Origin of the sequence: Streptomyces sp. NPDC056347 (assembly GCF_042262625.1) — a bacterium.
Lineage (GTDB): Bacteria > Actinomycetota > Actinomycetes > Streptomycetales > Streptomycetaceae > Streptomyces.
Window position 1 is genome coordinate 1 of the sequence record NZ_JBHJQP010000019.1, and the last position, 54,095, is coordinate 54,095.

The window sequence follows — 54,095 nt, forward strand, 5'->3', positions numbered from 1 at the left end:
GTGACCGGCCGTGGTCGTTCGTTCAGCGCCTACCAGCGGTGGGTGAGGTCCTTCTCTTGCCGTTCCAGGACCGCGATCGTGGTCTGGAGGTCGGCCCGCTCCCACGTGGTGAGCGGCCGGGCGCCGGGCTTGGTCGGGGCGTTGAGCATTTTGCGCAGCGCGGTCAGGACGTCGCGGACGCGCTGCTGGTCGGTCTTGTGGACCGGGCCGGCCACCTTCTCCCACTGCTGGTCGTGCAGGAGACGTAGTGCCCAGGAGCGCTTGTCGGCCTGCTCCTCCTGCTGCGTCTGCCTCTGGCGGCGCAGGGGTGCGGTCCGCTGGGTGTGGGCGGCGAGGTGCGCAAGACGGCGGCCGTCCGCGCACCGGGGGGTGGTGGCGGAGCAGGTCGTGCAGCTCTTGACGTGCACCTGGTGCAGCGTGCGGGCCGTCTTGTCGTCGACGAGGCCGCCGACGATCTGCACGACAGCTGGGGTAGGCATCGGCTGGGGCTTGCGGATGACGCGGTCGGCGCGGCGGCCGTTGGTCTCCGAGATGCCCTCCTCCAGGCGGCGGGACCACGTGGCGACGGTGACGTTGATCGTGACCAGGCGGTGGCTGCCGGGGCAGCGGACCGGGTCCTCGGTGCCGGCGGTCTCCGTGTGGTGCGGGACCAGCTTGGCCGTGGCCCGCTTCGTCGCGGCGACGCGGATCGGAACCCACGTGCGGCAGGACGGGCACACCAGAGAGATGCAGGCGGGATCGAGGTCGTACTCGTGCGCCGGGAGCTTGGAAACGACGATCGGGTCAAGGTGGCTGATCGTGCGGGACCGCGTCCGGCGCTTGCGCTCGCGGCTCACGGTCTCGACCTCGCGGAGGGCTGTGGACATGGGGAATCTCCTCAGGACAGGCGGAGGGGTGCTGCGTCGCGGGTGCTCTCTCGGCCCGTCAGGTCACACCGGTACGTTCCCGGGTGTCCTGACGGACTGACAGCGCATTCGCGCTGCGACGGTTCACGCAGAGGTCACGGACCCGAGAGGAGTTAGTTGCCTCAGACTCACGGGGCCACCGAAGTGGCGACTGCTGCGGTGGAGCGTGGAGGAGTGGTGACCCGTTGGATCACCACCTCGCTAACGAGGTAAAGAATCACATTGCTCGTTAGCTATGTCAAGAACCTCGCTAACGAGGTATGGTCAAGGCATGTTTCTTATCGCTACCGAGCACGACCCGCGCGCCCCAACCGGTGGGTCGCTAGCACGCAGCCCTAGGATCGCTAGCGAGGTAGGGAGGCACATGCCTAGCGAGAAGGGCCCTCAGCGGCCGAAGTACCGGGTGATCGCTGACGCTCTGAAGGCTGCGATCGAATCCGGTGAGTACGAGCCCGGCAACCGGCTCCCGGGCGAGTCCGCCCTGGCTGAGCAGTACGGAGTAGCTGCGCTCACGGCGCGACAAGCGCTCAAGGTTCTCCGGAATGAAGGACTTGTGGAGACGAAGAAGGGCGCCGGCGCTCGCGTTCTCTCGTTCCTGCCAATTCGACGCCACGGGATCGAGCGCCTTGCTCGCGCGCGTTGGGCGAGCGGCAACTCGATCTGGTCGACGGACGAGGCTGGCAATCGAGACGTGACCGTTGAGGCCCGCGTTGGCACAGTCACTGCTCCGGCGTACGTCAGTCAGGCCTTGGCCCTTGAGCCCGAGGCGCGTGTCTGTGCCCGGTCGCGCAGGTACATCGTCGACGGCCGTCCCGTGATGCTCGCTACGTCGTACCTCTCGCTGGACATGGTCGAGGGGTCTGCAATCACGCAAGTCGACACCGGCGAGGGAGGCATTTACGCCCGTCTCAAGGAGCTTGGGCACGAGCCAGCCCATTTCCGAGAGGAGATCCGCTGTCGGCTGCCCGTCACAGACGAGGCTGCGCGTCTGGGCATGCCGATCGAGCGACCTGTCATCAAGATCTGCAGGACGGCGTTCGACGCGAGCGAACGCGCAGTCGAGGTCAATGAGATGACACTCGACAGTGCGGCCTACGTTCTTGAGTACGCCTTCGACGCGTAGAACTCTCACGGCCCTTTCCCTTCCTCCGGTGTGCTCGCAATCACACCGGAGGAAGGCTTGGAAGAACATCACGGATAGCTCGTCAAGTTCGTGCAGAGATTCCTCAACGAGTAATCAACGAGTTCGTACACATGGGATTTCGGGCCCTGCACTTAGGGTCCGGAGCATGAGGCTGACGGAGGATCAAGGGGTGGGACGACGTCGCGCGGGATGGCGCCCGGACAAGCTGCGTGAGCATCGCGAGGCCCATGGTCTGACGCTTGAGGAAGCTGGCGAGCGACTGCGGCTCGTGGCAGAGCAGGCCGGGCTGGAGGTGCCTGCGGCAAATCCGCAGACGCTGAGCATGCACGAGACGGGGGAGAGCTACCCCGGGCCGCCGTACCGTCGGGTGTACTGCCTGCTGTATCGCGCGACGGAGCCGTCGCTGGGGTTCCGGCCGGCTCTGCCGGGGGAGGAAGTCGCCCAGTTCGAGGTGACTCCGCTGCCGGAGCAGCGCAACGGATCCCACGTGATCGCAGTGGAGCGAGCGTTGACCCGGATCGCGGATGGCGGCGGGTTCGACAGCTACGGTTGGCAGCAGCGTGTCATGGAGGCGTGGAAGCGGCGCCGCACGGGCGGTGACCCGCACAAGCCGTGCGTCGTCCTCGTCGGCGGTTTCGCGGGTAGCGGTAAAACCGAGTTTGCGCGGTTCCTGACACAGCTGACGGGCTGGCCGCTGGTCGATAAGGACCCGCTGACCAGGCCGCTCGTGGAGCCGCTGCTGATCTCGCTGGGGTCTGAGCCACACGATCGACACACGGATCTCTACCGTGAGCGGGTGCGTCCGGCCGAGTACGCAGCCCTGATGCAGGCCGTGTACTCAAACGTTCACTGTGGCATCTCCACCGTGGTCACCGCCCCGTTCATCGCGGAACTGGGCGATGAGCAGTGGATGCAGAGGCTGATCAACAAGTGCTCGGCCCGGGGTGTCGACGTCGCGCCCATCTGGGTGCGCTGCGATGTCGAGTCCATGTATGAGTACATCTCCCACCGGGGAGCCGCGCGCGATGCGTGGAAGCTGGAACGCTGGGATGAGTACCTGACGACGATCGACGTGGACCTACGCCCGGCCGTGCCGCACCTCGTGGTCGACAACCGCTTGGGTACGGCGATTTCGCTTGCGGACCAGGCCCGGCAGGCCATCGGGGCAATGCCGCTATGACGCAGCAGGGTGTGATCCTCTATGGCCCGCCGGCGTCGGGGAAAGATACGGTCACCGCAGCACTCACCGAACTCGCCAAGGAGTACCGCCAGTTCACCCGGCTCAAAGTGGGCTCGGGGAAGTCGGTCGGCTACCGGATGGGGACGGCGGAGCATCTGAGTGCGTTGGAGGCAGCGGGGAACGTCGTCTACGCGAACGTGCGGTACGGCAACACCTACGTCATCGACACTCCCGGCCTGAACACGGCCTTCGGCGCCGGGGTGCCTGTGGTGCACCTTGGGCAGGTCGACGGCATCCGAGCACTGGTCGACGGGTACCCGGCCGACTGGTCGGTGGTGCTGCTGTGGTGTTCGCGCGAGGTGACCGAAGAGCGGTCTGCGGGGCGCGGCGACAGCGACACCGCGGCGCGCCTAGCGGCGTGGGATGCGACCCGCGAGGACCTGGACAAGCACCCGGGTATGACCTGGGACCTGACCGTCGACACCTCGAAGGTGGCCCCGCGGGACACGGCGCGGCTCGTCGATCAGCTGCTGGCGCGGCGGGCGGGGGCGACGACGGCATGAGTGCGGGTTACGGCTGGGCGAGTCGGTCCAGGGCGTCGGTGAGCGTGAGCTTGCTGTCGTCCTTGACGTCGTTCCACCGTGCCAGCGTGGACGCGGCCGCGCGCAGCATCTCTGGCGGAAGGCCGGCGGCCTCGAGCGTGTCGGCGGCTTCTTCCAGCTCGGGGCCCCAGCGCCATGCCCGGGCCGCGGTCTTGGCGACGTACCGCGGCTCGGAGAGGTACGAGTCGGTGCGCCGGGAGGCGACCTCGATGAGCTCCTGGTCGACACCGTGCTCGCGTGCCATCCCAACCGCGAGCGCCACCAGGACCCGCGAGGTCTTCTGGAACGACGCGTACGCCAGCTTCAGCGCAGACGCCTTCCCGATCTCTGCGCCCAGCACCGCAGTCCGAACGGCCGTGTCCGCGAACAGCGCCTCGATGCGCTCGGTCGCGGCGGCCGGGCCGGACAGGTACAGGGTCGGCGTCTTGCCGCCGACCGGCGGGGAGCCGACGACGCCGCCGTCTACGACGGTCGCGCCGCGTTCGAGCAGCGTGGCGATCCGCTGCGTGCGCTCGGGGTTGATGGCATTCGCCTCTACGTACACCCCGGCGAAGCGGTGCCCGGCGACGGCGCGGGCCAGGTCCTCGGCTGCGGCCGGCGGGCAGAGGCTGATGACGATGTCGCTGCGGTCCAGCAGCTCAGCCAGCGTCGCCACGGATGTCAGCCCGAACCGGGCGGCACGCTCCACGGACGCGGTGCTGCGCCCGGTCTCGCACCACAGGACCGCGGTCGCGTTGGTCGCGGCGCAGGCGGCGACGGCGGCGCCCATGCTGCCGGGGTGGAGGATGCCGATGGTCAGCTGGTCCACGGTGCTACTCCGTCTCGTTGAGCAGGATGGTGATGGCGTCGGTGACGTCGTCGACGACGTGGCGCGCGAGGGGGAGCCCGTCTGGCCAGGGTCGGCCGCGCAGCCAGATGGTGCGCAGGCCGACCTGATGGCCGCCGCCGATGTCCCCGGTCGGGTTGTCGCCGACCATCCAGCCGCCGTCCGCGAGGCTGACACCGCACCGGGTGGCCGCGAGTTCAAAGAGGCGCCGGTCCGGCTTGCGGATCTCCACGTCGCCCGAGGCGGCGACGCCGTCGACCAGCTCGGCGAGACCGGTTCCGGCGAGTTTGGCGCGCTGGATATCGCTGGCCCCGTTGGTGATGATGCCGATCGTCCAGGCGGCTGCGCGCAGATGGGCCAGGCCCTCGAGGACCTCGGGACGGCAGGTGACGGCGGCCGACATGAGGTCGACGTACTCCCGCCACAGGTCCGCGGCCGCCACCTCCAGACCGAAGGCTTCCTGCAGCCGGGCGAAGTCGTTGACAGTCGCGCGATCGGCCAACTCGATGCGCAGCCACCGCTCGGCGTCAGGGGAGAGCGTGCGGGATCGGCACAGACGCGTCAACGCGTCGCTGAGCGCCGACTTTCGGTCGGCCAGCGTGCCGTCCAGATCGAAGAGCGCGAGTTGGTGCACGGTCCTGGACCCTACCGGGCGTCGGACTCAGCGCCGTTCACGGCAGCAGCACACCCCCACCGGAGATCAAATAGTGTATGTTTCAGAGATCCATCGATCATGGGAGCCTGTGCTATGTCCGACCCGGACCGCCTGAAGCGGGTTGATGCCCTGCTCGACGGCCTGGACGACGTCCTGCCTCCGCCGCGCGTACGCGCCCAGCTGCGCCTCGCGGCGAACCTCACGCAGCAGGACATCGCGGAAGCGGTCGGCGTGAAGCGCCTCGCCGTGGTGCGCTGGGAACTAGGCAAGAGCAACCCTCGGCGCCCTCAGCGCACTGCCTACATCCACCTACTCAAGCGGCTCGCCGAGCGATTCCCCAAGGCTGCTGGGCTGAATGAGGGCACGCCGACGCCAGCCTCGGATTCAAGGGGGTCGGGGTGACGTAACGCCACCGGCCGCGCGCCACCTTGCGGACTGACAATCCGCTTCGGCCACGCGGCCCTTCGCACCGACTGGGCGTGACACCTCAGTTCGGCTGCTCAGTCCCGGTTGACGCCGGTCCTGAGCTTCGGCTCATCGAGCCAGTTCACCTAGCAAAACCCCGCCTTCGACAAGCGGGTCGGCCCCTGACAAGGGCCACCAGCAACACCCCGACCGGCTGACAACGGTCGACGCACTGCCGAGCCGCGGAGCCCTGTGACAGGGGCCCTGCGGTCCACCGGATTCAAGAGGAAAGGAGAAATCCCCGCCTGATCGGTGTCCGCCCTCTTCTCACGAAGGGGGCGGCCCGCACATCCACACACCTGGGGTCGATCCAGCCCGGAGGGCTCGGTCGGTCCAGCCATATGGAAGGTAGGTACTCGCCATAGTGCCTGATGTTGCGTCCCCTGAAAAGCTGGAAGCGTCCGACTCATTCCGTTTCGCTCTGTTCGTACCGGAAGTGGGGCTTCCCGTAGGAAGCTACAAGCCGGGTGCTTTCAGGGCGGTCTCGCCGGGCACGGTCGACCGGCTTGTGCACCCGCTCTCGGAGGCCCTCAAGGACGTCGACAACTCCGTCGGCATCCTCGATGGGGCCGGCCCGTGTGGTGGGACGCGATCCGAAGTTCTTCACCGCCGTGCGGGAGGCAGCGGGGCTCTCACGGGTTCTGGGCCTCTGTCCACAGGTGGTCCGCGCGAGGCTGCCGGGATGATCTCTGTCTCGTACGTGCGGGTCGGCCGTTGAGCTCCGTGGCGGCGTCGGCCGCTGTGGTGATCCCGTCCCCACGTCCGTCCGGTTCGCCGGTCGGCGGGGCGGTCGACGTGCTGCCCGCCCTGTTCGTGCCGGAGGCGTCCCAGTGGCTGTCGACGACGCTGGGCCGGGTCGCGGGCGACGGTTACTCCTGGATGCAGGCGGTCCACTGGGTTGCCGGGTCCGGTCTCTACGAGCCGCGGCGGCACCGGTCGCACGGGCCGCGTAGCTTCGGGCCGACGACGGTGCGTGTCGCCCAGGAGCTGGCGGAGCTTTTCCCGTGCCGTCCGGGGATCGAGTACCTGGTGCGCCGCACCGGGCTGTCGGAGCGGTCGGTGGAGTATCACCTGGGGATGCTGCGGGAGACGGGGCTGCTTGCGTACGTCGTGCGGGGCACCCGGATCCGCGGTGAGAAGGCGCAGGCGTCGGAGTTCGCGCGGATGATCCCGGTCGAGTTCGATGCCGCGCTGGGGACCCGCACGGTCCTGCGGGACACCGCTGCGCCGGAGTACACGCGGGCGATGACCGGGATCGCGGAGGCCGGCCGGGAGCTGATGGCGAAACTGGCGAAGAAGGCGTCACGGAAGGTGCGCAAGCCCCGCTCGAAGATGTCGTCGAAGGCATCGGTGAAGGGTGCCCGGAAGGGTGCTGAGCAGGCCTCTGTGACGGCTGTTTCCGGTGAGGTCCGTTGCACCCCAATGCAGGTCGGTACCTCAGCGTGTCCTTCTGCGGGTGCTACTTCTTCCCCCCCTGAGGAAAAGCTCGCTAGCGGGGAAGCGAAGTTCCCCACCCCGAAGGAGCCCGCCAGCAGGCCCGGTGGTCGCCGGAAACTGAACGCGGTCGGCCGACGCTTCCAGTTGGCCCGTGAGCTCGTCCAGGAGGTGGACTGGCTCCGCGGCTGCTCGGTCGCCCGGATTGCCTGGGTCGCCCGGAACGTGGCCGATGCCGGATGGACCTCCACCGACGTACGGGCCTGGCTCCACCTGCGCGGCGAGGTAGCCCGGGTCCGCCGCGGCTCCGGCCTGCTCGCCGTACTGCTGGCCGGCGCCGAGACCACCCTCGACACCCCCGCCAAGCGGGCCGACGCCATCGAGCAGTGGCGCGGCGCCCAGGAAGCCGCCCGCCGTCACCGCATCCAGCAGGTCCGCGCCCGCACCGAGCGCTACGACGGCGACTGGACCGCACCCGCCAGCCATGCGGTCCGCCACGAAGTGGAAGAGGCATTCGCCCAGGTCAAGAACGCGGCAAACGGCGGCCACCGCCAGGACCATACCGACGTCGTCGACGACCAGGACGCCGGGCTGGCACCGAGCGAGCAGGAACTCGCCGAGCTCCGCGCCACCGCCAGGGACGAACTCATGCTCGGCGAGACCACGCTGATCACATCCATGGACCCGGCAACAGCTCTGCGCATCTTCGGCGAGCGCCTGGTGCGCCGTGCCAACCAGCTCAGAAGCGGCTCCCTCAGCTCGCTGATGACCTACGGACACCGGTAGGAGGCCGACATGACCGAGCAGACCACCGCCGACCGGACCGGCAACGACGCTTCCGCAGGGCCGTCCGGTGCCGATCTCGCCCGCCTTGCCCTGCAGCAGGCTCGGCTGGCCGCGAAGAACAACGGTGCCCGCACCCCGCACCGCCGCCGGACAACGACCACGCGGCGGGACGGGCGGGAGCCCTCCGGGTTCGCCGCCGTACTCCAGAACCTGATGGCCGACCGGGCCTGGGACGTCCCGGCCGCTGGCGGGAACGTCCTGGACCAGTGGCCGGACATCGCGGCCGCCCTCTCCCCGAAGCTCGCCGTGCACGTCCAGGCGGTCGCCTTCCACGCGGAAACGGGGCAACTGGACCTTCGCCCGGACTCGCCCGCGTACGCGACGCATCTGCGCCTGATCAGCTCCCGGATCGTCGCCGCGGCGAACGACGCGGTCGGCACTCAAGTGGTCCGCACCGTCCGCGTCCTGCGCGTGGGCACGACGGCCCCGGTGCTCCGGAGGCCAGGCGTCGTTTCGAAGTCCGCGGCCGCGCCCGAGGTGGCGGTGAAGACCAGGCAGGAGGCGTCACCGGGGTTCCACCGGGCGCTCGCCGCGCACCAGGCCGTCACACCCGCCCAGCGGCTGGACCCGGGGATCGCGGAAGCTGTCGAGCGGCAGACCAGGGCAATGCGCGAGCTCAGCCGCAGGGCGTTTCCCGAGATGGAGGCTGCTGTCGAGGATGCGCCGGCGCCAATCAACGCTGCCCATCTCCAGCGCCGCCGTGAAGCCGCCGCCATCGAGGCAGCCGCCCTCCGGCGGGCCCGCGCGGAACGTGCCGCCCGGCAGGCCGGGACCGCCGCCTTGGTCCCCGCCGCGCCCCTCCCGCTGCGCACCACCGCATGACGGGGCGCGCGGATCCAGGGCTACGGCACCGACAGTCGGCGGCCGGGCAAGAAGGCCGCGTGCTCAGCGATGCGGAGGCGGGAGGGCAGGCCGGAGATCACCGGCCCGTCGTAGCCGGGGACGGTCCGTAGGTGAACTCTCCCACGGCTTGAACGCGTGGATCACGCCGCACGCCGCACCGCATGAGGTGCAGGCGGTTGCGGAGGCCACACGTCGCGCACGGAGTGTAACTAGACGTGTGGGTACAGTACTTGACCTACCGAGAGGGGAATGACAGTGGCGAAGAGGAAAGCTCGACCCAAGACGGCAAAGCGCCTGGCAACAGGCGCCTTGCCGCCGCCTCGAGCGCAGGCTCCTGTGGTGACCGCCGGCTTCACCCCGCGGCGTTACCCGGCGTTGACGATGCGCTTCGGCGACCGCACCTTCGACACGGTGCACCTGTACTACCGGGACCACTTCCCTGAGAGCCGGCCGCGCGGGATCGCCGAAGGGTGGGGCTTCGCGATCGAGCTGCCTGCGGTACTGGACATGCTGGACGCCGTGGCGGCCGGTCAGGTGCAGGCCGCCGACGCGCGCGCGGCTCTGCTGGAGGGCGTAGCCCAGCTGTACGGACCGCTTCGCTGCTTCGAAGACGAGGATGAGGACGACCAGCTGGCGGTCTGCCGCGCGCAGGAAGGATGTCCGCTGTGCCAGGGTGAACGCAAAGGGTGGTTCGACGCCCTGCTCGACTCCGCCGACAGGGAGTGGGCCCGGTTCACCGCCCCTGAGGAATACCCGTTCACCGCAGGACAGACCGGCATCCACGAAACCACCTGCTCGGTAGTGGCCCGCCACAATCCCGCGACGTACGCCAGGCCAACCGGGCCGGCTTACGTGGAAGCGCTTCGCCGGTACGCCCACAGCGTCGATCCCCACAGCGGCCGCAGTGACTTCGACGGTAATCAGAACTATCCACGAATGCAGAGCATGACCGCCGAGGAAGCACATCAGTGGATCAGCAAGAACACGGGACCCAAGGGAGGCCGCAACTACAAGCGCTGCGCACGTTGCAGCCCCGCGGTGTAGCTGGCCACACCGCGGCGCATGGCGCGGCAACAGCGTCTTCTCGGCCATTGCGGGTGCCGAATCGGGCAGCTCGGAGTAACGCCGGTGGCTACGCTCCATGATCTGCGGCTGGCGCGTCACGGCCCCCTGGGCGGAGACATCACCAACGAACGAGGGCCGTTCACCGCAACCACAGGGAATTACATAAAGCATTCGGGTGATGACGTACAGTTAGTAAATGCGATATGTTTACAAACCTGTGGTTCCGGCGGACCAGCTCCGGGAGCTGCCCACCCGGGATGCCGCACTCGTTCTGTTGCAGTACCTCGCCAAGGCCGACAGCTTCCCGCAGTACGGGGCGACAATCGGTACAGCACGGGAGGCGTTTCGGGGCGAGCCGGACAGCGTTGTGCTCCTGAGCCGTCTGTCCGACGCCTGGTGCTGGCTGGAGGCGCACGCGCTGCTGTCCCGGGCGCCGGGTCAGTCGGATGGCTTCCGGCAGCTCTCCCGCGACGGCAGACACCTCGCGCAGAACCCGCAGGGCCTGGCACGGTTCGAAGCCTGCGGACGGCTCTCCGGTCCGCTGCACCCCGCCCTGGACGGAACGGTGCGCACCAACTTCCATCTGGGTGACTACGAGACGGCCTGCTTCGCTGCGATGAAAGCAGTCGAGGTTGCCGTCCGGGACGTTTCGGGACTCGACAGCTCCCTGGTCGGCGTGGGGCTGATGCGCAGGGCATTCCAGCCCCACCAGGACGGCAAGGGCGGAGGCCCGCTCGCCGACGCCGGAGCCGAACGTGGCGAGCAGGAAGCCGCCTCCGCCCTGTTCGCCGGCGCCATGGGCGCCTACAAGAATCCGTCCAGCCACCGCACCGTCAGCTTCGACGATCCGCTGGAGGCGGCGGAGATCATCCAGCTCGCCGACCTGCTCCTGCGGCAGGTCGAACGGGCCAGGCGCCGCCAGAACCCGAAGTCGGGCACGTGACCCGATCTCACCCTTTCCGGTGATCACCTGTCGAAAGGCTCCGCCCTCGTGACGGGCGCGCCGATGATCGGCGGGTGATCACCCAGCCTCCTTTCCGCAGCCGCGGCCGTCGCACGGTCCGAACGGCACTGACCCTCGTTTCCCTCCTCGTTCTGGTGACCGGCTGCGCGGACGATCCGCCAGCCGGTCACGAGGAGCGTCTCCACAAGGCCGCCGGTGTCGCCGCGTTCAAGATCACCTGCACGAAGGACATGTGGGAACGCACCACCGCCTTCCCGGACAAGCAGCTCGACTCGTTCCGGGACGCCAAGCCCCACAGGTCCGGCGGTGCGGCCGGGAAGCGGGGTCTGGTGGAAGTCACGCTCACCGGCTCGCAGCTCGTGGACTATCTCAAGCAGCTGAACGAGGACATGAGCGGCGGACTGCTCGGCAGGGACAGCGTGGAGCCGATGTCGCGGCGAATGTATGAGGCCATCGTGCCCGTGGTCGACCAGATCCGGAAGGACGCCTCACCCGCCGAGGTCCCGGCGGCCACCGTGGACGACGCGGTCGCCCCCGCCGGCCCCGAAACGTCCCCGACCGCCAGCACCAGAACCTGACGAGCGCCTGACAGGAGTTCAGCGACACCAGCCTCCCTGTGCCAGGGCGCGATCGCACAGCGTGAGCCGGGGTGAGTAAAGAGGGCGATCGGCTGCGAAGCCAAGGGGGCGGCTGCCACGCTGTGCCGAAAAGGAAGGGCGGGGCACGTGCGGCATGACAGACGGCAGATCCAGACAGCGGTTCTCGGCAGCCCGGACTCCGAAGAGCCGCTCGTCCTACCGTTGGAGGCCATCGAACTGGATGACTTCCGCAGCCACCACGAGAACGACTCCTTCTGGTGCGGACTCCTCCTCGGAGGCTGCGGTGGCCAGCTGACGACGAAGCTCTACACCGACCGGGTCTGCCACTTCGCCCACCACCCAGGCCCTGACGGCCAGCCCCACATCTGCAGCCGGCAAGCCCGCAGCGTGAACAGCGCCGACCACCTCTACGTGAAGTCCGCGGCCGCCGCCTGGCTCCACAGCCGCGGCGCGCAGGCCGACATCGACTTTGCGCAGCCGGACGGCAGCCCGCTGGGTTCCGTGGTCGACATCCGCCTCGCGCACAAGAAGTTGCGAGTGCACCTGGACCAGAGCGTGGCACCGGAGTGGAACAACGAGGACGAGCCGGTCCTCGGCGTATCGGTCCCGGTGGACCACGACACCCTGATCAAACGCTGGTACGTGCACCGTATCCGTCTGGACAGCGAAGGCACCGGCCGACGGGTCCGTATCGGGACCGAGGCCTTCGCCCGCCCCACCGAATGGTTCTCACTGGGCGAATGCGAGATGACGGAACGCGGCCTTTCCACCCCGGCAGTCGAACGGATCGTCCGGTCCCGCAGCACGCCCGCGCCGACCCTCCGGGCCACACGCACGGACAGGAAGTCGCCCGACGCGCGGACCCAGACCCAGGTCCTGTTCCGCCGCATCGAAGAGGCCCGCGCTGTGGGGGCCGTCGTCGTGGTGACTCGCATCAGCCACACCCTGGAAACCCTGGACGGCCTGGACCCGGAGACCCGGGCCCAGATCGACATTGTTCTCCAGGACGCCAAGACCTGGCTGCAGGAGCAGGCCGCGGCCCGGCAGGAGATGTTCTCTCGGCTGGACGAAGTCGTGGCCGACGGGAACGTCCAGGAGGCCCGCGGACTGCTGACCCGCGTGAACGCGATCGCGGCCCACGACCGCACCGACAGCGAAATCCAGACGGCCGGGGCGGCCGCCACTTTCCTTGCCGGAGTGCTTCGGGAACAGGAGGAAACCGCCCGCAGGCTCAACGCCGCGGCCGAAGCCGAGGAAGAGAACCGTCGGAGAACGGCCCGGCAGAAGGCGGAAGCACTGCAGCAGGTACGCACGACCTTACGCACCCTGCGTCGTCACGGCCGCACCATGCTGGGGACGGAGAAGCGGCGCCGGGTCGCCGTGCTCACCGATCTGGCCGTCAAAGCCGGTGATCAACTCCCGCGCAGCGAGAAGAGCCAGGTCGAGGTGTGGAAGGCCCGCGTGCAGCGCGAGCAAAAGACGTCGGCACCTGAACAGGCACTTCCCGCACAGAGAAAATCCGTCCCGGACCGCACACCGAAGCCCGACAGGGACCGAAACGTACAGCAGCAAAAGGGCGAGCGCCGACTGCACCGACAGGTCGCGCGCGCGGACTGGTACAGCGAAACCTGCCCGCGGTGCTACGCCGTGGCGGGGAAGCCGTGCGGCAACGACGACCGGGTCGGCCCCGGCCGGGCGCGGCAGCTCCCGCACGACGAACGCCTACGCAGAGTCCTGCACCACAGCGACGCCCGCTTCCGGCCACCACGGCAGCGCCGCGAAGAAGGCAGCGAACAACCGCCCGGTGGCACGGCAGCCCGGACCTGGCAGCCGCGGGAAGTCAGATGCCCGAAGTGCCAGGCCCCGGCGGGGGCCCGCTGCATGCCCAACGGCCCGCACCGCGAACGGATCGACTGGGCAGCAGAGTTCACCCGCAAGCTGTGGGGCTGACCCCTGCCTCCTCAGCCGCCGGCAGCCGCTGGGACCTCGCGGACTCCCAGGCCGCCAGCGTCGCATCGGAGTCACCGTCGGCCAGACCGTCGTCGGCATTGCCACCGGGGGCGTCGCGCCGCTCTTCGTTCCCGGCCGGAAAGGAAGCCATATGTGGGTTCCGGCCAAGGACCGGGACACCAGGATGGACTACTGCGGCGAGCAGCGCCCGGCAGAGGAGCTACCGGGCGCGAGCGATGACCTGCACTTCTCCGGGAAGGACGCGGACTGTCGTCCGTCATTCAATTCCCCGGGGCTGTGAGCAGGTAATTCCCCGGGTGTGGCCCTGTTCTGATGACTACCCAGCCTTCTTCCCGGTGTCCCCGGTGGCTGCTCTGGGTCGCTTGTTCGGCCGATAGCTGGCTCCGTTCATGAAGAGCTGGTGGCTGTTGTTGATGAGGCGGTCGAGGAGGGACTCGGCGACGACGGGGTTGGGGAAGAGCGGATACCAGTCCTGCGGGGCTCGGTTGGAGGTCAGGATCAGTGACCGGCCTGCGCGTTCGGTGATCAGTTCGTAGAGGTCGTCGGCCTGGGGTGGGGTGAGCTCGCGCATGGCGAAGTCGTCGAGGATGAGGACGTCGGGGCGGGCGAGTTCGCGCAGGCGGCGGTCCCAGCTGTGGTCCGCGCGGCCTCCGGCGAGGTCGGCGAGGGCCCGGCTGGTCTTGGCGAAGCGGGCGGATCGTCGCCATCGTCAGGAGAGGCAGCATCTCCTTGATGAACTCGTGGTGGGCAGCGATCTGCGGCCAGGTGATCTGCCGCAGCCGCGTGTCCGCGAGCTGCGGAAACCACTCTCTGACCAGCCCGGCCCAGTCCGCCGACGTCATCGGCGGCCCACCAGGGGTGATCCCGGCAGCCACAGCCGGGGCCAGGTACTTGCGGATCGTCTTGCGGTCGATCCCCAGCGAGTCCGCGAGCTCGGTCTTCGAGCGCCCGGCATACCAGTGGATCAGAACTTCGGTCACATCGACCACGGTGAACGTTCTCCTCGCCATACCACCCCTCGCACATCTGCACGAGGGAAGCGTCCGTCTGGTGAGGACCACACCCAGCGCGACACGCGTACGTCATCCCGGTGGGGAATTGCGTGCTCAGCTGGGGAATTACTTGCTCAAGATCGACTCAGAGCGGGGAATAACGTGGCGGCCGACAGGCCACCGCCGAGCTCGAGGTGCTCGGGCGCGGTCTGCCCTGGTGCGTGGACCCGCATGACGGCTGGCCGGGCAAGGAGCACTCCCACACCGGTGAGGTGACCGGCGGGCGGCCGCCGTCGCCCGGCTGGACGGACGAGGAGAAGGCCGCCGTCGCCGGGCTCCGCCAGGAATGCCTGGCCCTGTCGGAGACCATCAATACTCATCCGTACTGGGGACCGTTCACCGGCGGAGACCTCGTGGGCCGGCGGATGGAGCTGAAGGCAACCACCAGGATGGCGGCCGGGGCCGCGCCGGAAGCCTGACCGGGAGGCCGCTCTGGGTGACGGTCGCCGCCTTCGGGCCGGACAGTCCCCGGGGGCAGGGGCGACGCGATGGCCGGGATCCCCGGCGGGCGTGCCGGGCCTGTGCTCAGCAAGGTGGCTCGAGGCGGCCCGCAGCGGACGGGCGGTTCGCCGCCGGCACCCCCTTCCGCATCGCCCCCTACGGCCGGGCTGCCGTGGGGGAGTGGTGTGGCGGGCCACGGATGTTGCCTGAGGGAGCAAGTTACCTGGCCCGGGTAAGTTCGATTCCAAGGAAAACTTGCCCGAAACAGAGACTTTACTGAGCCAGTAAAGTCTTGAATCTGAGCAACTTTGCCTGGCCGGCGTTTGATGATGGCCAGGTGGAACCTCCGCAGATCAGAGAGGCGCACCTGCTGGAACAGGGCATTCAAGCCCTGAGCGGCCTGCTGGGGCCGGAGTGGCAGGTCACGTTGTTCTCGTAATTGGCAGGAGTTTCGCGTGCGCGAGGACCCCGCCGCTCATGGTGGGCTGTCTGCCCTGCCTCGCCGCTACGAGGAGACCGTGCAGAAGACCTACCGCGAGTTCGGCATCGTCAAGGGCGAAGCCCGGCCCTCTCGCACAGTACGTTGCCACCAGATGCCGAGTCCTTCCTAGAGTTCCTTCACCCAACGGTTCCACTTACCGGGAACCGGTGAATGCTCAAACCCGTAGCGGGTTAGCGCGGCACTCCCGGCCTCAGTTCCCATGTTTGAAACGATTCGCTCAAAGCCGCCCGCCTTGACGATTTGAAATCCCTTCTCCATCATTGCCCCCAAGACACCTCTGCGGTACCTGCGATCAAGATCAGGGTCCAGGAACACCCACCCGACATCACAACTCCTATCGCCTTTCTGTGATCGGGTCGGCAAGCAGAAGAATCCTCCGACAATTTCCTGCATCTCATCCTCTGCAATGAGATGCACAACTCCGGCACCCAGGTCGCCGTCAACGCCCGAGCGAGTAAAACGCACCGGATTGTCCGAAGAATATCCCGCATCGTTGTAATGGGCCCCTTTAAATGCTTTCCTCAGGGCCAACTCGACATCACCCCACCGCGTGAGAATGTCAGCCTCTTTCAGAATTCTCACCTGAAACCGGCGTCCATCAATATTCAATTCCCATATCATATTCGCCACCCCGCAGACACCCCATTCAGTCGTTGGTCGAATCCTTGGCGCGGCGACCCTCGCACCATTTTTCCAGTACGGATTTCCGTTGGTACTTCAATCTTGGGCAGGGTTTTCCGATAAAGCATGCAGTGGGCCGCCGAATGAGTGAAAATGGCTCGCTGCACTTGAAAGTGTGCAGGGTTGATCAAAAGCGGCACCCCTTCCGCGGTACGGCTGACCGCAGAATCCGGCGATCCGGGCCGTTACGCCAGTCGGCCGTTCATCTCGCTGCCCATCGAAGCCAAACCGAACCGCATCAGACAGCCGATCTCGTATCTCAAGTCGCTCACCAGTCCAAATGGCTGGACTCGGTCCGTTTGGAGCCCGGCGCCGATGTCGCTGCGATCACCACGGCCCAGAAGCGACCCCTCCACGTGAGGTACTGAGCAGGTCGTGACGATCGCCGACGCTCGCCTCTGCTGCAACTCGGCCCGGGCAGCCGGGCGCACCTCGCACCCGGCAAACGGCAACACCCTGCTCCAGGTCATGACTTGAGCTCTCGGCACAGACGGCCGGTACGATTTCCCACCCGCCAGAGTGAACCCACCCCCGTAGCGGGGATCCCGCAGCGCGGCGGCGCCGAGCATGATCGGCATGATCCGACGTCTGCGCCGAACCACGCTGCTCACCGCCGCCGTGGCCCTCGCCGGAGCGGCACTGACCGCCGCTCCCGCTACCGCGGCCGCGGTAGCGCCCGCTGCCCCTGTTTCCGTTACCGCCCGTCAGGCTCCCGCTGCTCGTGAACTTCCTCCGCCGCCGGACACGGCCGAGGCACGTCTGCAGCTCGCGCACCTCACCGTCGCCGACGAGGACGACGTCCCCGGCTACTCCCGCGCGAAGTTCCCGCACTGGATCACCCAGTACGGCACCTGCGACACCCGTGAAGTCGTCCTCCAGCGCGACGGCCAGGACGTCGTTCAGGACGACCAGTGCCGTGCGACCAGCGGCACCTGGTACTCGGAGTACGACGGCAAGAGCTTCTCTTCCGCGTCCGGCCTCGACATCGACCACGTCGTCCCGCTGAAGGAGGCGTGGCGGTCAGGGGCATCCGCGTGGACAACTCCCGAGCGCCGGGCCTTCGCGAACGACTTGACGCACTCGCAGCTGATCGCGGTCTCCGCCAACAGCAACCGGGCGAAGGGCGACAAGGACCCCGGCAACTGGCGCCCGCCGCTCCAGTCGTACTGGTGCACCTATAGCAGGGCCTGGATCAGCGTGAAGGCCACCTATCACCTCACCGCCAACCCGTCCGAGGTCGGCGCCCTGGTCCAGATGCTCGACACCTGCGACACCTGATCCCCCGGCCAGACCGCCGGCAGATCGGCTTGGGCACCGGGCGCTCATGCCCGGACCCGAACCGCCGCAGGGGAAGCACAGAGCTTGCCCCGGCTCTTCCCCTGCGGCACACCGCCACCACCCACGCCACACGTGCGAATTCACCTCAGGAAAGGCCTCATCGTGACCAGCACTGCCGCCGCCCGCCGCGGCGTTCTCCGCAGCACCTTCGCCGCGGTCGTTGTCGCCGTCGCGCTCCTCGTCCCGGCCGCCCAGTCCAGTGCCACGGGTGCGTGTGCGCGCCACACCACCGGGGAGTGCAGGGCCGGCAGCACACACCCGGCAGGAACGACCGCCCAGTGCAAGGACAGCACCTACAGCTCGGCGCAGCATTTCCGCGGCACCTGCAGTGGCCATGGAGGCGTCCGCTACTGGTACAAGTAACTGGACCGGCCGACTCCGTGATCGGCTGCGTCCCGGCGTAGTGGCCCCGGCGATACCGAGGGGCTCTTCACCGTTCGGGCCCGTGCAGATCTTCCGTCCGTACGGGCCCGCGTGCTGCTGGCTCGCGGCTACTCCTTCTCGCCCTCGCTCTTCTCGTCGGGCTGTTCACCGGGCTTGCCGTCGGGTTCGGGCGACGGTTCCGGCTCGTCGGTCTCGCTGGCCGGTGTGATGTCGCCGGGGGCGGCGCGGTCGTCGAGGGTGATGGTGACCGGCCGGCCCGTGGCGGAGAGTCCGGTCAGGCTTTCCTTGACCCGGTCGTAGAGCACGGTGGCCAGTTCCTTGTCGCCGTCTCCCTCGGTCGCGGTTTCCTTGACCGAGTGCAGGGCGATCAGCAGCGCGATCAGGGACCGCCCGGACAGCGCCGCGCGAACGCGTTCCTCTTCCTTGCCGAGGACCTGCGCGGGTGCCCTGAAGTGCGGCTGGCGGCCGGCGTGGGCCGTGATGAACTCCCAGGCGTCCCGGTGGCACAGCACCGTCGCGGAGGAGACCCGGGCCGCCTCCCGCAGCAGCGCGCTGTGCTCCTCGCACACGTTCACCGAAGGCTCGCCGGCCGCGTCCTGCTCCATCCCGGCCCGCAGCTCGGCCGCCCCCTGGCTCAGGGAGGCCAGTTCGGCAAGCAGTTCCTCGCGCACCTCGTCGATCCGCTCGCGCAATCCGCCGACCGCTCCGTCCAGGTGTGCCCGCACGTCTTCACGGACACCGGCCAGCAGGGCAGTGGGCTGCTCCTCCAGCGTGGCCTGCAGAGGGGCGAGCTCCTGGGCCAGGGCCTCGCGCACCGCGAGCCGGATCTCCGCGGCCCGAGCCACGACGGGGGCGTGGTGAGTGTCGGGGAGCTCCTCGTCGCGCTGGGCCGGAATCACGAGGGTCGCGCTCTGCGGTGCGGGGTCCTGGACGACTGTGGGCTCGGTGGCCATCTGCCCGGCGGCCGCGGATACGGGTCCGGCGCCGTTCGGCGGGGCCGTATGTGCGGCGGGTGCGGATCCGTTGCTGGTGAGAGGCGGCTGCGGCGCCGTGAGCGGGGCGGGCGGAGTGAGGGCCCTGAGTGCTTCCTTCACCTCGCACATCTCGGTTCGCAGGGCGCTCACGGCCCCGCGGACTTCTGCGCTCAGCATGTCCCCGCCGGTCGTCAGCCGGTCCCGGGCCTCGCGCAGGTTCGCCCGCATGCGATCGAGCTCGTCGACCAGGGCCTGCTTGGTGGCCTCCTGGGCCGTCTGCCCGCTCGCCTCCAGCCGCTCGACGCCCTTGCCGATGGTGTCGCGCAGGTCGGTCCCCGTGTTCATCACGGTGGCGTGCAGCATCGTGAGCGTGGCGGTGTAGTCGGTTTCCTTCGGCCGTGACATCTGCCCCCCATTGGTTGCAAAAAGTAGTGGTGTGAATTCACTGCGTATGCTGCCCGACCGGGGCCTTTGCTGCGGGAGATACCGATCAACCCGCTCCGCGGACCGGCGTCATCAGGCCACCGGCGTCGCAGCACATCCCGGTCCGGCAATCCGAGAGGGGCAGGCGGCGTGCCACGCCGCGCGCAGAGCAGGACGGAAAGCCGTCCATAGCACTCAACACATCTGATCTGCATGCGAGTTGAGACGGTTCACTCGATCGTGAGCATCGTCCGCTTGCGCACCATCGATCACGCCTGTGACTTGTGCCACTTCACGCGGCCGGCTTGTCAGTGGCACGCCACATCAGCCACTAAGTCACCGCAGGTCAGCACTGCTGCACCGTGTGTCATAACATCACGTTCCGCCTATGGCTCATACCAGTGCGTGATATTCGTTCGGCCGCGCATGCGCGTTCGGCTGATTCGACCGGTTGAGTGACCCGTGACGGCGCATCAGGACGTGCCCGACCACATCGCATCCCCCTCAATGAAGAGGACCCATGACCGACGAAGTACGCGAGGAGTACGGTCACACCCCCGTGACCGAGGCCCCGCTCCCGCTCCCGCTGGATTTCGAGGCCCACTACCTCACCAACCAGGAAGCGTTCCACGGGTACGCCCTCGCCATCCTGCACACCAACGACCGCGCCGAGCGAGCCGTCCACCGCGCCTTCCTGGAGATCCTGCGGCACTGGGACAACCTGCTCACTGAACCCGACCTGCAGGAACAGACCTGGCAGATCATGCGCCGCGTCGTCATCGGCGAACTCCTCGACGGCCTGCGCAAGAACCTCACGACGATGGACAGCCACATCGGCCTGTACCCGGCCCTCAGCAAACTCCCCCCGCGCCAGTTCGACGCCGTCGTCCTGCGCCACATCGGGAAATACCAGACCCGCGACATCGCCTGGTACATGGGCCTCACGCCCAGCACCGTCACCCACCACTGCCGCAGGGCCCAGGAACGCCTCGACCCCATCTACCGCCGCGCCACCCGGCCGATCAAGAAGGAAGACACCCTGTGAGCGCCTGGAAAAAGGCATTCGCCGACGCCGCCGACGCCCGTGAACCCCGCCGCCCCTTCGACGTCGGCGCCGGGCTCCGCCGCCTCGCCCGGGACGCCGGATACACGCCCTCCGCCCCCGGACCGGCTTCCACCGGCGCGAGCGCCCGACGCCGCCTCGGCGTCATGGCCCGCTGGGCCGTCACCCAGGCCGGAGCAGCCGCACACGTAGAAGAGCTCTCCGCGCTCCTCGGCGACGACGAGAGCATCGCCCAGTTCGACGGCTGGACCAACGCCGTCGACGTCGACGGCGCCCACGCCTTCGCGTGCATGCTCTACCTCGCCCACCACCCCGAAAGCGCCCGGTTCTGGTGGAGATTCGCGGCCGGCGCCGGGAGCACCGCCGCCGCGTACTGCCTCTACCTGGACCACCTCGGCCTCGGCGAAGAACGCGAAGCTCACTTCTGGAAGCGACAGGTCACCGCCTCCCTCTTCGAGCTCGGCCCGGACCGTACCCTCGTCGACCCGGAAGAGTTCCTGGAGGCACTGGAAACCGTCGCCGGCTACTCCGACCGGCACCACACCTGCCGCACCGTCCCCACCGGCCAGCTGGAAGCCGACTTCGAGCGCCTGACCACCCGCCACGACGACGGCCTCGTCTGCCGGCCGGCCCCTCACCTCGCCGACCGCATCCACGAACTCGCCATCAGCCAGTGAGAACGAAAAAGAAGTCCGGCCGGGGCTGAAGGTTCCTACGCCGCCCAGCCCCCGCCGGACTTCCTGAAAACAGCACCCGCGACAACGGAGCACCTCATGCACACTAGCCGCCAGCCCGACACCACGGGGCACACCGGCCGAATCCACCGCACCAACCAGTGGCTTGCCCGCCGCCGCCACGCCCTGCTCTCCAGCGCCCTCCGCGGCGCGGCCTACGCCACCGGCGCCGGAATCGTCGGCCTCGGCTTCTGGTGGATCCAGCAGCACCTGTAGGTCGGAAGAGGCAGCGCCGACGCGCCGCTGGAAGGTTCTACGCCGTCCCGCACGCCCCTTGTCGGGGCCGCGGTCGGGGGCCGCGCCCCTCCGGGAGGCAGCTTCGATGCGGCTGCCGCACATCAGGAGGCGGCCTCACCGTGCCGGAGCCCCGCCGTCGCGGACGCGACAACGTGTCAGGCCGCCGCATCCGTGTCCCCCTGACGCTCGCCATCGTTGTACGCGGCGACGCGACCGGACGGCGCGTCCCCGCGCGGCTCCGCGACCACGCATCGCGCGGACGAATTGGGAGGCCAACCATGACTGAACAGCTCATCACTCCCGAACGCGACGGCCTTCGCGAGGCAGTCGTGGAACGTGGGGACGTCCTCCGTGACATCACGCTGAACCTCCTGGCCGCCTTCGAGCACCTTGGCGCCGAGCACCAGGCCCTGGTGGTGGAGGAGAAGGAGACCAAGGCCACGGAGCGCCGGGGCACCGTGCGCCGCATGATCCATTCCATCGTGGATGTCAGCCGCCTCCTGGCCTACTCGGTCGACGAGATGGCCAAGGCCTACGGGCTGCGAGAACTCGGCATCGACCGTCAGATGGCGAAGGGCGTCGACGGCTGTGACTACAGCCCTCTCCTCACAGTCGGTGGCCCCGGCGAGGCGCTCGGCGAAGCGGCTTCGTACGTCGAGGCCGCCGTGGACCGGCTGGAGGACGCGTACAGGCAGACGAAGAAGTACCCGGCCCTGGCCGTCGCCAGGCGGCCGCGGGAGATGCGGGCCGTCCTGTCGAGCCTGCGGGAGGCCCTCACCGGCCTGTCTACCGAGCTGGACGCTTATGGCCTGGCGGGTGGTGACGAGGTCGGCCCGTTCATCGCCATCCTCAACGAGCTGGAAACCCGGGTGTGCAGTGTCGTACCGGCCCAGCCGTCCGGGCTTACCGCCGACGCCGTGACTGCCGCGATCCTCACGGACCCGGAGATCGCCAGCGCGGCCGCCGCCGCGCTGGCACGCACGGACCCCTGACCGTCGGCCCCGTGTCATCGCCGTTCGCGGCGCAGGCGTGAGACGGCTCGGAGCCGGGCCGACGCAAGGCGGCCGACGCCCACTTCAGGACGCGGGAGGCATCCGGCACGTACACCACAGCCTCTTCATCGACCCGGAGGCGACCTCGAACCGCTCGCCGGGCAAGTCCTCGACGTCTTCAACCCGTACGACGGCCGCGCCTACCCGGGAGCGGATACCCCCTGGCCGAGACATGCCACGGCCGCCGCGAGGGTCGATAGGGTCCGCTGCATGGGAATCCACTACGTGACCGTTGTCCTGCCGGCGGAGCGGACCGGCGCGGACACCGACAACGCGCTCCTCATCATTGCGGCCGACGTGCAGGACGACGTCGCGAACCTGCCGCTGCCGGTGACGCTGCACGCCCAGGGCAACGAACTCACGTGCTTCGCTTCCCACGGACGGATGCTCGGTGCTCCCCTGCTGGTCTCGGACCAATGGGTCGCCGCGGCGTCGCCGACGGGGTCCTACGGCGCCCAGGCCAAGATCTGCGTAGTGCTGGAACCGCTGCCCGCGATGGCGGATACCTCCCACGTTCCGGCAGGCGAGGGCGTCCCCGAACCGGACCTGCCCTTCTGGGCGGGGGGCGTCGTCGAAGGCCGGTACAAGATCGCGTTCCGGTCGGTGTCCGTGTCGATCGGGAACCCGCTCCTGCTCGACGCCGCCCTCGGCGCGCCGACACGGCTCTCCGAGTGGGCCGAGGTCCTCCACACGCCGTAGTCGGGCGGCGGGCGCCCCGGCGTTCGGCCGGCCGGGGCAGGGCGGGCGCGCTGGACGCCGACGGGGTCGCACCGGACGCGCGGCGGCCCCGGGTCGGATCACGGCCACCGCGCGGCACTTCGGCCTTCGGCCGGTGTCCCGCTCCCGGCATCTGCGCCGCACCCACCGGGCCGGAGAAACTGTCGCCCCAGCCTCCACCGATCCGCCCCGGGGGGAAGCCGGCCACGCCGTCAGGTCCTTGCTTCAGCGGCAGCAAGGACCTGATGGCGTGGTGTGACAGGGCCCCGCACCCTTTTCGTCGCCCATCGTGTATGTCACTTCGGTGGGGTCGACGTCCACGCCCAGCGTCCTGGCCACGGTCGCGACGATGTGGTCGCGCTGGTCGGCCAGTCGCTGCTCGCGCTCCTTCTTGGTCGCCTTGTCCCACCAGCCGCGCATGTTCTCGGTCCGGTAGTGGTTGTGCTGCTTGTGCAGCCCCTCCGTGATGCCCTGGCCATCCGCCTCGGAGACGTCCGCGCCGGCTGGCCCCGGAGGCTGTCCGCCGAGGGTGCCGGCGCGATTCGCGTAATCGTGGCGGGCCTTGGGCTGTGTGGGACCCGTTGTCCAGGGAGCGGCCTGGTTCACTTCGGGGGAGCGGGCTCAAAGGGGTCCAGCAGGCCGTCTTCGGTGCCCACGAAGAAGCGGGCGGCGGTGCCGACGGCGTTGCACATGAGGTCGAAGGCCCCGGACAGGGAGAACGCCAGCCGCCACAGCTCGATCACGTCGACGAGGGGGTTGACGCCCAGCGCCATGCGGGTTTCATGCCAGGCGTCGATCGGCTCGGCCGCCAGCAGCGCCGTGGCGGTGTCAGCCACGACGGGCACCTCCTGAAAGGCCTGCCAGAGGCGCAGGACCCGCTCCGCCTCCCCCTCGTCGCTCAGGGGATCGGCGATCTCGGCCAGGAGCCGCAGTGCGCCACAGTGCACCGCTTCGGGCGTGACGCTGTGCTGCGTGAAGAGAGCTCCCAGGGCGTGCAGCTCGGGGCTGTCACCGAGCTTACGGGTCTCGCCGTCGCGGCCGCCGTACGCCCTCCAGAATTCCCAGGCCACCAGATAGGTGGGCTCGATCGGGTTCACGACCGCGGTCAGTTCGCCGTTGCCGATCTGCCACCCCGGCCGGGCATAGAAGTAGTGCCGCCGCAGCGTCTCGATCGCCCTCCGCTCCAGCTCTTCCTGCGGAATGGACTCTGAGGTGGCGCGCGGTTCCGGGACACCCGTGTCCATCGTGGCGACGTGCCCGTCCTCGTCATCGGGCTCGACGGGCTCCTCGTAGTCGTCGCTGAGCCGAGGCAGGTTGCGGATGACGTCGATCATCCAGGTGCCGCTGTCCGCGCTGGGGTACAGGTGCGCCTTCAGGGGGAGCTGCTTCATGAGTCGGGTCACTTCTCCTTGGTGTGTTCGTCGTTGGCGGGCGTGTTGACGACCGGGGCCTGGTCGTCCGGGGTGCTGCTGCGTGAGGGCGGCCCGTCCGGCTGACGGCGTCGGTCGGCGGCCCCCGACACGGCCGCGGAGCCCCGCAGGAGGCGTTCCCGCCGTTCAGCAAACCCATTTGGGCTGCTAGCCCGGATGTACCGGCCCCGCGCTCTTCTCGTCGCCCATCGTGTATGTCACCCCGGCGGGGTCGACGTTCACACCCATCGTCCTGGCCACGGTCGCGACAATGTGGGCACGCTGGTCAGCCAGTCGCTGCTCGCGCTCCCTCTCAGTCGCCGTGTCCCACCAGCCACGCATGATCTCGGTCCGGAACCGGTTGTTGCCCTCGGGGAGGCCCTGCACTGTCCACCGCACGGGCAGCGGCTCCCAGAAGCGCTCGAAGGCGAGGTTCCCGTCATTCGGCTTCCGCACTCGCTTCTTCGGGGCGGGCTTGACTGGCGGTGGGGGCGCGCCCTCGTCGCCGGTCCCCTTGTGCGGGCAGGCGCGCAGGCGGTCTTCCTTCATGTGCCAGGTGCGGCCGCAGTATTTGCACTCGACCCACCAGGGCACGCCCTCGGCACGCGGGTGGGGCTCCAGTGCGCGGAGGTTTTTCGTTTCGAGGTTCCTTTTCCTGACCACGATGAGCGCGTCGTAGTACTGCTTCTCCAGGGTCTCTTCGGTCTTGCGCTGCCGCTCCCAGATCTTGTGCTCGCACGGCTTCAGCTTGGTGTCCGGGCGGAGCCGCTGCTGCTCGCCGCATTCGGTGCACTCCATGAGCCACCGCCGGTTCACCCTTCCGGGAAAAGGCTCCAGGGCGTGGTAGCCGGCGGCCTGGATGCGTTCGGTGGCAAGGGTTTCGCCTGCCGTGCTCATTTCGGTCTCCTCGTGACTGGGTGCAGGGCGTTCTGGCATGCGGCCCCGGGCCTGGCGGCCCCGAGCCCGGCTCGGGCGGCTGTGCTACGTCCAGCCCTTGGGACCGGGCCGGTCCGAGCGACGGGTGAAGTAGACCTTGAGCCGGTCGTCGAGGGGGATCTGCCAGTAATTGCCCACGCGCTTCCATTCGGTGCGGGGGACGGGCCAGTCCGGGTCGGTGTCGGCGAGCTGCATGACGCGCTGGCGGGTCATCGTCGCGGCCCAGCCGTTCCTGACGACGATGCGCGCGAGGTCGGTGGGGGTGACGTACTCGGCCGGCGGCGGTGCGCCGGGGGAGGGCCGGGGGTCCGGCGGGGGCTCGGGAGTGCTGTCCATGGGCACGACTATAGACAGTCTCTTGCGGTAGCGAAAGAGAGTCACTACAGTCTATTGCGTTACCGCAAGGGATTGCGCGCTGCGAAGGCACCGCGACCGGAGGAAAAGGGGAACCCATGCTGCGGATGTACGGATTCGACGGGGGCACGCCGACCCACCGCGCGTACCGCGCGATCACCGAGATGGAACCGGAGATGCAGTGCCTCGGGGGCGAGCGCCTCGACCTGACGGTCCTCCCGCGCTGGACGGAGTACCGCTCGCCCCGCCCGGCCCGCGAGGACGCCTGGTACGACCTGCTGTGGACGGACCCGGCCGACCAGGTGCGGGCGGGCGAGTTCGACGACGGGCGCGGCCGCGCGGCGGAGGTCCTGTGCGAGCAGGCCGTCGCCCGGGCTGGTCACCTGCCCATGCCGCCGGTGATCCCGGTCGAGACCCGGCTCGCCGGGGCCGGCCCGGTCACCCTCGACGGGATGAGCGAGGAGGAGATCACCCTGTGGGGCGGGCGGGAGAAGGCGCTGGAGATGCTGCGGCGCCGCCGGCGGATCGCCGTGGAGGGCGACCGGACCACCGACATCTACGACTGGGACGAGTGGGCCCGCCGCGCCATCTCCGTGATCACCGACCTGACCGTGCCGACGGGGCGGCTTCTCTGATGGCCCGCTACCAGATCACCCACTCCTGTGGCCACGAGGCGACGGTCCAGCTCTCCGGGAGCCGCCGCGACCGCGAGTGGCGCGCCGGGAAGGAGGAGGAACGCCCGTGCCGTGAGTGCTGGCAGAAGGAGCGGGACCGCGAGCGTGAGGAGGAGCGCCGGGCCGCTGTCGAGGCCGCCGGGCGTGAGGGGCTGCCCGAGCTGGAGGGCAGCCCCAAGCAGGTCGCCTGGGCCGAGACCATCCGGCGCGATCTCATCTCTCGCCTGGAGGAGTTCGTCGACGGCCTCCAGCGGTACCGGGTGCCGCGGGACGGCGAGGCGGCCCCGGACGGGGACGGGCCCGTCTCCGAGAGGAGCGCGCGCCGCGCCGCGGCCCGGGCCGCCAAGGCCGCCGAGGCGGCCGGGGCCGAGGAGGCCGGGCGGACGGCGCTGGCGGCGTTGCGGGAGGTGAGCACGGCCCGCTGGTTCATCGACAACCAGACCACTGTGGCAGCCCGGTTGGTGTCGCTCGCCAGGAGAGGGGAGTTCGTTCCGCGCACCCCGGAGCAGGAGGCCGCCGGATTCGACCCGAACGGCAACAACACCCTCCGGCTTCCCCGGGGCGAGGTCCGGATCGAGCAGGACGGCGACGCCGTCGTGACGCTCCGGGGCTCGCGGTGGGAGGGCTGCTTCTTCACCCACCCCGCCTCCCTGACCACCGTGCACACCGGTACCGCCGGCACGGAGCAGGCCGACGACGACGAAGCCGGGCCGGTGGAGCTGAAGTTCCACGGCGGGTGGACCTTCGCGGTGTCCGACGGGCGGCGGGTGAGGCGCGTGGCGGCGCAGGAGATGCACGCCGACCGTACCGCCGGCCGCCGGGAGGGGCCCGGCCCCCGCCACTACCTGCTCCCGGCCCCCTGGCGGCCGGAGGCGTGGAACGAGATCGATGTCCCCGAAGGTGACATCGCCGAGGCCATCGACGCCTTCGGGGACCGGATGCCCGGCCACGTGCGGGTGATGCTGCGGTGCTCCCGGTGGGAGGGGCTGTATCTGCACCACCGGCGGAGGCTGGTGGTGCAGCACCGGCCCGGATACGTGACGCTGCTGGTCCCGTCCGACACGCCACAGTTGCGGCTGCACGGGGGCGCCGGGAGGACCACGGTCCCGGCGGCGGAGCTCGCCGAGGACCGGGCCCGTCCCCTTCAGGGGCCGGGGGATTCGCTGGCCGTGCCGCAGGAGCGGTGGCACCGGGTGGTCTTCCACTCCTCCCGGGTCCGGCAGGTGAAGGACGCGAGCATGGTCCGCTTCGGCTGGGAGACGCAGGACCCGAAGGCGGTCGTATTCCACCGGGGGACGATGTGCCGGGCCCTCAAGGGCGGCGCGGTCGAGTGGCGCTTCCCCGACCGCTGGGAGTTCCAGCTCCGCCTCCCCCAGGGCGGCACGCGGACCCTGTCCGCCGCCGAGTTCGTGGAAGTCACCGCCGACTGGGCCCGCACCGAGCCCGTCCCCGGCACCCACCAGCGCGTCCCCGACCTCCTCGACCCCGCCGTACCGGAGATCGACCCCGAACTCCTCGACGACGGCCTCGACATCCCCGAGGAGTGGGACACCGACGACGACGGCCAGGACCCCGGTGACGACCACCCCGACAACGCCGGTGTGGCGGGGCACGGGGCCAACGAGCGGGAGAGGAACGCGGACCGATGACGGGAGAAGCGGCCGGGGCGCCGGAACTGCCGGGGCTGACGATCGAGCAGACCGGCGCCCTGCGCCGCTTCGCCCGACTGAAGGCCGGTGCCGTCTTCATGGAGCAGGGCATGGGCAAGTCGCGGGTCGCGGTCGAGCTGGCCAATCACCGGGCCCGCGCCGGGCGGGTCGACGCGGTGCTGTGGGTGGCGCCCTACTCCGTGCTCTCCACCGTCCAGGCCGAAGTCGAGCGCTGGGGCTGCGACGTCCCCGTGCGCTACCTCGGCTACCAGACCCTCTCCCAGTCCGACCGCGCCTACCTCGACACCCTCACCTGGGCCAAAACCCGGAAACTGCTGATCGTCGCCGACGAGTCCAGCTTCATCAAGAACGGCTGGTCCAAACGCCACCAGCGGATGCTCGAACTACGCCGGCACGCCGCGTACGCGCTCGCGCTCAACGGCACGCCGCTGACCCGGGACCTGTGGGACGTCAAGCGGCAGATGGACTGGCTCCACCCCAAGATCTTGGGTACCAGCGACCGGCAGTTCAGCTACCGGTACTTCACCCTGATCGAGCGCGCCGACCCCGACCGCGGCCGCCGCGCCTGGTTCAAGGTCTACGAACCGAACGTGGCGCACCTGCGCGGCCTGATGGAGCGGTACATCTTCGAGGCGCGCCTGGACATCGGTCTGCCCGAGGCCGAGCTGGAGGTCTCGCACGAGGCCGGCGCGGCAACCCGCGCGGCGTACGAGGCCGAGCGCGATGAGTTCTTCGCGGCGTGGGAGCGGTACGGCGAGGAGATCGCGCTGTACCGCATGCTCGGGAACCTCAAGAAGACCGCCGCCTGCTGCCCCGCCAAGTGCGCCTCCGTCGCCGAACGGGTCGAGGGGCAGCACACGATCGTCTTCTGCCAGTACCGTGCCGAGCAGGCCGCGATCTCCGCCGCCCTCACGGGCGACCACCTCGTCATGTCCGGTGCCACGCCCGCCCGCGAGCGCGCGGAGATCTTTGCCCGCTTCCGCAAGGAGCGCCTGCCGCTCCTGATCACCTACAACACCGGCAGCTTCGGCCTGAACCTCCAGCACGTGGCCTCGGCCCACCTCGCCTCGCTGCCCTTCGACTTCGGGCAGGTCGAGCAGGCCCGCAGCCGGATCCGCCGCCTGGGCCAGAAGAACGCCCTCGTCTACACGACGCACACCTCCGACCTGGGCATCGACGCCCTCGTCGCCCGCAACCTGGGCAAGAAGGAATGGCTCGCGCAACTGATGCGCCGGGAGATCGACCCGTCCGGGATCCTGTAGAAGCCGTATCCCGAAATGGGATACAGTGGGGGTGTGGGGCCGCTCCGTTCCTGGGCAGTCCCGCATCCCGTCTCCTGTGCGGCAGTACCGAGAATGGAGGAAGGCCCCGATGAAGAAGAGCAAGGCCATCGACGTCTGGGAGGCGACCCGGCGGCGGCTGGGCGTCGTCTTCCGGGACTTCGACAACATCGTGGTCGCGTTCTCCGGCGGCAAGGACTCCGGCGTGATGCTCAACGCGACCCTCGCCTACATGCGCGAGCACGGCATCACGAAGAAGATCACCGTGGTCCACTTCGACTACGAGGCCCAGTACCAGGCCACCACCGACTACGTCACCGAGGTCATGACCTCGAACCCGGACCTCATCGACCCCGTCTGGATCTGCCTCCCCATGGCCGTGATCAGCGAGGTGTCGATGTACCAGAGCCACTGGAAGCCGTGGGATCCGGAACTTCAGGACATCTGGGTCCGTCCCCTGCCCGACGCCTCCGGCGTCATCCACACCGGGAACGTTCCCGAGGGCTTCCCGGCGTACGACGGGGTGTGGGACTACACCTTCCAGGAGCAGGTCTCCCGGTGGCTGCACCGCCGCGCCGGCGCCGAGCGGACCGCCGTCCTCGTCGGGATCCGCACCCAGGAGTCCCACCACCGCCAGGCCGCGATCCACCGCGAGGACAAGCACGCCATGTGGCAGTCCTACCGGTGGACCACCAAGCTCAGCAACGGCGTCTACAACGCCTACCCGATCCACGACTGGAACGTCGAGGACATCTGGGTCGCGAACGGCGACCACCAGTGGTCCTACAACGAGCTCTACGACCTCTTCCACCTCGCCGGTGTCCCGCTCAATGACATGCGCGTGGCCAGCCCCTTCCGGGGCGAGGGGCAGGAATCCCTCAAGCTCTACCGGGAGATCGAGCCGGACACCTGGGGCCGCCTCGTCGGCCGCGTAAACGGCGCCAACTTCACCGCGATCTACGGCGGCACCAGGGCCATGGGCACGGGAAAGGTCAGGCTCCCCGAGGGGCACACCTGGAAGTCCTACGCGGTCTTCCTCTGGAAGACCCTCCCCGAGGAGCGGCGGGAGGAGATGTTCCCGAAGATCCGCACCACCATGCGGTACTGGACCGTCACCGGCGGCGCACTGACCGCCGGCACCGTGGCGAACCTGCGGGAGAACCCGCCCGAGGACGCCGAGGTCGAGTTCCTGGGCGCGCCCACCGACAACCGCAAGCGCAAGACCCCGATGGAGATCGTGCGTTTCTCCCGCTACCCCGACGACCTCTCCGGCCGCGGGCCGGTCGCGGAGGTCCCGGACTGGCGGCGCATGGCCGTCTGCTTCCTCAAGAACGACTGGCAGCTCAAGGGCATGGGCTTCGGCCAGACCGCGATCCGGCACACCCAGAGGGTCAAGGCCCTGGAGAAGCTGAAAGAGACCCTGTGATGGCCACCCGTACGAAGAAGCCGGCCCAGCAGTCGTTCCACAGCCCCGTCTACGACGTGCGCCCCGTCCCGCTGGACCAGGTCCGGGCGAACAACTACAACCCGAACAAGGTGGCGCCGCCGGAGCTGACGGGGCTGGAGCACTCGATGTGGGTCGACGGCATCACCCAGCCCGTCGTCACCGTCCACAACACGGCCACCGGCATCTACGAGATCGTCGACGGCTACCACCGCTGGCGCACCGTGTGCGAGTCCGCCCGCATCCGCGAGCGGGAGAAGGACACGCTCCCCGTCGTCGTCCTGCGCGGCAAGGACGACGACGAGCTCAAAGCCTCCACCGTCCGCCACAACCAGGCCCGGGGCGCGCACGACGACGAGCTGATGTCACGGCTGGTCGCCCTGCTCATCGACTCCGGCATGACGCCCAAGTGGACCATGCGTCAGCTGGGCATGGAGCCCGACGAATTCCGCCGGCTCCTCCAGCTGACCGGGATCGCCCGGTACTTCTTCGGCACCGGCGCCGTGGACATCGAACCCCCCGCCAGCACCCCCCGCTGGCAGGAGGAGCCGGGGCCCGACACCCCGGTGCAGCAGGTCCTCCCGCTCCACACGCCCCGTACGGGCGCGCCCTCGGACAGCCCCGTCTACCGGGTCCAGGCCGTCCCGATGAGCAAGGTCCGCGCCAACAACTACAACCCCAACCAGATGACCCCGCAGCGTCGTCGGCTCCTGCGGACCTCGGTCTGGGAGGACGGCTTCACCCAGCCCGTCGTCGCCCACTACCTCCCCGACGAGGACATCTACGAGATCGTCGACGGCTACCACCGCTACCTCACGATGCGCGACACCCCCCGCATCCGCGCGCGGGAGAACGACCTGCTGCCCGTCGTCGCCCTCGAGGGCGACCTGCCCCACATGATGAGCTCCACCGTCCGCCACAACCGCTTCCGCGGCACCCACAGCGTCCTCCTCACCCGGGACCTGGTCCGCGACGTCGCCCGCACCAAGTCCGACACCTGGGTGCTGAAGCACATCGGCATCGGGGCCGAGCAGCTGCTCCGGATGAAGGACGACCGGCCACTGGCCTCCGTCCACGCCGGCCGCGGCTACAGCGAGGGACACCCCGATGCCTGAGAGCCCCGTCACCCTCCGCCTCGACGAGCGCGCTCTCGCCCGCATCGACGCCTCCAGGAATCGCACCGAAGCACTCCGGGCAGCCCTCGAACAGATCGCCCGCGGCGAGATCCCCGACCACCGCCGCCCGGTCCTCACGCAGATCTCGGCAAGGCTCCCGCGCGACCTCGTCCGCCGGGCCCGCGACCGAGCCGCCGACCACGACATCAGCCTCGCTGAAGCCGTCGAAGCCGTCACCCTCGGCACCACCCTCCACCCCGGCGACATCCCCGGATGACCGCCCGGCCCCCGCGCCACCACCAGGCACCACGCCGGAAGGAAGCATGATGGCGAACGATTTCGACAACGAGTTTCAGGTCAGGGCCGATTTCTTCGACGGCGGCCGGGCCGAGGCTGCGCGGGACGTGCCCTGGAGCGAGCTGGCGGTGCGCTACCCGCGCGTCGCCTGCTACGACCAGTGGGACGCGTACCCGAACGGAGAGCGAAGCAGTGAACCGCTGCCCGTTCCGGAGCTCTTCACCGGCGCCGTCGTCGTCATGGCCAGCGAGATCCGCGCAGGCGACATCATCGTGGGCTTCATCGGTGAGGACTGCCTCGACCCGGAGAAGACCGACCTTGAGGTCACCCTGGTCGAGACGGACAGGGGCGGGGTCCTCGTCCCCGCCCCTCAATGGCTCGACCGCCGGTCCGTGACATTCGGGCTGCCCGACGTCGCAGCGAAGATCGCCGACGTCTACCCGGAAATCGACGAACACGACCCGCTGGCACACACGGACTCCGACCCCATGATCATCATCCGAGCCGTCCGGAACTGAGTCAGCGGACAGCAGGCAGCGAACGGGCCGCCGGGAGAAACTCTCCTCCCGGCGGCCCGTTCCTGTGCCTCCCCCTCTGTCTCAGTCCGCGGCGTGGGTTCAGGCGCTGGGCACCAGGCCGGGCAGACGGTGCTCGCCCTTGGTGCAGCCGGTGAAGGGTCCGCCGGACCCGCGCAGTTCACGCAGGGCGGGGTCCATGTGGTCGCGGTGCCAGACCGAGGGCCCGGTGTGTGTCGACTGCTGACCAAGCGTGCGGCCCTCCCTCGGCCGGGGCCGACCTCCTCGGCGGCGGCCAGGGGCGGGCGGAGTCGAGGGCCCTCGCGTCCGCCGCCGCGCGGGAACGGACAGCTCCCTGATCGGTCGGGGTCGCTCGGCAGAACCGTCCTGCATATACCTGCTCCCACAGTCCGGCGGACCGGAATGCGGAAGACGGCCCGCGCTCCCGTTCCCGGCTCTACCGTGAGGGTATGACGCACGACCATCTCATCGCGCCCGCCACGGCATTGACCGCACGGGCCGAGTACGACACCGACTGGCACGTCTACATCGACGACCCCGCCCAGGGCCCGCTCGGCTACTGCACCGGCACCGGCCCCGACGACCCGTTCGACCCCGACGCCGCCACCCGGGCCCTGGAGCAGGACGGCTGGCGCGTCATCGGTTCCTGGGTGAAGACGCCCCTGACGCACGAGGCCCCGTTCACCGCAGCGGTCGAGATGGCCGGAGCGTAGCCAGGGGTACGAGCCGAGCGGTTCACTCCGTCGGCGCTGTCCCGGGTAACGGCGCCGGCCGTTGATGAGATATGGGCAAAAGAGATAAGAGGCCGCGTAACCGGCGGGTCGGGCCGCAGAACCCGGCGAGCCGCCCGGCGACAGTCGCCCCGGGAGCCGGTGCTGGTCCCGGGGCGGTGAAGACCTGTACCGACGGGTGCGGCTGCTCAGCGCCGACCCCGGGGTACTCCCGGTGCAGGGGCTACCAGCTCGATCACCGGGACGGGTCCATGTCGTGCACCCGGGGGCCGGAGTGCCCCGGAGTCGCGCTCCCGCACCGGGGATGGCGCGACTGTGCCGACGGTGACGGGTGCCCCGCCTGCTCCGGCCGGATCACCTGGGTCTGCGGAAGCCGATGAGCGAGACAGTGACGGTCGGCCGCCGGGCCCTCGCCCGCCGGACCTGGGCGGCGAGGGTCCAGGCGTCGATCGCACGGGCCGTCCAGTGCTCCCTGTGCCCGGAGGGCACCCCGGAGAACGGGCTGGACATCCTCGATCGGCGCGCTGGTCACCGCCTGGGCCATCCAACTTCACGCGCGGTGATCCGACGGCCGAGTCCTTGCCGGGGACGGGAGGCTGTCTCCGGCACCGTCCTGCCGCTTCACTCGATCGGATGGAGTCGCCCGGATCGGCGGCAGTCTTGGGCACTGACCATGAGAATGCGCCGGTGAACATCATTTCCAGATCGGTGTCAGCCGTGCTGGGAGCGGGTCTGCTCCTGGCCATGACCAGTTGCACAGTTGAGTCACCGCGTCGGCATTCTGAGCGGCTGCAGAAGGCCTCAGGGCTCAAGGTCTTCCAGATCGACACCACCAAGGACCTATGGGCGAAGACCTCCGAGCAGACTCCTTACGAGCAAGGCGACCGCCCGATCAAAGTCAAGGTGAAGACGCTCCCCAACGGTTTGGAACGGGTCGAGCTTTCCGGTGTGAGTCTGGCCAATTACCTGCGATTGCTCGACTATGACGCGCACGGTGGGCCCGGCGGTGATGCCCCCTGGAGTCGGAAGCGGGAAGCCGAGTCCATCCGTATGTACGACGAGATCTCCGGAGTGCTGGACCGGGCTACCAAGCGGCCGGAGCCGGATGAGCCACCCCTGCGGGTCGTTGTCGACACGGCCTACCTCGATGTCAAACCTTTGTCGGGGAAATGAATACCCAGATCGGGCGGGTTCTGATCAATTCCGGATAGATCGTGAATCTCGGCCGGAACGGGTCAGTGCCCGGTCCGGCCTCGCCGACGTCAGAACCGGCTGTACAGCCGCTGCCGCGGGTGGGTAGGCACCGAAGGCCACCACGTGCGTGGCCCCTTTTCCGGTCGCCGCCGAGCGGATCGAAGGCCGGTCGCTGTCGGGCATGGACCGTCATCATCGTGGCGCGGCACCACACCAGTCCTCTACTCGCAGTAGAGTGCAGGTATGGCAGACGAAACGAGCATCAAGGTGAGTACGGCAGCGCGCGACCGGCTGTCCGCGCTGGCGGCCGAGCACAACACTACGATCCGGCAGCTCGTCGAAGAGCTTGCTGCAGGTCGGCCGACCCAGGCCGAGTACGCCAAGCGAGCCGAGCAGGCCCGCGCCGAGCTCGCCTCGATCCTGGGAACCGTGCCGAGCGAGCAGGCCGAGCAGAAGGCCCGCGGCCTGCTCCAGCGTCTCGGCGCCCGCCAGAACTCGGCGGCCGCGTAGTGGGGCCTGTCGCGGTCGTCCTCGACCACACGACCGCCACCGCCCTCCACGATCCCAAAGACCCGCACAACGAGGCCGTCGCCGCGTTCTACGTCCAGGCCTCCGGCGGCCTGGGCATCCTCTACACGCCGGTGCTCTCCCTCACCGCCGGCGACACCGAACGACCCGGTCTCCTCGCCTACATCCAGGGACTGCGGTTCATCACGATCGAGCCGTTCGACATCGCCGCCGCGCTCACCGCTACCGAGTTGTTGCACACCGGGCACCCCTGGGCGGCCGTCCACGCCATCCACGCCGCCCGCCCCAGCGCCGACTTCCCGGCCGGCCGTTTTCTCCTCACCCTCACCCCCGAGCTCTACGAGGGAACCGGTGTACAGGCGGTCCACCCCGACCAGTAGTACGCCCGGCAGGGAAGAGTCGTCTGTCGGCCCTCGTTGCTGCGGTCTCGCCGACCAGAGCGCGAACACCGGCAGCGAGACGTGGAGGGGGAGGGGCAAGCACACCGGTGAGGTCGTGGCGGGACGGAATGTGAGGGCTGCCGCCAGGCACCCGCACCCACATGGCGGGGCTTCGCGGCATCGGAATGGGGCCCGGTCACCGCCCGACCTGGTCGCTGTAGGAGGCCGCGGTCTACCGGGGCACCGTGACGGCCGAGTCGGACGGCGGCCGGCCGCTGTGGCGGGTGCAGGACAGCCGCGAGGCCCATCGCAACGTGGACGACGCGGTCCGTTCGACGCGATCACCGCCTGTCCGCGGATCGCGGACGCTCCGGGGCGGGGTGTCCGCGATCCGCGACCACTGATTGAAATGGCAAGGCGGGCCGCCCGAGAAAATCTCCGGGGCGGCCCGCTCGGTTACCGACAGGACGACGAACACAGCGACGACCGCTGGACCCCCGGCCGACTGGCACCAGGCCGCCGTCTTCAACGCTCACGAGGCGCTACACCTCCATCGGGCACGCCGAGTTCATCGAGCAGGCCCTGGGCGACGAGAGCGACGGGGGCATTCTGCACTCCCCTGTCGCCCCCGTCGTTCCCACAGCGGAGGAGCAGGCATGACGCACGGCACGGTTCCGCCCTGCCAGAGCGAGGCCCCCGAGACGCTGTGCCACGCACCCGACATCTACGCCACCGATCTCACCCACGGGGACGCTGAGGAACTCCGGGCCTTACTGCGGGCGCGGTGCGACGAGATCTATGGCCGCTACCGGCCGGGCACCGCCGAGGCCCGTCTGGTGCCAGGCCGCCACCTCCCACACGGCCCTGCGCCGCGCCCGCGCCGAACGCGCCCGGGCCACCGTGCCTAACCCTCGGCAGGTGGCCGGTGAGTGGCGTGAGCTCAGAACTCGAACGGTGGGGTTTGGGCGGCGGGGGCGGCTCCCTGGCGCGGTGCGGCTCCGTCCTGCCAGCGATAGAGGTCGCGCAGCAGGGAAATCTCGGCGCCGTGATGGATCAGCTCCCTGTTGACGTGCAGGACTCTGTTCTCCATGGGATACGGCTCGGGACCCATCGCGGGCGGATTGTCCAGGTCGGTGTCCGAGAGTTCGCGGACCCCCGCGTTCCATCTCCCGTACATCTCATCGAGCTGTTTGAGTGCCTCGTCGGCGGTTCCCGCGTAGGCGAACGCCTCGGCGTCGAAGTTCTGGCCGTCGAAGTACCACTCGACCCGATAGGCCAGGCACGAGACGATGATGTGTCCCAGCCGCCAGGCAATCGTGGTCACCGGCGCCGGCACCGGGGCCGAGGACGCGGAATCCATCATCCATTGCCCCGAACCTGCCGATATCGGTGCGGCCGACGTGCCACGTGGGCGGATGCTCCAGCAGCCGCGTACCGGCTCCCAGAAGTACTCCTCATCGGTAAGGCCGTCCAGCCGTGGCCGCAGATTCTTGTGCCAGTACCAGTCCAACTGCTCCGCGAGCCGCTCGCTTCTTGTCATTTCCGCACACTACAGACCGGTCGGGCCCGGCTGGTCGGACGAGGAGAAGGCCGTACCCAAAGCCACCTGAGGATACGGGTACGTACCCGTATCCTTGAGGGATGGGAAGGAGCACGATGATGTCCGATGCCAATATCCGTATTCCCGAGGAAGCCAAAGACCGGCTGGCCGCGATCGCGGCCGCCGAAGGCCTGTCGCTGCGCGCGTACCTGGCACGTCTGGCCGAGACCATGCTCACCCCGGCCGAGCGTGCCGAGCGTGCCGAGCAGGCCAGGGCCGCACTGAAGAAGTGGAACGGCTACGCCCCCACCGCTTCCGAGGAGAGCGACCTGGACAGTGAGCTGGACCGTCGCCTGGCCCGGGTGACGGGCCGGTGAGCGACGCCATGCACATCGTCCTGGACGACACCGCCATGACCGCGGCCGGTCAGGGCAACATCCTCGCCTCCCGCCTGATCCACCGGGCGCATGCCGAGGCGGGCTGGTTCCTGTACGCCCCGGCATGCGCGCTCGTCGAGGCCGACCGGGCGCGGCCCGGTACGGCCGAGCACCTGGCCGCGCTGCCGGGCATCACGGTTCTGGACCTGGACCTGTCCGCCGCGCTGGCTCTCGCCCGGCAGGAGACGTGGGCGGCGGCCCACAGCCAGTTCGCCGCGCAGCCCACCCCCGACCGCCCGGACGGGGCGATCATCGCCACCACGTCCCCGAAACGGTGGGAGGGCGAGCCCGTGCGCGTCCTGGACCTCAACACCTGAACAGAGCGGTCCGGCCGCGGACAGGCCGCCACGGCACCCTGACCGCCACTCGTATGCGGTGAGCGGGTGGGAGTGCCGGGCGCCCCGGCCACCGGGGGCAGCGCCCCCAGTTCGATAACACCCTCACCGTGGCCACACCCGAGCTCTCCCCGACTCGCCGCTACGAGGAGACCGCGCAGAAGACCGACCGCGAGTTCGGCATCGTCAGGAGCGATCTGACCGCGCTGCGTCTGCAGGTCGGGAATCTCGACCAGAAGGTCGACGGCCTGGGCGAGCGCCTGGACGGGCTGGAGCAGAAGATCGACGGGTTCCTGGTGGAGCAGCGCGGCGTGAATGCCACCCTGGTCGAGCTGCTCTCGGGCCTTGTCGGCAAGGACGCCTCCTCCGGCTGACCTGTTTGCCGGGGATCCTCACCGATCACCGTTGGCGCGGGGCTGTCCGTCTCCGTCCCGCTGTATGTCGCCTTGATCGGCCCTGGCCGGGTGCTGCCTGGTCAGGGCCGATGTACGTGTGCGGGTCAGTTCCTGGTGCGCAGGTGGTTCTGGCGGGCCTGGACCACGGTGTGCCAGGTGGAGCGGACGTGGTCGGTGGTTGTGGTCCAGCGGGTGGTTGAGGGTTCTGGCAGGGGCAGGCCGGCCATGAAGTGGGCGATGTCGGTGTAGTACGTGTGGTCGCCGTCGGCGGCGAGTGTGGCCAGGCGGTCGAGGGCGTTGCGGGTTTCGGCTTCTTGTGCGCGGACGGTGTGGTGGAAGACGTCGGTGAGACGGGGCAGCAACTCCGCGAAGGCCGGGGCCTGGGCAAGGCGGTCCGGGGCGATGCCGTGCACGGCATCGCAGCCGGCTCGATGACGGCGTTCGGCTGGACGTACTCGTTGAAGACCACGGTGCCGCGGCGGTCGACGGCGGCGATCTGCACCGCGTACGCGGGTCCACGACGACGGGCGGCGCAAGGAACGGATCGCGTCGTCCACGTTGCGATGGGCCTCGCGGCTGTCCTGCACCCGCCACAGCGGCCGGCCGCCGTCCGACTCGGCCGCCACTGTGCCCCGGCAGACCGCGGCCTCCTACAGCGACCAGGTCGGGCGGTCGGTGTCCGCGGGCCGTACGAACCGCACCTGCTGCTTGTCGACGTCACGGACGAACAGGTCGTCCCAGGTGGCCGGGTTCTCGACCTCCGCGTCCCACACGGTCACCGCGGTCTTCCTCTCCCTGTGAAGGGGCCCGGCGGCGGGTGCATCGGCCGGACGCGGCCGCCGAGCCCGTTCAGTGTCATTCACTCGTCTGCGGCTTCGGTGTCGAATCCGGCTTTCACGCGGCGGCGACTGCCGACGACAGGGCTTCGAACCGGTGGACCATGCGCTGAGAGCTGACGGTGCCGATGAGCCCTTCGGCCTGATCGAGGAGTTCGCGTGCCTGGTCGCCGTCGCCGCACTGGTGGACGGTGTCGGCCAGGTCGAGCACTGCGTGGAGGTGGTCGCGCGGGTAGTCGGGCGCGGTCGCCTCGACGCGGCTGCGCAGGAAGGGGACGGCCCGCGTGGGCTGTTGGCAGGCGAGCCAGGCCCGGCCGGTGGCGGCGTCCACGGAGTCCTTCGTGAGCCAGGTCGCCCACCACGGTGTGCGCTCGTCCGGAGAGCCGAGGTGAAGCAGCGCTTCGTCGCGGGAGCGGAGGACCGCGTCAGGGTCGTGCCGCCGTCCTGCGGCGTAGATGCGCCGCTCGCCCATCACCGCGGCCGCTGCGGACGGAAGGTCCGGCGTCCGTGCAGCGATGTCAAGGAGTGCGGCGGCGTCGTTGTGGTGGCCCAGCCACGCGGCCTGATACGCGGTGGAGGCGACGAGGTTGGCGGTCGCGTGACGGGTGGCCAGTGAGGTGCCGGCATCGCGGGCCAGGCGCATGCCGGTGTGGTAGATGCGCTGTGCCTGCGGGTGCTGGCGGGCATCGAAGCACATCCAGCCGACCTGCTCGCTCAGCTCGATGTAGGCGGTGTGGAGCCGGTCGGCGAGGGGCCCGCGGCCACGGGACTGTGCCACGACCCGGGATGCGCTCTGCCATATACCGATGCCCCAGGTGAGGTCGCCGCTGGCGCTGCCGGTGGAGTCGTCGATCTCCCTCAAGTCGCGAACGGCCCGTTCGATCGACCCAACGAGCCGTTCGCTCAGCTGGCCGGAAGAGGCGGCGGAGGCTTCCGCCATCGGTCCGAGCAGCAGCGCGAGGGCGGGGGCGGTGGCTGCGGCTCCGGTGAGCATGAGCAGGTTGCGGCGGTCCATCAGGTCTCCTTGGCTGATCTCCTGGAGCAGGGCCTCCAGGGGGGCGTCGCCGGGCGCGTCGAGGTGACGGTGACGGGTCCGGGGGCGATGAAGGTCCCATCCGACGTCGGCCGCGGTGATGCACCGTCCAGCCCTCGCGGTGAGAACGGCCAGGGCGTCCGCCTGATTGTCGGGCTGCGGGAGAGAGGGGGTCTCGCGCAGCCAGGGGTAGGCCGCCTTCGGGCTGAGGGGGGAACAGCCGCGGCGGGCCCGCCGCTGGTTGATGCGGGCGATGAGCTGCTCCGGCCGCATCCCCAGCTGCTGTAACAGGGCGCCGAGCACATTGGCCGGCGGGGCGTCAACCGCTGCTGGCTCCATGGGCACTCCAAGTCCGGCGGGGTCCTGGCCGGAAGGTACCACCGCTCAAGGGACCGCCAGAAGACGGGACGAATGGGACCTGGTGTACGTACACCAAGCAGCAAAACCGGTGCCCGTACACCGACTTGGTGTGTGCACCGAGTACACCGCGGCGACCTCTCGCGATCACGCCTCCGCCTCCGCTTGTCTGTCTCACCTCACAGGACTGTGGAGGTGAGGGATGCGAGCAGTGATCTTCGGCGCGTCAGGGCTCCTGGGCCGCTCCGTGATGGACGCCTTCGGCGACATGACCGTGACGGGCACCGCCTTCAGCCGGAGTGCCAGCCCTCTGGTCGCGGTCGACGCGACGTCGGCCGACGCCATCGCGCGGCTGCTCGGCCGGGTGCGGCCGGACGTCGTCGTGAACTGCGTGGGCGAGCGCCGCCCCGCGGTGTGGGCAGCGGCGCCGGACCGGGCCCGGGCAGGAAACGTGGATGCGGCCCGGCTGATCGCCGAGGGCGCCCACGGGTGCGGGGCCCGGCTGGTGCACATCTCCAGCGACTACGTCTTCGACGGGACGGCGCCGCCCTACCGGCCCGACCGTCTCCCGAACCCGCTGAACGCCTACGGCCGGTGGAAGCTGCTGGCCGAGCACGCCGTGCATGCCGCCTGCCCGGACGCGGCGATCCTGCGGCTGCCCGTGCTGTACGGGCCCGTGCGGTTCGCGGCCGAGACGAACCTGACCGAGATCGCCCGCCAGGTCGGCGCCGGGGCCCCGGTCGAGCTGGACGACGTGTGTGTCCGCTACCCCACGCACGTGGACGAGGCCGCCGGGGTGTGCCGCCGGCTCGCCGGGGCCCTCCTGCAAGGGCAGCGTCTGGGCTCGGTCGCCCACTGGAGCGCGGAGCAGGGCCTGACCAAGTACCGGATGGCGCTGCTGATCGCGCGCAGGTTCCACCTGCCGGCCGGTCACGTCCGCGCCGGGGCGGCGGACGCAGTGTCCGGGGACCGGCCGGTCGACTGCCATCTGGACTGCCAGGACCTGCCCGCGGCCCTGGGCCCGGTCCGCCGCCGACTGTTCGACATCGAGTTCCCGCCCGCGGTCGATCCCTGGCTGACCACCTCCGGGCCCGCTGCGGGACGAAGGAAGGACGCATCATGACCACGCTTCTGTACGAGGACTTCGCCCGCGCGTACGTGACCGAGGTGGGCGAAGCCGTCCGCCGCATGCTCACCCGCCACGCCGAGGCCGTCGGCCTGCTGGCCAGGGCCACCGCCGGCGGCGGGGAGATCCGCGCCTTCGGTAACGGCGGCTCCTCGGCGATCGTCCGCTCGGCCCTTCTCCAGCTCCACGCGCAGGCCGGAGTGCCGGTGAACGACGCGATGATGAGCCCGGCGACCCTGGCCTACACCGCGCAGCGGGACGAGTTCCGCACGGCCTTCGCGCGGTCGCTCGCCCGGGACATCGACCGGGTGGACCTGGTCGTTGTCGCCAGCGTCAGCGGCCGGTCGGCGAACATCCTCGAGGCCGTCCGGCTCTGCGCCGAACACCGCGTGCCGGTGCTGGCGCTGGTGGGCGGCGACGGCACCCAGATGGAGCTGGCCGACGGCATGGTCTGGGCGAGTGGGACCACGGACCAGCAGATCAGCGAGGACGCCATGCTGACCGTGCTGACCCTGGCCGCCGCGCTCGGCCCCGGCACCCAGCCGCTGCCGGCCCGAGCGGAGAGGCACCTGCACGCCCTGGCCGCGGTCGACACCGAACTGCTGGGAGCCTTCCTGCGGGAGGCGACCGAAGAGGTCGCGGACGCGATCCGCAACCGGCGCCGGATCTACGTGCTGTGCCCGGACGGCGGGCCTCTCGCCCTGGTCGGCGAGCACTTCGCGCACAACCTGCGCTGGGACGCGCCGCTCGGCGTCGACGGGGTGCAGTCCCCGCTCGTCGTCTGCGATCCCTCGCTGGCCGACATGAGCGCGATCCTCAACGACCATCCCGACCCCGCCCACGGCGTCCGCCACCAGCTGAGCAGCGCCGGCCTCGAGGACGTGGTCTTCCTCCTGGCCTACGACTCGGCCGGCAGGACGACCCGCGAGGCCGTCAACGCCGCCACCGTGGCGGGCACCCGGCCGTTCCTCCTGCACCGGGACGGCCCCGGCCGCTCCGGCGCCGGGGCGCGTCATTTCCGGCTGCCGCGCGTCGACGACTTCGCGCTCGGGGCCCTGGTGCAGTCCCTCGCCCATCTGCTCTGCCGGACCACCCGCGCCACGCTCACGGCGGACTCGGCCGCCGCTCTGTCGCCCGACGACCTCATGGCCCGCGACCTGGCGCCGCTCCGCGAACTCTCCGACACCCCGTTCCTGTGACGAAAGGGCCCCACCATGTCCGCACGTGAGATCCACACCGACATCGTCCGCCTCCCCCGCAGCGAGATCGCCGCCCTGTCGCGCATCCCGGTCGCCTCCATCGTGGACGCCCTCGGCAAGACCGGCGCCCTCTCTCACTGCCTGCGCCTTCAGACCCCCGGGCTGGTCCTGTGCGGCAGCGCCGTCACCGCGCTGGGCCCGGACGTGACCGTACGCCGCGCGGCGATCGACCTCGCCCAGCCCAGCGACGTCGTCGTGGTCGCGGCCGGAGGCGGCAAGGAACGCTCATGCTTCGGGGGCGTGACCGCCGCACACATGCAGACCCGCGGCATCGCCGGCGTGTTGGTCGACGGCATGGTCCGCGACCTCTCCGAGCTGCGCCGCATCGCCTTCCCCACCGTCGCCCGCGGCACCACCCCGCTCAACTACGACTACCCCGCCGGCCGCCAGGACGGCGCGGTCAACGTCCCCGTGGACATCGGCGGCGTCCGCATCACCCCCGGCGACGTCGTGGTCGGCGACGAGGACGGCACGGTGATCGTCCCCCGCGACCAGGTCGTGACCGTCATCGCCAAGGCCCGCGCGTCCCAGGCCGCCGAGGAGAAGAAGTGGTGGGCCCGCCGCGGCCAGAGCCTCGGCGCCGTGCAGCAGCTCACCGACTCCGGCTACAAGATCAGGTGAGGAGATCCCCGATGACCGACCACACCCAGCTTGCCGCCACCTTCCGGCGGTTCGCCGACCAGCAGGCCACCGGCCTGTCCCCGCTGTACGCCACCCTGTCCCGCGCGGCAGCCCGCACCCCGGAGCTGCTCGACCTCGCGGCCCACACCCAGCCGGGACAGCCCGCCCCCAACATGCTGCTCGCGGCCGTCCACCACATCCTGCGCCGCGGCGTGAAGCACCCGCTCGCCCCCCACTTCACCGGCCACGAGGACCTGACCGAAGACCGCGCCGCCGACCTGCTGACAGACTTCTGCCGCCGCCACGCCGGACGGATCCGCCGGATCATCTCCACCCGGTCCGTCCAGACCAACGAGGTCAACCGCTGTACCGTCCTTCTGCCCGCCTTCGCCGCGCTCCAGCAGCAGCTCGACGACGGCCGGCCGATCAGGATCGTGGACGTGGGCGCCAGCGCCGGGCTGACCCTGCTCTGGGACCGCTACACCTACGACTACAACGGGCACCGGCTCACCCTGCCCGACAGCGACCCGGACACGGTCCTGCACTGCGAGGTCAAGGGCGCCATGCCGCCGCTGTCCCTGGACGCCACGAGGTTCGTACGCCCGGTCGGGATCGATCCGAGTCCGGTGGACGTCACCGACCGCGAGGCCACCGAGTGGCTGGTCAGCCTCACCTGGCCCGAGCAGACCAGCCGGATGCACACCCTGAACTCCGCCCTGGCGCTGGCCGCGCGCACCCCGCCGACGATCCTGGCCGGCACGGCACAGGACCACCTCGCCGACGTCGTCGACCAGACCCCCGACGACCAGCACCTGGTCTTCGTCTTCTCGTGGTCGATCTACCAGATCTTCGGCTCGCCGGGCGGCCGGGAACGCCTCGTCGACACCCTCGCCGAACTGAGCCAGCAGCGCCCGCTGCACGAGATCTCCATCGGCCACTTCGGCCAGGACACCCCCCGCATGATCATGGCCCACCACGACGGCGGCGTGAGCCGCTCCGACATCGTGACCCACTGCGACGTCTACGGCACCTGGCTCGACTGGCTGGCCACCCCGCCCGCCCGGCCGAGCGCCTGACGGGAGGGACGTCATGTCACGCACCATCACCAGGGCGGTCGTGGCCGCCGGCGGAGCCGGGACCAAGATGGCCCCGATCACCCGCATCATCCCCAAGGAGATGCTGCCCGCCGCAGGACGGCCGATCCTGGAGCACCTGGTCCACGAGCTGCGTACGGCAGGTATCACCGACGTCCTGTTCGTGATCTCGGCACGCAAGCCGCAGATCCCGGCCTACTTCGGCAGCGGCACCGCGTACGGCATGGACTTCTCCTACCGGGTCCAGGACGACGGCGCCGGCCCCGGCGCCCCCGTCCTCGCCGCCGAGACATGGACCCAAGGCCAGCCGTTCGTCCTCGCGTTCGGGGACAACCTGATCCGTGGCGCCGCCGACCGCGAGACCCCGCTTAAGCGGCTCGTCTCCAGCACGTCGGACTGCTCCGCCCTGACCCGCGTCTTCCCGGCGGACGGCGTCCCCGCGCACGAGACCCTGCTGGGCGCGGCCGACGCGCCCGGGACCGGGCCGGCCGCAGTCGCCTTCGACAACGGCCTCCTGGACCACGCCGGTGCCCCGTGGGTGCACGCCTGCGCCGCCCGCTGGGTGCTGGGGCCGTTCGTCTTCGACGCCCTGCGGGCGTGCCCGCCCCGCCCGGGCGGCGAGCTCTACCTCATCGACGCCATCCGGCGCTGGATCGCCGCCGGCAACGACCTCACGGCGCTGCCGCTCCGGCCGGACGACCTCCGGTTCAACTGCGACAACTGGGAGACCTACCACGATGCCGTCGCCGACCTACGCCCATGAACGCCCCGCACTCCCGCACATCCAGGCGCACGTCCACGACGCCGACACCCTGCCTGCGGGCACCCGGTTGGTCCTCTTGGAGAGCCCGTTCCAGAGGCCCGGAACGCAGGTCACCCTGATCTGGCCCGAGCAGCGTGTGCGCCGGGTGGTGCTCGCTCTGCCCGTAGAGAAGGGCGACGGGCGCAAGTACGGCCACAGCCTCGCCGAGATCGGGCGGCTCCCGGCTCACCTGCGTGACGGGACCGTCTTCGCCGCACCGACGTTCAGCGAGTCGCCCTGGCTGGTCAACCACGCGACCCGGGCCGACTGCCGGCAGGAGGACCACCTCGTCCGCGTGGTCGTGCCGACCGTCCTGGCCATGCTCGGCACGCAGGTGCGGCCGCCGGTGCACCTGCTGGGATTCAGCAAGGGCGGCTTCGCCGCTCTCAACCTGCTGACCCGGCACCCCGGCCTCTTCGCTGTCGCCAGCGTCTGGGATGCCTCACTGCTCAGCGACCGTCCGCCGCACCCGCAGCTCGTGGAGGTCGCCGGCAGCACCGCACGGCTCGACGAGTACGACGTACGCCAGAACCTGCGCCGCCACGCCCGAGCTCTCCAAGGGGCCCGCCGTATCGCGCTCGGGGGCATCGGCACCCTGGAAGCCGACTGGACCGCCGGCCGCCAGCTCCTCGAAGCGCTCGGCATCCCCCACGACGCCTACCGGGACGCCCCGGCCAACCACCGGTGGGACACCGCGTGGCTCGCTCCCGCCCTCCGGCACCTGCTCGCCCTCGAAGCCGGCTCCCTCCCGGACCCCAGCGCCCGGGAGGAATGAAGCCGGGAAGGGTCAGTCCTTCAACAGCCCGTCGCGCACCGGAATCCAGTCCAGGGCGGAGCGGATGCCGTCCTCCAGGGACAGCTTCGGCGTCCACCCCAGCAGCTCGGCCGCCCGGTCGCTCTTGGTGTAGCCGCCGGCCACGTCACCGGGCCGCGGATCGGCGTCGAGGGTTTCCAGCGGGGTGCTGACGACGTTGTTGAACGCCTCGCACAGCTCTCGGACCGTGGTGCCGGAGCCGGTGCCGAGGTTGATGGCGATCGAGCGCTTGGATCCCGTGAGGACGGAGTCGAAGCGCTCGATCGCCGCGATGTGGGCCGCGGCGAGGTCCCAGACGTGCACGTAGTCCCGGATGCCGCTGCCGTCGCGCGTCGGGTAGTTCGTGCCCGTGATCGGGAACGGACGGCTTTCCTGGTGTGCCTGGATGAGTACGCCCAGGGCGTGGCTGGGCCGCTTGAGCTGGAGTCCGGTACGCAGCTTCGGGTCGGCCCCGACCGGGTTGAAGTACCGCAGCGACAGCACGCGCGGCCCCGCCACGGCGATGTCGGCGAACATCTCCTCGCACACGGCCTTCGTCCGCGCATACGGGCTCTGCGGCGCCAGCGGCGACTCCTCGTTGACGGACGAGCCGTCCTCCGCCTGGTAGATCGAGGCCGAGCTGCTGAAGATGATGCGGTCGCAGCCGTTGCGGTGCAGGTGGCTGACGAAGGCCAGGCTCTTGGCCACGTTCGCCTCGTAGTAGCCGATCGGGTCCGCGACGGACTCCGGCACCACGATCAGCGCCGCGCAGTGCACCACCGCGGAGATGTCCGGGTGCTCCGAGAAGATCCGGTCGACCAGTGCGCCGTCGGCGATGTCGCCCTCGTAGAAGGTGCGGCCCTCGGTGAACTCGCGGCGCCCTCGAACGAGGTTGTCGAGGATCACGGGGGTGATGCCCGCGTCCAGGCAGGCCGAGGCGACGGTGCTGCCGATGTAACCGGCTCCCCCGGCGATAAGGACCTTCACCACGATGTTTCTCTCCCGGCTTCGTTCCAGCCCCAGTAGGCGACCGGGCAAGGCTATCGGACAAACCAGGCGGGCTAGGGCGGCCTCTCGGCTGCCTCGCCGGGCCCGGTTTCACGGGACGCCGGATGCGCCGGCGTCCCGTCCGGGCGCCCTTCTACCAGCTCCGGTCACCGTGCCGTGGCGGTTCCCGGATTTCCGCGCCCGGTGTACAGCGGCGCCTCTACCGCCCAGCCCGACATGTGATCACGGGGGTGTGCGGAGGGGGCCGAACAGTGGGGCGCGATCTGGGCCTGGACGGGGTGGTGGACCACTTCACCCTGAACAGCGACAAGGCGGGCTGGTTACGGAACAAGACCGGGGCGACGAGGCTGGGCTTCGCCGTTCAGCTCAAATTCGCCTGCCCGGGTAGGCGGCGGCGCTACCGCGGAGCTGTCCGGTTCGTTACCAGCACATGACGAATTCCGAGTCGTACGAGGCGCTCGTCCGCTTCGCCTCCGGCCAGGCAGCCGAACGGCCCCCTTCTTCTCCAGTCGCCCCCGCCGGTCCGTCTGCCTCTCCCGTCGCGGTGCCGGGGAGACGAGTGCCGTTCGGGACGTCCCTCCCGGCTGATCTGCACAGGGCTTTCAAGGTCCGCTGCATCGCCCGTGACATCCGGATGCAGGACGCGGTGGAGCAGGCGGTGCACACCTGGATGGAGCGGCATCCGGAATAGCGGGTCATCTCGCCGTGGCCTCCGTGTCGGGCGGGCGCGATATCGTGAAGCCCCTGATGTCTGTTGTTCTCATGATCCGACAGGAGCGTTCCGCGTGCCCGAGGACCCCATCGCACACAGCGAGCTCGCTGCGCTCACCCGGCGTTTCGAAGAGGTCGCGGACCAGCACGGCCGTGAGTTCGGGATCATCAAGTCCGACCTGACCGCGGTGCGCCTGCAGATCGGCAACCTGGACCAGAAGGTCGAGGCTCTCGGCAAGAAGATCGACCGGAACCAGGCCCAGATCATTGAGCTGCTGACCGAGCTCGTGGGGCGTCGTACCGACGGCGCCGGCTGACTTTTCCGGGCCCGGTGCCCGGTGATCCATGTACGGCCCCGACCAGGCGCATCTGGTCGGGGCCGTCGCACGTATATGGGTCAGTTTCCGGTGTGCAGGTGGTTCTGGCGGGTCTGGACCAGGGTGTGCCAGGCGGAGCGGACGTCGTCCTCGCTCGTGGTCCAGCGGGTGGTCGAGGGCTCGGGCAGGGGCAGGTCGGCCATGAAGTGGGCGATGTCGGTGAAGTAGGCGAAGTCGCCGGCGGCGGTGAGCGCGCGCAGGCGGCCGATGGTGGCGGTCAGGTCCTGGCTTTCGTCGCGGACGGCGTGGTGGAAGGCGAGGGCGAGCTCCACGAAGCGGTGGAGGAAGGGGAGTCCCGCGCTGTCGATGTCGGTATGCAGGCCCTGGGCGCGGCCGGGGACGCTGTCGGTTCCGGCGTCCTTGATCAGGGCGACGACCTGGGCGAGGAGGGTGTTGGAGCGCTGGTCGAGGCCGGTCAGGAGCTGGTGGGCGAGGGCGAGCTCGTCGCCGGCCCGGGCGGGGTCGGCGAAGGAGAGGGCCAGGGCGAGGCGGACCTGCGTCATGGCGCGCTCGCCCGCGGCGCCGTGCTGTTCGGCCTCGGCCCGGCCGGCCTCGAAGGCGGTGACGGCGGCTGTGGTGTCGGCCTGGGACCAGTGGATGTCGCCGAGGACGCGGTGGTGGCGGCCCTTCCACCCGAGGTCGGGGACGGCGGCCAGGGCGGTGGGGAAGTCGCCGCTGAGGCGGGCGAGGTTGGCCAGCCCTCGGCGGGCCTTGGGCGCGAGGCGGCCGCCGGTGTCGGCGACCTGGCGCATGCCGGTGCGGGCGGCGGCGTTCTGGCTGAGGTCCTTGTGGGCCTTGGCCCGGTAGTAGAGGGCCATCTCGGTCAGCTCTGCGGGCAGCAGGCCGGTGTCCAGGACGGCGGTGAGGCGGTCGGCGGTGTGCTGGCGGTGTTCGTGCTGGCGGCGGGTGATCGCGGTGAGGAGCTCGGCCACGGCGTCGGCGGGGGTGTCGGGGACCGGGGTGGTGGGGGTGGGGAGGGTGAGGGGTTCCCAGACGGAGTCGTCGGTGTAGGCGTAGGCGGCGTCGGTCAGCCAGCCGAGGCTGGTGAGGTGGTGGTCGCGGGCCAGGCGCAGGCCCTGGCGCAGGCACGCGACGAGAAGCAGCCGGCCCGGGCCGAGGGTCGCGGCGTTCGTCCACTGGTTGCCGAGTGCGGCCAGGGCGCGGGTGGCGGCCTGGTGCCAGTCGGCCGGGGTCCAGCGGTCGTCGCTGTGGTCGTCGTCGCGGACGGCGCTGCGGATCGCGCGGTGCAGGTGGTAGGGCCACAGCGCGTACGGGTCCTCGGTGACCAGGGGCCGCTCGGTCAGGCGCCGGGCGGGGGCCTGCTGGGCGAGGCCGGCCGTCCGGGTGGCCAGGTCGAGGTCGAAGGCGTCCAGCAGGGACACGCTGCGCAGCAGGTGGCGTTCTTCGGGGGTGAGGTCGGAGAGGGTGCGGGCGAGGAGGGCGGGGAAGGTGCAGTCGAAGTCGGCCGCGGTGGGGGTGCGGCCGGTGCGGCGGATCTCCAGGAAGCGGCTCACGGCGAGGTCGAGATGGAGGGGCAGGCCGTGGGAGCGGGCGGTGATCGCGGCCCGGATGCCGGCACCGATGAGGGGCCGGCTGTCCTGGACCAGGCGGCGGGCGAGGTGGGCCTCGCAGTCCTCGGGGGAGAGGTCACCGATCAGGAACTGCCGGGCGCCGGCTGTCCGGGGCTGCGGCACGGTCAGGGAGGAGGGAGTTGCTGCCAGGCCGGGCCAGGCGGCGGGGCCGGTCCAGTCGAGCTGGCCGTGGAGGGCTGGGTCGGCCCACTGCAGGCGGCTTCGGCCGCCGATGACGAAGAAGACGTTGGGCAGGAGCCAGACCAGGCGCTGCAGCAGCCGCTCGAAGTCCCGGTGGCGGTCGGCGGTGTCCTCGAAGGTGTCCAGCAGGACCACCGGGGTGAGCCGCTTCTTCACGGGCAGCTGGTTCAGGTCCCAGGCCAGCAGGTGCGGGTAGAAGGACAGCGCGTCCAGATCGGGCACGGCTTCCAGCAAGGCCGCAGTCCGGGCCGCGCCGGCCAGGGCGCGGGCACGTTCCTGGCGCTCGCGCAGCGCCGACACGAGCGCGGTGGTCAGCTGGCCGGCCGCGGAGCCGACCAGGCCGGGCAGCGCCAGGGCAGCAGCGACCTCACCGACTCCGGCCCGCAGCTGTCCGGGCAGCATGCTGGAGAAACGGCCCGCCAGCCCGGACCGGCGGATGTACTCGTCCAGGGGCTCACCGGGGTGCACGTGTTCCCAGTAATGCCGCAAGGCCACGTCGAAGGACGGCACCGTGCGGTCCAGAGCCCCTGCGAGCGCGAGGCGGATCGTCAGGATGACCCGCTCGAAGTCCGAGCCGGTCGACGCCGCCCGGGACAGATCGATCCGGACGGGCAGGACCCGCTCGGTCCAGGCAGGTGCGCCCCACTGCTCGGGGCGCTGCTCGGCGGCGGTGAGCGCGGCCTCGATCTTGCGGAGCAGGGTCGACTTCCCGACCCCGCCGATCCCGTGGAAGACGATCACGTTCGTGCGGGGCGCTTCGAGGTCCTCCACGTCGATGGACCCGTCGGCGACGCGGCGCAGGTGCTCCTCCAGCGCGGCGGCCACCACGGACCACTGGCTGTTGCGGTCGGTGAACGCCTCCGAGACATCGAAAGCCGACGGGTCGTTGGAGCTGAACAGCGCACGCAGATTGTCGGCCATGGTCCCCCCACAGGTGATCGTCTGCGCCCCAACTTATGCCGCCCGGTGGCGAGTGGCGGTCACTCCGGTCGGTACGTCCGGAGCCTGCCGGTAGTGGACTGGATATCGGCCACGCCCGACAATGATCCTTTTGTCGTCTTCCTGCGAAAGTTGGTTCCCATGCACGATCCGACATCCCCCTCCAACTCCTTCGAGCCGGCCGACGCGGTCAGCCCCCGGGCCCCCGCCGACATAGTGGAAGAGGTAATGGCCTGGTACAGCCGGGCAATCCTGGCCGAGCGCCGCACGCCCCACCCCGATCCGGAACGGCTGAACCAGCTGCTCGCCCAGCGCCAGGAGTGCGTGCGCGACCGGGCGCGGCTGGAGGAAGCCGACGCACAGGAGACCGCCCGTATCACCGCGTCCTACGCGACCCGCCTGAAGAAGCTCGGGGCCACCGGCCCGTAGCCGTCGCCGTCACGGGCCCGCGGCAGGGGGAGCGCGGCCACGGCCGCGGGACCGGCAAGACGCCGCGGCTGGAGGTGAGCGGGCATCAGCGCCCGCGCCAGGCGGGCGATCTCCTCGATGTCGTGACGGTAGTGCGGGAGCTCCGTACGCAGACGCCGCTGGAGGGCCCAGAAGCGTGCCGCCTCCCGGGAGGTGTAGGGGCGCCGCTGCTCGGCGAGCAGCGCATCCGCCGCCACTGCCGGCCGGGCCCAGGAGCCCTGAGGGGTGCGGTCGTTGCGGTAGAGGACGGTGCCGTCGCGCCCCCACACCATGACGCAGTCGGCCACCGCTTCCCGCTCGGCCGCGGCCACCGCGTCGGCGAGCACGGCGAAGTGGTGGCCGTGCCCGGCCGCGGTGGTGAAACGGCCACGGCCGCCCAGCCGGTTCACCTCGGCGCAGCGCACCGCGGTGCCCTGCCGGGAGTCCGCCGCCCGTACGGCCAGCACCACCAGCTCCACCCGGTAGCCCGCCCGCCGGTAGGCCATCGCGCTCTCCACGAAGCCGGCCGCACTGCCGGGGGCGATCTCGATCGTCACGTCCCCGCGCCGCTCCCGTGCGGCGGCCTCGGCCATGGCCTGCCAGGCCCGGTAGTCCGCCCGGATGCGTTCGCCGGCCGTGCGCGGCTCCTCGCGCAGCAGGTCGTAGTAGTCCGGGTGGGACGCCTTGAAGAAGTCGCCGCTGATCCGGGTGGGCCGGCCACGCAGGGCCCGGCGCAGCACCCGGGCCGTGGTGGTCTTCCCGGAGCCGGGCTGACCCGTCACGAACACCGCGACCGGCCGTTCCTGCGGCGTGATGTCCTCCAGGAGGGCCGGGGCGATCAGCGTGTCGAAGATCCAGCGGTGTTCCTCCGCGGAGAGCCGGTGGTAGTCGACACCGGGCGCTTCCCGGCGAGTCTGGACGCCGCGCCGCAGCGGCTCGGCCAGCGCGGCCGCACGCTCGCCGTCGCGCCGCACCGCCAGGGCCCAGTCCTCGGGCAGCCGCGGGTCGTGCGCGCGCCGGTCAGCGGCGGCGAGCTGGCGGCGGAAGACGCCGGTCTCCGCCGCGTTCCACGGACGTAACCGCTCGCCCAGCAGCGCCTCGCGCGCACCGGCCGGCTGCTTCCAGCGGCCCTCGGCCCCGAGCTCGTTGGCGTACAGGACCTCTCCGGCGCGCCGTACGACGACGACCCGGTCGGCCAGGTGCCCGGCCTCGATGTCCGCGAGGGCGGTGGGCAGCGCGGCCGCGCAGGCGTCGTGGTTGTCCCACCCCACGTACCGGGCCCGGCCCTCCTCGGCCAGGCGCAGGTACCGGTCCAGCACACCGAGCTGGGACACGGCCTCCGGCACGGCCAGGGCCACCACCTCGGTGCGGTAGCCGGCCGCGCGGTAGACGGCGAGCGTGGCCAGCCACCCGGCCGGGTCGGCCAGGGCCTCCTCCGCCACGACGTCGAACCGGCGGCCGCGGGCGTGGGCTTCGACCTCGGCCTGCCAGCGGTAGGTCTCCGGCCGCACCCGCACCCCAGCTGTCCGCACGTCCTCCGTCAGGAAGGTGCTGTAGTGCGGGTGGAGGGCCTTGTAGCCGTCCCGGTCCACCCGCACCGCACCGCCCCGCCGCCCAAGAGCGCTGTGCACGAGATCCATCACGAACGTCTTGCCGCTGCCGGCCTGCCCGGCCACGAACACCACCACCGGGCGCTCCTGCGCCACGGCGCCTGCCGTCAGCTCCGGCACGATCACCTCGGCGAACAGCTCGCCGTACTTCTCCACCAACGTCTCCCGGCCGCGTTCGAGCTCTTCTTCCGACCTGATTCCTTCCGGCCCGCGCATCACACGCCGCGGGCCGGAAGGCCCGCGGCCCTACTGGGTGTCCAGATCCCGACGCAGGTCGTCCAAGGTGCGGCCCGTTCCCTCGACGTGCCACAGGGTCCAGCCGTTGATGATGTTGCCCGTGACGGCTTCCGCCGCCTTCGACGGGGAGGGGAAGGGCGAGGGGTGGCCGTCGACGATGAGCTGGCCGTCGGCGGTCACGACCGCACGGCCCGACCGGTTGGCGCGGCGCTGGTGAAAGGTGAGAACGGTGCCCGGCTCCAGCAGGCCGGCCTGCATCAGAGCGGCGAGCGGCCCGTGCGGGACAACGGCCGGGGCCGCCGCGCCGTCGGATCCGCCCCCGAGGGACAGGGTGACGTGGATGGTGTCGTCACCGCTCGCGCTCGTGAGCCGGGCGATGACGGCGGGGTCGAAGTGGATGCTGAGCGTGGCCATGCGATCTCCTGTCCTCGCGGCCCCAGGGGCCTTCCGCTGACTTCAGCTTCGACCTTAAGCGACACAAGCAACTTGTATCTACTTCTATGACAAGTGATTCAGCAGAACTTTCATCCCAAGCGATCACCCCTGTCATGGAACGTCGGCGCAACGAGCCCGCAACCGTCACGCAGACTCCGGGAGGTGAAGCTCCCAACACAGGGACATCTCGGCGGCGCCCCCACGCGTCGGAGAGAATCCGCCGATCCCGGAATCGACCGGAGGGTTGCCGAGGCGTGGGAGCCGGTCTGCGCTGGACCCGTACGGA

62 protein-coding genes and 1 pseudogene are annotated in these 54,095 nt (G+C 70.1%); 42 read left to right on the plus strand and 21 right to left on the minus strand.

Going from position 1 to position 54,095, the window contains the following annotated elements; genetic code table 11:
* Positions 1-29 precede the first annotated feature (29 nt).
* Positions 30-866, minus strand: coding sequence for a hypothetical protein (locus ACFCV8_RS07205; RefSeq protein ID WP_376684269.1), 837 nt, complete (start codon positions 864-866; stop codon positions 30-32).
* Positions 867-1,269: 403 nt separating this feature from the next.
* Between ACFCV8_RS07205 and ACFCV8_RS07210 the strand changes: the two genes are divergently transcribed.
* From ACFCV8_RS07210 to ACFCV8_RS07220, 3 genes are all read left to right on the plus strand, one after another.
* Positions 1,270-2,028: a GntR family transcriptional regulator gene (locus ACFCV8_RS07210; RefSeq protein WP_376684270.1), complete on the plus strand. Its 759-nt coding sequence runs from the start codon at positions 1,270-1,272 to the stop codon at positions 2,026-2,028.
* Positions 2,029-2,194: 166 nt separating this feature from the next.
* A complete protein-coding gene (locus ACFCV8_RS07215; protein ID WP_376684271.1) occupies positions 2,195-3,229 on the plus strand; it encodes an AAA family ATPase in 1,035 nt (344 codons plus the stop codon).
* Complete coding sequence (locus ACFCV8_RS07220; protein ID WP_376684272.1) at positions 3,226-3,792, plus strand: guanylate kinase; 567 nt, start codon at positions 3,226-3,228, stop codon at positions 3,790-3,792. The genes ACFCV8_RS07215 and ACFCV8_RS07220 overlap by 4 nt, the downstream gene beginning before the upstream one ends.
* Before the next feature lie 7 nt (positions 3,793-3,799).
* Here the strand turns inward: ACFCV8_RS07220 and ACFCV8_RS07225 are convergent, their stop codons facing one another.
* Both ACFCV8_RS07225 and ACFCV8_RS07230 read right to left on the minus strand, forming a co-directional pair.
* Positions 3,800-4,639 carry a DUF1932 domain-containing protein gene (locus ACFCV8_RS07225; RefSeq protein ID WP_376684273.1) on the minus strand — a complete coding sequence of 280 codons (840 nt, stop codon included), beginning with the start codon at positions 4,637-4,639 and terminating at the stop codon, positions 3,800-3,802.
* Between the two features lie 4 nt (positions 4,640-4,643).
* Complete coding sequence (locus ACFCV8_RS07230) at positions 4,644-5,291, minus strand: HAD family hydrolase (protein ID WP_376684274.1); 648 nt, start codon at positions 5,289-5,291, stop codon at positions 4,644-4,646.
* Between the two features lie 114 nt (positions 5,292-5,405).
* Between ACFCV8_RS07230 and ACFCV8_RS07235 the strand changes: the two genes are divergently transcribed.
* The 7 genes from ACFCV8_RS07235 (at position 5,406) to ACFCV8_RS07265 (ending at position 13,478) form a co-directional block, all read left to right on the plus strand.
* The gene (locus tag ACFCV8_RS07235) at positions 5,406-5,714 is read left to right on the plus strand and encodes a helix-turn-helix transcriptional regulator (RefSeq protein ID WP_376684275.1); all 309 of its coding nucleotides are present in this window, start codon (positions 5,406-5,408) and stop codon (positions 5,712-5,714) included.
* Positions 5,715-6,500: 786 nt separating this feature from the next.
* Positions 6,501-7,997 carry a transcriptional regulator gene (locus tag ACFCV8_RS07240; protein ID WP_376684332.1) on the plus strand — a complete coding sequence of 499 codons (1,497 nt, stop codon included), beginning with the start codon at positions 6,501-6,503 and terminating at the stop codon, positions 7,995-7,997.
* A 9-nt stretch (positions 7,998-8,006) separates the two neighbouring features.
* Positions 8,007-8,879 (plus strand): DciA family protein, encoded by an 873-nt coding sequence (locus ACFCV8_RS07245; protein ID WP_376684276.1) that lies wholly within the window; start codon positions 8,007-8,009, stop codon positions 8,877-8,879.
* Positions 8,880-9,239: 360 nt separating this feature from the next.
* A complete protein-coding gene (locus tag ACFCV8_RS07250; RefSeq protein WP_376684277.1) occupies positions 9,240-9,944 on the plus strand; it encodes a hypothetical protein in 705 nt (234 codons plus the stop codon).
* 217 nt (positions 9,945-10,161) lie between these two features.
* On the plus strand, positions 10,162-10,908 hold the full coding sequence (locus ACFCV8_RS07255) for a TIGR02391 family protein (protein WP_376684278.1): 747 nt from the start codon (positions 10,162-10,164) through the stop codon (positions 10,906-10,908).
* A 74-nt stretch (positions 10,909-10,982) separates the two neighbouring features.
* Positions 10,983-11,507 carry a hypothetical protein gene (locus ACFCV8_RS07260; protein WP_376684279.1) on the plus strand — a complete coding sequence of 175 codons (525 nt, stop codon included), beginning with the start codon at positions 10,983-10,985 and terminating at the stop codon, positions 11,505-11,507.
* Positions 11,508-11,654: 147 nt separating this feature from the next.
* Positions 11,655-13,478, plus strand: coding sequence for a hypothetical protein (locus ACFCV8_RS07265; RefSeq protein ID WP_376684280.1), 1,824 nt, complete (start codon positions 11,655-11,657; stop codon positions 13,476-13,478).
* A gap of 337 nt (positions 13,479-13,815) precedes the next feature.
* Here ACFCV8_RS07265 and ACFCV8_RS07270 read toward each other — a convergent pair.
* Positions 13,816-14,136, minus strand: a pseudogene (locus ACFCV8_RS07270) (ATP-binding protein); the annotation flags it as partial.
* A 576-nt stretch (positions 14,137-14,712) separates the two neighbouring features.
* Here ACFCV8_RS07270 and ACFCV8_RS07275 point away from each other — a divergent pair.
* Together ACFCV8_RS07275 and ACFCV8_RS07280 are read left to right on the plus strand one after the other, a co-directional pair.
* Positions 14,713-14,970 (plus strand): hypothetical protein, encoded by a 258-nt coding sequence (locus ACFCV8_RS07275; protein ID WP_376684281.1) that lies wholly within the window; start codon positions 14,713-14,715, stop codon positions 14,968-14,970.
* Positions 14,971-15,284: 314 nt separating this feature from the next.
* Positions 15,285-15,431 (plus strand): hypothetical protein, encoded by a 147-nt coding sequence (locus tag ACFCV8_RS07280; protein ID WP_376684282.1) that lies wholly within the window; start codon positions 15,285-15,287, stop codon positions 15,429-15,431.
* Positions 15,432-15,599: 168 nt separating this feature from the next.
* On the opposite strand, the gene ACFCV8_RS07285 is transcribed toward ACFCV8_RS07280, so the two are convergent.
* Positions 15,600-16,103, minus strand: a complete 504-nt coding sequence (locus tag ACFCV8_RS07285; RefSeq protein WP_376684283.1) for a hypothetical protein — start codon at positions 16,101-16,103, stop codon at positions 15,600-15,602.
* Between the two features lie 648 nt (positions 16,104-16,751).
* On the opposite strand from ACFCV8_RS07285, the gene ACFCV8_RS07290 reads away from it, so the two are divergent.
* Positions 16,752-17,453 (plus strand): DUF1524 domain-containing protein, encoded by a 702-nt coding sequence (locus ACFCV8_RS07290; RefSeq protein WP_376684284.1) that lies wholly within the window; start codon positions 16,752-16,754, stop codon positions 17,451-17,453.
* 162 nt (positions 17,454-17,615) lie between these two features.
* Entirely contained in the window at positions 17,616-17,876 is a 261-nt protein-coding gene (locus ACFCV8_RS07295) for a DUF3761 domain-containing protein (protein ID WP_376684285.1), read from the plus strand.
* A gap of 128 nt (positions 17,877-18,004) precedes the next feature.
* On the opposite strand, the gene ACFCV8_RS07300 is transcribed toward ACFCV8_RS07295, so the two are convergent.
* Positions 18,005-19,276 (minus strand): hypothetical protein, encoded by a 1,272-nt coding sequence (locus ACFCV8_RS07300; RefSeq protein ID WP_376684286.1) that lies wholly within the window; start codon positions 19,274-19,276, stop codon positions 18,005-18,007.
* Between the two features lie 538 nt (positions 19,277-19,814).
* Between ACFCV8_RS07300 and ACFCV8_RS07305 the strand changes: the two genes are divergently transcribed.
* The 5 genes from ACFCV8_RS07305 to ACFCV8_RS07325 all read left to right on the plus strand — a co-directional run bounded on the left by ACFCV8_RS07305 (position 19,815) and on the right by ACFCV8_RS07325 (position 23,079).
* Positions 19,815-20,339, plus strand: a complete 525-nt coding sequence (locus tag ACFCV8_RS07305) for an RNA polymerase sigma factor (RefSeq protein WP_376684287.1) — start codon at positions 19,815-19,817, stop codon at positions 20,337-20,339.
* Positions 20,336-21,034 carry a hypothetical protein gene (locus tag ACFCV8_RS07310; RefSeq protein WP_376684288.1) on the plus strand — a complete coding sequence of 233 codons (699 nt, stop codon included), beginning with the start codon at positions 20,336-20,338 and terminating at the stop codon, positions 21,032-21,034. Before ACFCV8_RS07305 ends, ACFCV8_RS07310 begins: the two co-directional genes overlap by 4 nt.
* 96 nt (positions 21,035-21,130) lie before the next feature.
* Positions 21,131-21,307 (plus strand): hypothetical protein, encoded by a 177-nt coding sequence (locus tag ACFCV8_RS07315; protein ID WP_376684289.1) that lies wholly within the window; start codon positions 21,131-21,133, stop codon positions 21,305-21,307.
* 299 nt (positions 21,308-21,606) lie between these two features.
* Positions 21,607-22,320 (plus strand): hypothetical protein, encoded by a 714-nt coding sequence (locus ACFCV8_RS07320; RefSeq protein WP_376684290.1) that lies wholly within the window; start codon positions 21,607-21,609, stop codon positions 22,318-22,320.
* A 270-nt stretch (positions 22,321-22,590) separates the two neighbouring features.
* Positions 22,591-23,079: a hypothetical protein gene (locus ACFCV8_RS07325; protein ID WP_376684291.1), complete on the plus strand. Its 489-nt coding sequence runs from the start codon at positions 22,591-22,593 to the stop codon at positions 23,077-23,079.
* 243 nt (positions 23,080-23,322) lie between these two features.
* Here ACFCV8_RS07325 and ACFCV8_RS07330 read toward each other — a convergent pair whose 3' ends face one another.
* The 5 genes from ACFCV8_RS07330 to ACFCV8_RS07350 form a co-directional block, all read right to left on the minus strand.
* Positions 23,323-23,703, minus strand: a complete 381-nt coding sequence (locus tag ACFCV8_RS07330; protein ID WP_376684292.1) for a hypothetical protein — start codon at positions 23,701-23,703, stop codon at positions 23,323-23,325.
* Entirely contained in the window at positions 23,700-24,488 is a 789-nt protein-coding gene (locus tag ACFCV8_RS07335) for a hypothetical protein (RefSeq protein WP_376684293.1), read from the minus strand. Before ACFCV8_RS07335 ends, ACFCV8_RS07330 begins: the two co-directional genes overlap by 4 nt.
* Before the next feature lie 8 nt (positions 24,489-24,496).
* Positions 24,497-24,619, minus strand: a complete 123-nt coding sequence (locus ACFCV8_RS07340) for a hypothetical protein (protein WP_376684294.1) — start codon at positions 24,617-24,619, stop codon at positions 24,497-24,499.
* Positions 24,620-24,674: 55 nt separating this feature from the next.
* Complete coding sequence (locus ACFCV8_RS07345; RefSeq protein WP_376684295.1) at positions 24,675-25,403, minus strand: hypothetical protein; 729 nt, start codon at positions 25,401-25,403, stop codon at positions 24,675-24,677.
* A gap of 84 nt (positions 25,404-25,487) precedes the next feature.
* Positions 25,488-25,778, minus strand: a complete 291-nt coding sequence (locus ACFCV8_RS07350; RefSeq protein WP_376684296.1) for a hypothetical protein — start codon at positions 25,776-25,778, stop codon at positions 25,488-25,490.
* Positions 25,779-25,894: 116 nt separating this feature from the next.
* Here ACFCV8_RS07350 and ACFCV8_RS07355 point away from each other — a divergent pair, with 116 nt between their 5' ends.
* The 7 genes from ACFCV8_RS07355 to ACFCV8_RS07385 all read left to right on the plus strand — a co-directional run bounded on the left by ACFCV8_RS07355 (position 25,895) and on the right by ACFCV8_RS07385 (position 32,794).
* Positions 25,895-26,431 (plus strand): hypothetical protein, encoded by a 537-nt coding sequence (locus tag ACFCV8_RS07355; protein WP_376684297.1) that lies wholly within the window; start codon positions 25,895-25,897, stop codon positions 26,429-26,431.
* The gene (locus tag ACFCV8_RS07360; RefSeq protein WP_376684298.1) at positions 26,431-28,119 is read left to right on the plus strand and encodes a hypothetical protein; all 1,689 of its coding nucleotides are present in this window, start codon (positions 26,431-26,433) and stop codon (positions 28,117-28,119) included. The genes ACFCV8_RS07355 and ACFCV8_RS07360 overlap by 1 nt, the downstream gene beginning before the upstream one ends.
* Positions 28,116-29,402: a helicase-related protein gene (locus ACFCV8_RS07365; protein ID WP_376684299.1), complete on the plus strand. Its 1,287-nt coding sequence runs from the start codon at positions 28,116-28,118 to the stop codon at positions 29,400-29,402. Before ACFCV8_RS07360 ends, ACFCV8_RS07365 begins: the two co-directional genes overlap by 4 nt.
* A 109-nt stretch (positions 29,403-29,511) precedes the next feature.
* The gene (locus tag ACFCV8_RS07370; protein ID WP_376684300.1) at positions 29,512-30,846 is read left to right on the plus strand and encodes a DUF3440 domain-containing protein; all 1,335 of its coding nucleotides are present in this window, start codon (positions 29,512-29,514) and stop codon (positions 30,844-30,846) included.
* Positions 30,846-31,979: a ParB N-terminal domain-containing protein gene (locus ACFCV8_RS07375; RefSeq protein WP_376684301.1), complete on the plus strand. Its 1,134-nt coding sequence runs from the start codon at positions 30,846-30,848 to the stop codon at positions 31,977-31,979. The genes ACFCV8_RS07370 and ACFCV8_RS07375 overlap by 1 nt, the downstream gene beginning before the upstream one ends.
* Positions 31,972-32,256 carry a hypothetical protein gene (locus ACFCV8_RS07380; RefSeq protein ID WP_376684302.1) on the plus strand — a complete coding sequence of 95 codons (285 nt, stop codon included), beginning with the start codon at positions 31,972-31,974 and terminating at the stop codon, positions 32,254-32,256. Before ACFCV8_RS07375 ends, ACFCV8_RS07380 begins: the two co-directional genes overlap by 8 nt.
* A gap of 46 nt (positions 32,257-32,302) precedes the next feature.
* Positions 32,303-32,794 (plus strand): hypothetical protein, encoded by a 492-nt coding sequence (locus tag ACFCV8_RS07385; protein WP_376684303.1) that lies wholly within the window; start codon positions 32,303-32,305, stop codon positions 32,792-32,794.
* Positions 32,795-32,893: 99 nt separating this feature from the next.
* On the opposite strand, the gene ACFCV8_RS07390 is transcribed toward ACFCV8_RS07385, so the two are convergent.
* A complete protein-coding gene (locus tag ACFCV8_RS07390; RefSeq protein ID WP_376684304.1) occupies positions 32,894-33,184 on the minus strand; it encodes a DUF4913 domain-containing protein in 291 nt (96 codons plus the stop codon).
* 77 nt (positions 33,185-33,261) lie between these two features.
* On the opposite strand from ACFCV8_RS07390, the gene ACFCV8_RS07395 reads away from it, so the two are divergent.
* Complete coding sequence (locus ACFCV8_RS07395; protein WP_376684305.1) at positions 33,262-33,525, plus strand: hypothetical protein; 264 nt, start codon at positions 33,262-33,264, stop codon at positions 33,523-33,525.
* A gap of 372 nt (positions 33,526-33,897) precedes the next feature.
* Here the strand turns inward: ACFCV8_RS07395 and ACFCV8_RS07400 are convergent, their stop codons facing one another.
* Positions 33,898-34,053, minus strand: a complete 156-nt coding sequence (locus ACFCV8_RS07400; RefSeq protein WP_376684306.1) for a hypothetical protein — start codon at positions 34,051-34,053, stop codon at positions 33,898-33,900.
* 177 nt (positions 34,054-34,230) lie between these two features.
* On the opposite strand from ACFCV8_RS07400, the gene ACFCV8_RS07405 reads away from it, so the two are divergent.
* From ACFCV8_RS07405 to ACFCV8_RS07415, 3 genes are all read left to right on the plus strand, one after another.
* Positions 34,231-34,716 (plus strand): hypothetical protein, encoded by a 486-nt coding sequence (locus ACFCV8_RS07405; RefSeq protein WP_376684307.1) that lies wholly within the window; start codon positions 34,231-34,233, stop codon positions 34,714-34,716.
* Positions 34,717-34,980: 264 nt separating this feature from the next.
* Positions 34,981-35,247 carry a hypothetical protein gene (locus ACFCV8_RS07410; RefSeq protein WP_376684308.1) on the plus strand — a complete coding sequence of 89 codons (267 nt, stop codon included), beginning with the start codon at positions 34,981-34,983 and terminating at the stop codon, positions 35,245-35,247.
* Positions 35,247-35,645, plus strand: coding sequence for a hypothetical protein (locus ACFCV8_RS07415; protein ID WP_376684309.1), 399 nt, complete (start codon positions 35,247-35,249; stop codon positions 35,643-35,645). Before ACFCV8_RS07410 ends, ACFCV8_RS07415 begins: the two co-directional genes overlap by 1 nt.
* A 940-nt stretch (positions 35,646-36,585) precedes the next feature.
* Here ACFCV8_RS07415 and ACFCV8_RS07420 read toward each other — a convergent pair.
* Positions 36,586-37,185, minus strand: a complete 600-nt coding sequence (locus ACFCV8_RS07420; protein WP_376684310.1) for a DinB family protein — start codon at positions 37,183-37,185, stop codon at positions 36,586-36,588.
* Between the two features lie 119 nt (positions 37,186-37,304).
* Here ACFCV8_RS07420 and ACFCV8_RS07425 point away from each other — a divergent pair, with 119 nt between their 5' ends.
* The 3 genes from ACFCV8_RS07425 (at position 37,305) to ACFCV8_RS07435 (ending at position 38,331) form a co-directional block, all read left to right on the plus strand.
* A complete protein-coding gene (locus ACFCV8_RS07425) occupies positions 37,305-37,562 on the plus strand; it encodes a hypothetical protein (protein WP_376684311.1) in 258 nt (85 codons plus the stop codon).
* 8 nt (positions 37,563-37,570) lie between these two features.
* Positions 37,571-37,939, plus strand: coding sequence for a hypothetical protein (locus ACFCV8_RS07430; protein WP_376684333.1), 369 nt, complete (start codon positions 37,571-37,573; stop codon positions 37,937-37,939).
* A 128-nt stretch (positions 37,940-38,067) separates the two neighbouring features.
* Positions 38,068-38,331 carry a hypothetical protein gene (locus tag ACFCV8_RS07435; RefSeq protein ID WP_376684312.1) on the plus strand — a complete coding sequence of 88 codons (264 nt, stop codon included), beginning with the start codon at positions 38,068-38,070 and terminating at the stop codon, positions 38,329-38,331.
* A gap of 125 nt (positions 38,332-38,456) precedes the next feature.
* On the opposite strand, the gene ACFCV8_RS07440 is transcribed toward ACFCV8_RS07435, so the two are convergent.
* From ACFCV8_RS07440 to ACFCV8_RS07450, 3 genes are all read right to left on the minus strand, one after another.
* Positions 38,457-38,765: a hypothetical protein gene (locus ACFCV8_RS07440; RefSeq protein WP_376684313.1), complete on the minus strand. Its 309-nt coding sequence runs from the start codon at positions 38,763-38,765 to the stop codon at positions 38,457-38,459.
* Positions 38,766-39,002: 237 nt separating this feature from the next.
* Positions 39,003-39,131, minus strand: a complete 129-nt coding sequence (locus ACFCV8_RS07445) for a hypothetical protein (protein ID WP_376684314.1) — start codon at positions 39,129-39,131, stop codon at positions 39,003-39,005.
* A 115-nt stretch (positions 39,132-39,246) separates the two neighbouring features.
* A complete protein-coding gene (locus ACFCV8_RS07450; protein ID WP_376684315.1) occupies positions 39,247-40,560 on the minus strand; it encodes an XRE family transcriptional regulator in 1,314 nt (437 codons plus the stop codon).
* Positions 40,561-40,780: 220 nt separating this feature from the next.
* Between ACFCV8_RS07450 and ACFCV8_RS07455 the strand changes: the two genes are divergently transcribed.
* Genes ACFCV8_RS07455 through ACFCV8_RS07480 form a run of 6 tightly spaced genes read left to right on the plus strand, consistent with a single transcriptional unit; the run spans position 40,781 to position 46,255 of the window.
* Entirely contained in the window at positions 40,781-41,701 is a 921-nt protein-coding gene (locus ACFCV8_RS07455; protein WP_376684316.1) for a dTDP-4-dehydrorhamnose reductase family protein, read from the plus strand.
* Entirely contained in the window at positions 41,698-42,903 is a 1,206-nt protein-coding gene (locus ACFCV8_RS07460) for an SIS domain-containing protein (protein WP_376684317.1), read from the plus strand. Before ACFCV8_RS07455 ends, ACFCV8_RS07460 begins: the two co-directional genes overlap by 4 nt.
* A gap of 15 nt (positions 42,904-42,918) precedes the next feature.
* Positions 42,919-43,584, plus strand: a complete 666-nt coding sequence (locus tag ACFCV8_RS07465; RefSeq protein ID WP_376684318.1) for an RraA family protein — start codon at positions 42,919-42,921, stop codon at positions 43,582-43,584.
* 11 nt (positions 43,585-43,595) lie between these two features.
* Positions 43,596-44,660 (plus strand): DUF2332 domain-containing protein, encoded by a 1,065-nt coding sequence (locus ACFCV8_RS07470; RefSeq protein ID WP_376684319.1) that lies wholly within the window; start codon positions 43,596-43,598, stop codon positions 44,658-44,660.
* A 13-nt stretch (positions 44,661-44,673) separates the two neighbouring features.
* Positions 44,674-45,441: a sugar phosphate nucleotidyltransferase gene (locus tag ACFCV8_RS07475; protein ID WP_376684320.1), complete on the plus strand. Its 768-nt coding sequence runs from the start codon at positions 44,674-44,676 to the stop codon at positions 45,439-45,441.
* The gene (locus ACFCV8_RS07480) at positions 45,416-46,255 is read left to right on the plus strand and encodes a hypothetical protein (RefSeq protein WP_376684321.1); all 840 of its coding nucleotides are present in this window, start codon (positions 45,416-45,418) and stop codon (positions 46,253-46,255) included. Before ACFCV8_RS07475 ends, ACFCV8_RS07480 begins: the two co-directional genes overlap by 26 nt.
* 12 nt (positions 46,256-46,267) lie before the next feature.
* Here ACFCV8_RS07480 and galE read toward each other — a convergent pair whose 3' ends face one another.
* Positions 46,268-47,263 carry a UDP-glucose 4-epimerase GalE gene (gene galE, locus ACFCV8_RS07485; protein ID WP_376684322.1) on the minus strand — a complete coding sequence of 332 codons (996 nt, stop codon included), beginning with the start codon at positions 47,261-47,263 and terminating at the stop codon, positions 46,268-46,270.
* 448 nt (positions 47,264-47,711) lie between these two features.
* On the opposite strand from galE, the gene ACFCV8_RS07490 reads away from it, so the two are divergent.
* Positions 47,712-47,972 (plus strand): hypothetical protein, encoded by a 261-nt coding sequence (locus tag ACFCV8_RS07490; protein ID WP_376684323.1) that lies wholly within the window; start codon positions 47,712-47,714, stop codon positions 47,970-47,972.
* A gap of 94 nt (positions 47,973-48,066) precedes the next feature.
* On the plus strand, positions 48,067-48,309 hold the full coding sequence (locus ACFCV8_RS07495; protein ID WP_376684324.1) for a hypothetical protein: 243 nt from the start codon (positions 48,067-48,069) through the stop codon (positions 48,307-48,309).
* An 80-nt stretch (positions 48,310-48,389) separates the two neighbouring features.
* Here ACFCV8_RS07495 and ACFCV8_RS07500 read toward each other — a convergent pair whose 3' ends face one another.
* Entirely contained in the window at positions 48,390-51,062 is a 2,673-nt protein-coding gene (locus ACFCV8_RS07500; RefSeq protein ID WP_376684325.1) for an ATP/GTP-binding protein, read from the minus strand.
* A 159-nt stretch (positions 51,063-51,221) separates the two neighbouring features.
* Between ACFCV8_RS07500 and ACFCV8_RS07505 the strand changes: the two genes are divergently transcribed.
* Positions 51,222-51,509 carry a hypothetical protein gene (locus tag ACFCV8_RS07505; protein ID WP_376684326.1) on the plus strand — a complete coding sequence of 96 codons (288 nt, stop codon included), beginning with the start codon at positions 51,222-51,224 and terminating at the stop codon, positions 51,507-51,509.
* On the opposite strand, the gene ACFCV8_RS07510 is transcribed toward ACFCV8_RS07505, so the two are convergent.
* Positions 51,467-53,293 carry a zeta toxin family protein gene (locus tag ACFCV8_RS07510; protein ID WP_376684327.1) on the minus strand — a complete coding sequence of 609 codons (1,827 nt, stop codon included), beginning with the start codon at positions 53,291-53,293 and terminating at the stop codon, positions 51,467-51,469. The genes ACFCV8_RS07505 and ACFCV8_RS07510 overlap by 43 nt on opposite strands.
* Before the next feature lie 90 nt (positions 53,294-53,383).
* Positions 53,384-53,788: a DUF4357 domain-containing protein gene (locus ACFCV8_RS07515; RefSeq protein ID WP_376684328.1), complete on the minus strand. Its 405-nt coding sequence runs from the start codon at positions 53,786-53,788 to the stop codon at positions 53,384-53,386.
* Positions 53,789-54,095: the final 307 nt, after the last annotated feature.

Coding starts and splice junctions, on each gene's coding strand:
- ACFCV8_RS07205 (WP_376684269.1), bottom strand. CDS start 866: ATGTCCACAGCCCTCCGCGAGGTCGAGACCGTGAGCCGCGAGCGCAAG.
- ACFCV8_RS07210 (WP_376684270.1), top strand. CDS start 1,270: ATGCCTAGCGAGAAGGGCCCTCAGCGGCCGAAGTACCGGGTGATCGCT.
- ACFCV8_RS07215 (WP_376684271.1), top strand. CDS start 2,195: ATGAGGCTGACGGAGGATCAAGGGGTGGGACGACGTCGCGCGGGATGG.
- ACFCV8_RS07220 (WP_376684272.1), top strand. CDS start 3,226: ATGACGCAGCAGGGTGTGATCCTCTATGGCCCGCCGGCGTCGGGGAAA.
- ACFCV8_RS07235 (WP_376684275.1), top strand. CDS start 5,406: ATGTCCGACCCGGACCGCCTGAAGCGGGTTGATGCCCTGCTCGACGGC.
- ACFCV8_RS07245 (WP_376684276.1), top strand. CDS start 8,007: ATGACCGAGCAGACCACCGCCGACCGGACCGGCAACGACGCTTCCGCA.
- ACFCV8_RS07255 (WP_376684278.1), top strand. CDS start 10,162: ATGCGATATGTTTACAAACCTGTGGTTCCGGCGGACCAGCTCCGGGAG.
- ACFCV8_RS07290 (WP_376684284.1), top strand. CDS start 16,752: ATGATCCGACGTCTGCGCCGAACCACGCTGCTCACCGCCGCCGTGGCC.
- ACFCV8_RS07300 (WP_376684286.1), bottom strand. CDS start 19,276: ATGTCACGGCCGAAGGAAACCGACTACACCGCCACGCTCACGATGCTG.
- ACFCV8_RS07305 (WP_376684287.1), top strand. CDS start 19,815: ATGACCGACGAAGTACGCGAGGAGTACGGTCACACCCCCGTGACCGAG.
- ACFCV8_RS07315 (WP_376684289.1), top strand. CDS start 21,131: ATGCACACTAGCCGCCAGCCCGACACCACGGGGCACACCGGCCGAATC.
- ACFCV8_RS07320 (WP_376684290.1), top strand. CDS start 21,607: ATGACTGAACAGCTCATCACTCCCGAACGCGACGGCCTTCGCGAGGCA.
- ACFCV8_RS07325 (WP_376684291.1), top strand. CDS start 22,591: ATGGGAATCCACTACGTGACCGTTGTCCTGCCGGCGGAGCGGACCGGC.
- ACFCV8_RS07335 (WP_376684293.1), bottom strand. CDS start 24,488: ATGAAGCAGCTCCCCCTGAAGGCGCACCTGTACCCCAGCGCGGACAGC.
- ACFCV8_RS07345 (WP_376684295.1), bottom strand. CDS start 25,403: ATGAGCACGGCAGGCGAAACCCTTGCCACCGAACGCATCCAGGCCGCC.
- ACFCV8_RS07350 (WP_376684296.1), bottom strand. CDS start 25,778: ATGGACAGCACTCCCGAGCCCCCGCCGGACCCCCGGCCCTCCCCCGGC.
- ACFCV8_RS07355 (WP_376684297.1), top strand. CDS start 25,895: ATGCTGCGGATGTACGGATTCGACGGGGGCACGCCGACCCACCGCGCG.
- ACFCV8_RS07360 (WP_376684298.1), top strand. CDS start 26,431: ATGGCCCGCTACCAGATCACCCACTCCTGTGGCCACGAGGCGACGGTC.
- ACFCV8_RS07365 (WP_376684299.1), top strand. CDS start 28,116: ATGACGGGAGAAGCGGCCGGGGCGCCGGAACTGCCGGGGCTGACGATC.
- ACFCV8_RS07370 (WP_376684300.1), top strand. CDS start 29,512: ATGAAGAAGAGCAAGGCCATCGACGTCTGGGAGGCGACCCGGCGGCGG.
- ACFCV8_RS07375 (WP_376684301.1), top strand. CDS start 30,846: ATGGCCACCCGTACGAAGAAGCCGGCCCAGCAGTCGTTCCACAGCCCC.
- ACFCV8_RS07380 (WP_376684302.1), top strand. CDS start 31,972: ATGCCTGAGAGCCCCGTCACCCTCCGCCTCGACGAGCGCGCTCTCGCC.
- ACFCV8_RS07385 (WP_376684303.1), top strand. CDS start 32,303: ATGATGGCGAACGATTTCGACAACGAGTTTCAGGTCAGGGCCGATTTC.
- ACFCV8_RS07390 (WP_376684304.1), bottom strand. CDS start 33,184: ATGCAGGACGGTTCTGCCGAGCGACCCCGACCGATCAGGGAGCTGTCC.
- ACFCV8_RS07395 (WP_376684305.1), top strand. CDS start 33,262: ATGACGCACGACCATCTCATCGCGCCCGCCACGGCATTGACCGCACGG.
- ACFCV8_RS07400 (WP_376684306.1), bottom strand. CDS start 34,053: ATGTCCAGCCCGTTCTCCGGGGTGCCCTCCGGGCACAGGGAGCACTGG.
- ACFCV8_RS07410 (WP_376684308.1), top strand. CDS start 34,981: ATGGCAGACGAAACGAGCATCAAGGTGAGTACGGCAGCGCGCGACCGG.
- ACFCV8_RS07420 (WP_376684310.1), bottom strand. CDS start 37,185: ATGACAAGAAGCGAGCGGCTCGCGGAGCAGTTGGACTGGTACTGGCAC.
- ACFCV8_RS07425 (WP_376684311.1), top strand. CDS start 37,305: ATGTCCGATGCCAATATCCGTATTCCCGAGGAAGCCAAAGACCGGCTG.
- ACFCV8_RS07430 (WP_376684333.1), top strand. CDS start 37,571: ATGCACATCGTCCTGGACGACACCGCCATGACCGCGGCCGGTCAGGGC.
- ACFCV8_RS07450 (WP_376684315.1), bottom strand. CDS start 40,560: ATGGAGCCAGCAGCGGTTGACGCCCCGCCGGCCAATGTGCTCGGCGCC.
- ACFCV8_RS07455 (WP_376684316.1), top strand. CDS start 40,781: ATGCGAGCAGTGATCTTCGGCGCGTCAGGGCTCCTGGGCCGCTCCGTG.
- ACFCV8_RS07460 (WP_376684317.1), top strand. CDS start 41,698: ATGACCACGCTTCTGTACGAGGACTTCGCCCGCGCGTACGTGACCGAG.
- ACFCV8_RS07465 (WP_376684318.1), top strand. CDS start 42,919: ATGTCCGCACGTGAGATCCACACCGACATCGTCCGCCTCCCCCGCAGC.
- ACFCV8_RS07470 (WP_376684319.1), top strand. CDS start 43,596: ATGACCGACCACACCCAGCTTGCCGCCACCTTCCGGCGGTTCGCCGAC.
- ACFCV8_RS07475 (WP_376684320.1), top strand. CDS start 44,674: ATGTCACGCACCATCACCAGGGCGGTCGTGGCCGCCGGCGGAGCCGGG.
- ACFCV8_RS07480 (WP_376684321.1), top strand. CDS start 45,416: ATGCCGTCGCCGACCTACGCCCATGAACGCCCCGCACTCCCGCACATC.
- ACFCV8_RS07490 (WP_376684323.1), top strand. CDS start 47,712: ATGACGAATTCCGAGTCGTACGAGGCGCTCGTCCGCTTCGCCTCCGGC.
- ACFCV8_RS07500 (WP_376684325.1), bottom strand. CDS start 51,062: ATGGCCGACAATCTGCGTGCGCTGTTCAGCTCCAACGACCCGTCGGCT.
- ACFCV8_RS07505 (WP_376684326.1), top strand. CDS start 51,222: ATGCACGATCCGACATCCCCCTCCAACTCCTTCGAGCCGGCCGACGCG.
- ACFCV8_RS07515 (WP_376684328.1), bottom strand. CDS start 53,788: ATGGCCACGCTCAGCATCCACTTCGACCCCGCCGTCATCGCCCGGCTC.